57 protein-coding genes (2 of these 57 only partly in view) are annotated in these 57,671 nt (G+C 51.3%); 38 read left to right on the top strand and 19 right to left on the bottom strand.

Going from position 1 to position 57,671, the window contains the following annotated elements:
- Both glyS and glyQ read right to left on the bottom strand, forming a co-directional pair.
- Positions 1–582, bottom strand: the 5' portion of a protein-coding gene (gene glyS / locus LC073_RS04285; protein WP_226643848.1) for a glycine--tRNA ligase subunit beta. The gene continues 1,500 nt to the left of window position 1, outside the view; the window shows 582 of its 2,082 coding nt (coding positions 1–582); the start codon lies at positions 580–582; its stop codon lies beyond the left edge, outside the window.
- Positions 582–1,538 carry a glycine--tRNA ligase subunit alpha gene (gene glyQ, locus LC073_RS04280; protein ID WP_226643847.1) on the bottom strand — a complete coding sequence of 319 codons (957 nt, stop codon included), beginning with the start codon at positions 1,536–1,538 and terminating at the stop codon, positions 582–584. The genes glyS and glyQ overlap by 1 nt, the downstream gene beginning before the upstream one ends.
- 157 nt (positions 1,539–1,695) lie before the next feature.
- Between glyQ and LC073_RS04275 the strand changes: the two genes are divergently transcribed.
- Positions 1,696–2,583, top strand: coding sequence for a lysophospholipid acyltransferase family protein (locus LC073_RS04275; protein ID WP_226643845.1), 888 nt, complete (start codon positions 1,696–1,698; stop codon positions 2,581–2,583).
- Positions 2,584–2,638: 55 nt separating this feature from the next.
- Here the strand turns inward: LC073_RS04275 and LC073_RS04270 are convergent, their stop codons facing one another.
- The 9 genes from LC073_RS04270 to def form a co-directional block, all read right to left on the bottom strand.
- Positions 2,639–3,826, bottom strand: coding sequence for an ABC transporter permease (locus LC073_RS04270; protein WP_226643843.1), 1,188 nt, complete (start codon positions 3,824–3,826; stop codon positions 2,639–2,641).
- Positions 3,827–3,893: 67 nt separating this feature from the next.
- Positions 3,894–5,054 (bottom strand): ABC transporter permease, encoded by a 1,161-nt coding sequence (locus LC073_RS04265; RefSeq protein WP_226643841.1) that lies wholly within the window; start codon positions 5,052–5,054, stop codon positions 3,894–3,896.
- A complete protein-coding gene (locus LC073_RS04260; RefSeq protein ID WP_226643839.1) occupies positions 5,051–5,746 on the bottom strand; it encodes an ABC transporter ATP-binding protein in 696 nt (231 codons plus the stop codon). The genes LC073_RS04265 and LC073_RS04260 overlap by 4 nt, the downstream gene beginning before the upstream one ends.
- Before the next feature lie 48 nt (positions 5,747–5,794).
- Positions 5,795–6,829 carry an efflux RND transporter periplasmic adaptor subunit gene (locus tag LC073_RS04255; protein ID WP_226643837.1) on the bottom strand — a complete coding sequence of 345 codons (1,035 nt, stop codon included), beginning with the start codon at positions 6,827–6,829 and terminating at the stop codon, positions 5,795–5,797.
- A gap of 97 nt (positions 6,830–6,926) precedes the next feature.
- Positions 6,927–8,378 carry a TrkH family potassium uptake protein gene (locus tag LC073_RS04250; RefSeq protein ID WP_226643834.1) on the bottom strand — a complete coding sequence of 484 codons (1,452 nt, stop codon included), beginning with the start codon at positions 8,376–8,378 and terminating at the stop codon, positions 6,927–6,929.
- Positions 8,379–8,461: 83 nt separating this feature from the next.
- On the bottom strand, positions 8,462–9,847 hold the full coding sequence (gene trkA / locus LC073_RS04245; protein WP_226643831.1) for a Trk system potassium transporter TrkA: 1,386 nt from the start codon (positions 9,845–9,847) through the stop codon (positions 8,462–8,464).
- 30 nt (positions 9,848–9,877) lie between these two features.
- Complete coding sequence (gene rsmB, locus LC073_RS04240) at positions 9,878–11,185, bottom strand: 16S rRNA (cytosine(967)-C(5))-methyltransferase RsmB (RefSeq protein WP_226643829.1); 1,308 nt, start codon at positions 11,183–11,185, stop codon at positions 9,878–9,880.
- On the bottom strand, positions 11,182–12,135 hold the full coding sequence (gene fmt / locus LC073_RS04235) for a methionyl-tRNA formyltransferase (protein WP_226643827.1): 954 nt from the start codon (positions 12,133–12,135) through the stop codon (positions 11,182–11,184). The genes rsmB and fmt overlap by 4 nt, the downstream gene beginning before the upstream one ends.
- A 63-nt stretch (positions 12,136–12,198) precedes the next feature.
- On the bottom strand, positions 12,199–12,705 hold the full coding sequence (gene def, locus LC073_RS04230; protein ID WP_226643825.1) for a peptide deformylase: 507 nt from the start codon (positions 12,703–12,705) through the stop codon (positions 12,199–12,201).
- Between the two features lie 182 nt (positions 12,706–12,887).
- On the opposite strand from def, the gene LC073_RS04225 reads away from it, so the two are divergent.
- The 9 genes from LC073_RS04225 to LC073_RS04185 all read left to right on the top strand — a co-directional run bounded on the left by LC073_RS04225 (position 12,888) and on the right by LC073_RS04185 (position 20,660).
- Entirely contained in the window at positions 12,888–13,958 is a 1,071-nt protein-coding gene (locus LC073_RS04225; protein ID WP_226643823.1) for a LysM peptidoglycan-binding domain-containing protein, read from the top strand.
- Between the two features lie 105 nt (positions 13,959–14,063).
- A complete protein-coding gene (gene dprA / locus LC073_RS04220; protein WP_226643821.1) occupies positions 14,064–15,209 on the top strand; it encodes a DNA-processing protein DprA in 1,146 nt (381 codons plus the stop codon).
- A gap of 88 nt (positions 15,210–15,297) precedes the next feature.
- The gene (locus LC073_RS04215; RefSeq protein WP_226643819.1) at positions 15,298–16,731 is read left to right on the top strand and encodes a catalase; all 1,434 of its coding nucleotides are present in this window, start codon (positions 15,298–15,300) and stop codon (positions 16,729–16,731) included.
- Positions 16,732–16,884: 153 nt separating this feature from the next.
- Positions 16,885–17,400 carry a 5-(carboxyamino)imidazole ribonucleotide mutase gene (purE, locus tag LC073_RS04210; RefSeq protein WP_226643817.1) on the top strand — a complete coding sequence of 172 codons (516 nt, stop codon included), beginning with the start codon at positions 16,885–16,887 and terminating at the stop codon, positions 17,398–17,400.
- 13 nt (positions 17,401–17,413) lie between these two features.
- Positions 17,414–17,980, top strand: a complete 567-nt coding sequence (locus LC073_RS04205) for an L-threonylcarbamoyladenylate synthase (RefSeq protein ID WP_226643815.1) — start codon at positions 17,414–17,416, stop codon at positions 17,978–17,980.
- Positions 17,981–18,007: 27 nt separating this feature from the next.
- Entirely contained in the window at positions 18,008–18,913 is a 906-nt protein-coding gene (gene hemF, locus LC073_RS04200; protein WP_226643814.1) for an oxygen-dependent coproporphyrinogen oxidase, read from the top strand.
- A gap of 28 nt (positions 18,914–18,941) precedes the next feature.
- Complete coding sequence (locus tag LC073_RS04195) at positions 18,942–19,394, top strand: hypothetical protein (RefSeq protein ID WP_226643813.1); 453 nt, start codon at positions 18,942–18,944, stop codon at positions 19,392–19,394.
- Positions 19,391–20,212 carry a shikimate dehydrogenase gene (gene aroE, locus LC073_RS04190; protein ID WP_226643812.1) on the top strand — a complete coding sequence of 274 codons (822 nt, stop codon included), beginning with the start codon at positions 19,391–19,393 and terminating at the stop codon, positions 20,210–20,212. Before LC073_RS04195 ends, aroE begins: the two co-directional genes overlap by 4 nt.
- A 46-nt stretch (positions 20,213–20,258) precedes the next feature.
- The gene (locus tag LC073_RS04185) at positions 20,259–20,660 is read left to right on the top strand and encodes a hypothetical protein (protein WP_226643811.1); all 402 of its coding nucleotides are present in this window, start codon (positions 20,259–20,261) and stop codon (positions 20,658–20,660) included.
- A 240-nt stretch (positions 20,661–20,900) separates the two neighbouring features.
- Here the strand turns inward: LC073_RS04185 and LC073_RS04180 are convergent, their stop codons facing one another.
- The gene (locus tag LC073_RS04180) at positions 20,901–21,455 is read right to left on the bottom strand and encodes a gamma carbonic anhydrase family protein (protein WP_226643810.1); all 555 of its coding nucleotides are present in this window, start codon (positions 21,453–21,455) and stop codon (positions 20,901–20,903) included.
- 65 nt (positions 21,456–21,520) lie between these two features.
- Here LC073_RS04180 and LC073_RS04175 point away from each other — a divergent pair, with 65 nt between their 5' ends.
- From LC073_RS04175 to LC073_RS04165, 3 genes are read left to right on the top strand one after another with little or no spacing between them, the layout of a single operon-like run.
- Complete coding sequence (locus LC073_RS04175; protein ID WP_226643809.1) at positions 21,521–23,569, top strand: M3 family metallopeptidase; 2,049 nt, start codon at positions 21,521–21,523, stop codon at positions 23,567–23,569.
- A gap of 35 nt (positions 23,570–23,604) precedes the next feature.
- Positions 23,605–23,880: a YheV family putative zinc ribbon protein gene (locus LC073_RS04170; RefSeq protein WP_226643808.1), complete on the top strand. Its 276-nt coding sequence runs from the start codon at positions 23,605–23,607 to the stop codon at positions 23,878–23,880.
- Complete coding sequence (locus tag LC073_RS04165) at positions 23,880–24,710, top strand: hypothetical protein (RefSeq protein WP_226643807.1); 831 nt, start codon at positions 23,880–23,882, stop codon at positions 24,708–24,710. The genes LC073_RS04170 and LC073_RS04165 overlap by 1 nt, the downstream gene beginning before the upstream one ends.
- 333 nt (positions 24,711–25,043) lie before the next feature.
- Here LC073_RS04165 and LC073_RS04160 read toward each other — a convergent pair whose 3' ends face one another.
- Complete coding sequence (locus tag LC073_RS04160) at positions 25,044–26,384, bottom strand: MATE family efflux transporter (protein ID WP_226643806.1); 1,341 nt, start codon at positions 26,382–26,384, stop codon at positions 25,044–25,046.
- Positions 26,385–27,170: 786 nt separating this feature from the next.
- On the opposite strand from LC073_RS04160, the gene coxB reads away from it, so the two are divergent.
- From coxB to LC073_RS04140, 4 genes are read left to right on the top strand one after another with little or no spacing between them, the layout of a single operon-like run.
- Positions 27,171–28,316, top strand: coding sequence for a cytochrome c oxidase subunit II (coxB, locus tag LC073_RS04155; protein ID WP_226643805.1), 1,146 nt, complete (start codon positions 27,171–27,173; stop codon positions 28,314–28,316).
- Positions 28,317–28,334: 18 nt separating this feature from the next.
- On the top strand, positions 28,335–29,885 hold the full coding sequence (ctaD, locus tag LC073_RS04150; RefSeq protein ID WP_226643804.1) for a cytochrome c oxidase subunit I: 1,551 nt from the start codon (positions 28,335–28,337) through the stop codon (positions 29,883–29,885).
- A gap of 18 nt (positions 29,886–29,903) precedes the next feature.
- On the top strand, positions 29,904–30,476 hold the full coding sequence (locus LC073_RS04145; RefSeq protein WP_226643803.1) for a cytochrome c oxidase assembly protein: 573 nt from the start codon (positions 29,904–29,906) through the stop codon (positions 30,474–30,476).
- 5 nt (positions 30,477–30,481) lie between these two features.
- Complete coding sequence (locus LC073_RS04140) at positions 30,482–31,372, top strand: cytochrome c oxidase subunit 3 (RefSeq protein ID WP_226643802.1); 891 nt, start codon at positions 30,482–30,484, stop codon at positions 31,370–31,372.
- A gap of 54 nt (positions 31,373–31,426) precedes the next feature.
- On the opposite strand, the gene LC073_RS04135 is transcribed toward LC073_RS04140, so the two are convergent.
- The gene (locus tag LC073_RS04135) at positions 31,427–31,651 is read right to left on the bottom strand and encodes a DUF2909 domain-containing protein (RefSeq protein WP_226643801.1); all 225 of its coding nucleotides are present in this window, start codon (positions 31,649–31,651) and stop codon (positions 31,427–31,429) included.
- 33 nt (positions 31,652–31,684) lie between these two features.
- Between LC073_RS04135 and LC073_RS04130 the strand changes: the two genes are divergently transcribed.
- From LC073_RS04130 to LC073_RS04100, 7 genes are all read left to right on the top strand, one after another.
- A complete protein-coding gene (locus tag LC073_RS04130) occupies positions 31,685–32,431 on the top strand; it encodes an SURF1 family protein (protein WP_226643800.1) in 747 nt (248 codons plus the stop codon).
- A gap of 10 nt (positions 32,432–32,441) precedes the next feature.
- Positions 32,442–33,083 carry a hypothetical protein gene (locus LC073_RS04125; RefSeq protein ID WP_226643798.1) on the top strand — a complete coding sequence of 214 codons (642 nt, stop codon included), beginning with the start codon at positions 32,442–32,444 and terminating at the stop codon, positions 33,081–33,083.
- Positions 33,084–33,094: 11 nt separating this feature from the next.
- Positions 33,095–34,204 (top strand): COX15/CtaA family protein, encoded by a 1,110-nt coding sequence (locus tag LC073_RS04120; RefSeq protein WP_226643796.1) that lies wholly within the window; start codon positions 33,095–33,097, stop codon positions 34,202–34,204.
- 41 nt (positions 34,205–34,245) lie between these two features.
- Positions 34,246–35,139 (top strand): heme o synthase, encoded by an 894-nt coding sequence (gene cyoE, locus LC073_RS04115; RefSeq protein WP_226643794.1) that lies wholly within the window; start codon positions 34,246–34,248, stop codon positions 35,137–35,139.
- A gap of 4 nt (positions 35,140–35,143) precedes the next feature.
- The gene (locus tag LC073_RS04110) at positions 35,144–35,830 is read left to right on the top strand and encodes an SCO family protein (RefSeq protein WP_226643792.1); all 687 of its coding nucleotides are present in this window, start codon (positions 35,144–35,146) and stop codon (positions 35,828–35,830) included.
- 67 nt (positions 35,831–35,897) lie between these two features.
- Positions 35,898–36,677 (top strand): CPBP family intramembrane glutamic endopeptidase, encoded by a 780-nt coding sequence (locus LC073_RS21795; RefSeq protein WP_226643790.1) that lies wholly within the window; start codon positions 35,898–35,900, stop codon positions 36,675–36,677.
- 140 nt (positions 36,678–36,817) lie between these two features.
- Positions 36,818–38,014 (top strand): dipeptidase, encoded by a 1,197-nt coding sequence (locus LC073_RS04100; RefSeq protein ID WP_226643788.1) that lies wholly within the window; start codon positions 36,818–36,820, stop codon positions 38,012–38,014.
- 670 nt (positions 38,015–38,684) lie between these two features.
- Here the strand turns inward: LC073_RS04100 and LC073_RS04095 are convergent.
- The 3 genes from LC073_RS04095 to znuC form a co-directional block, all read right to left on the bottom strand.
- The gene (locus LC073_RS04095) at positions 38,685–41,276 is read right to left on the bottom strand and encodes a TonB-dependent receptor (RefSeq protein ID WP_226643786.1); all 2,592 of its coding nucleotides are present in this window, start codon (positions 41,274–41,276) and stop codon (positions 38,685–38,687) included.
- A gap of 233 nt (positions 41,277–41,509) precedes the next feature.
- The gene (gene znuB, locus LC073_RS04090; protein ID WP_226643783.1) at positions 41,510–42,319 is read right to left on the bottom strand and encodes a zinc ABC transporter permease subunit ZnuB; all 810 of its coding nucleotides are present in this window, start codon (positions 42,317–42,319) and stop codon (positions 41,510–41,512) included.
- Positions 42,320–43,111, bottom strand: coding sequence for a zinc ABC transporter ATP-binding protein ZnuC (gene znuC / locus LC073_RS04085; RefSeq protein ID WP_264190381.1), 792 nt, complete (start codon positions 43,109–43,111; stop codon positions 42,320–42,322). It lies immediately after the preceding gene.
- Positions 43,112–43,254: 143 nt separating this feature from the next.
- Between znuC and LC073_RS04080 the strand changes: the two genes are divergently transcribed.
- Complete coding sequence (locus tag LC073_RS04080) at positions 43,255–44,181, top strand: metal ABC transporter substrate-binding protein (protein ID WP_226643781.1); 927 nt, start codon at positions 43,255–43,257, stop codon at positions 44,179–44,181.
- Positions 44,182–44,287: 106 nt separating this feature from the next.
- On the opposite strand, the gene LC073_RS04075 is transcribed toward LC073_RS04080, so the two are convergent.
- On the bottom strand, positions 44,288–44,584 hold the full coding sequence (locus tag LC073_RS04075) for a hypothetical protein (RefSeq protein WP_226643778.1): 297 nt from the start codon (positions 44,582–44,584) through the stop codon (positions 44,288–44,290).
- A 340-nt stretch (positions 44,585–44,924) separates the two neighbouring features.
- Here LC073_RS04075 and polA point away from each other — a divergent pair, with 340 nt between their 5' ends.
- The 5 genes from polA (at position 44,925) to LC073_RS04050 (ending at position 51,091) form a co-directional block, all read left to right on the top strand.
- The gene (gene polA, locus LC073_RS04070) at positions 44,925–47,663 is read left to right on the top strand and encodes a DNA polymerase I (RefSeq protein WP_226643777.1); all 2,739 of its coding nucleotides are present in this window, start codon (positions 44,925–44,927) and stop codon (positions 47,661–47,663) included.
- 462 nt (positions 47,664–48,125) lie between these two features.
- On the top strand, positions 48,126–48,770 hold the full coding sequence (locus LC073_RS04065) for a dienelactone hydrolase family protein (RefSeq protein WP_226643775.1): 645 nt from the start codon (positions 48,126–48,128) through the stop codon (positions 48,768–48,770).
- Positions 48,767–49,735, top strand: coding sequence for a ribose-phosphate diphosphokinase (locus LC073_RS04060; RefSeq protein ID WP_226643772.1), 969 nt, complete (start codon positions 48,767–48,769; stop codon positions 49,733–49,735). Before LC073_RS04065 ends, LC073_RS04060 begins: the two co-directional genes overlap by 4 nt.
- 689 nt (positions 49,736–50,424) lie before the next feature.
- Positions 50,425–50,883, top strand: a complete 459-nt coding sequence (locus LC073_RS04055; protein ID WP_226643770.1) for a hypothetical protein — start codon at positions 50,425–50,427, stop codon at positions 50,881–50,883.
- Positions 50,855–51,091 (top strand): hypothetical protein, encoded by a 237-nt coding sequence (locus LC073_RS04050; protein ID WP_226643768.1) that lies wholly within the window; start codon positions 50,855–50,857, stop codon positions 51,089–51,091. Before LC073_RS04055 ends, LC073_RS04050 begins: the two co-directional genes overlap by 29 nt.
- A 125-nt stretch (positions 51,092–51,216) precedes the next feature.
- Here LC073_RS04050 and yihA read toward each other — a convergent pair whose 3' ends face one another.
- The gene (yihA, locus tag LC073_RS04045; protein ID WP_226643767.1) at positions 51,217–51,885 is read right to left on the bottom strand and encodes a ribosome biogenesis GTP-binding protein YihA/YsxC; all 669 of its coding nucleotides are present in this window, start codon (positions 51,883–51,885) and stop codon (positions 51,217–51,219) included.
- Positions 51,886–52,009: 124 nt separating this feature from the next.
- On the opposite strand from yihA, the gene LC073_RS04040 reads away from it, so the two are divergent.
- The 8 genes from LC073_RS04040 to LC073_RS04005 all read left to right on the top strand — a co-directional run.
- Positions 52,010–52,669 carry a c-type cytochrome gene (locus LC073_RS04040; RefSeq protein WP_226643764.1) on the top strand — a complete coding sequence of 220 codons (660 nt, stop codon included), beginning with the start codon at positions 52,010–52,012 and terminating at the stop codon, positions 52,667–52,669.
- 229 nt (positions 52,670–52,898) lie between these two features.
- Positions 52,899–53,585 (top strand): thiol:disulfide interchange protein DsbA/DsbL, encoded by a 687-nt coding sequence (locus tag LC073_RS04035; protein WP_226643762.1) that lies wholly within the window; start codon positions 52,899–52,901, stop codon positions 53,583–53,585.
- A gap of 111 nt (positions 53,586–53,696) precedes the next feature.
- Positions 53,697–54,890, top strand: a complete 1,194-nt coding sequence (locus LC073_RS04030; protein WP_226643760.1) for a c-type cytochrome — start codon at positions 53,697–53,699, stop codon at positions 54,888–54,890.
- A gap of 45 nt (positions 54,891–54,935) precedes the next feature.
- Positions 54,936–55,400, top strand: coding sequence for an ecotin family protein (locus tag LC073_RS04025; RefSeq protein WP_226643758.1), 465 nt, complete (start codon positions 54,936–54,938; stop codon positions 55,398–55,400).
- Positions 55,401–55,677: 277 nt separating this feature from the next.
- Positions 55,678–56,163, top strand: coding sequence for a hypothetical protein (locus LC073_RS04020; RefSeq protein ID WP_226643756.1), 486 nt, complete (start codon positions 55,678–55,680; stop codon positions 56,161–56,163).
- A gap of 78 nt (positions 56,164–56,241) precedes the next feature.
- A complete protein-coding gene (locus LC073_RS04015; RefSeq protein WP_226643755.1) occupies positions 56,242–56,976 on the top strand; it encodes a hypothetical protein in 735 nt (244 codons plus the stop codon).
- Positions 56,977–57,089: 113 nt separating this feature from the next.
- The gene (locus tag LC073_RS04010; protein WP_226643753.1) at positions 57,090–57,572 is read left to right on the top strand and encodes an ACT domain-containing protein; all 483 of its coding nucleotides are present in this window, start codon (positions 57,090–57,092) and stop codon (positions 57,570–57,572) included.
- Between the two features lie 10 nt (positions 57,573–57,582).
- Positions 57,583–57,671, top strand: the 5' end (the start) of a protein-coding gene (locus LC073_RS04005) for a hypothetical protein (RefSeq protein ID WP_226643751.1). It continues 655 nt past the right edge of the window; the window shows 89 of its 744 coding nt (coding positions 1–89); its start codon is at positions 57,583–57,585; its stop codon lies off the right edge, out of view.

Below are 57,671 nucleotides of genomic sequence, written 5' to 3'. Positions count from 1 at the left end.
GCGATTGCAGTGGAAGCGGTGACCACGGCTGGTGTTACCGGCTTTTAAGCCGAGTACTTCGCCATCCACCACCTTGTTACCAAACAGCATGACCAGCCAGTGAACCGGGCGCACGAATTCCTCACGGCGCGCACCCCAGCGCATGCGCTTGGGAATGGGTAACTGAGCTAGTGCTTTCTCGACGATGTCTGCCAATAAGGTTTCGGTTTCAGCACCTTTTTGTTCGCTGATAAAAGCCAGGCGCTCGCCTTTGTCGGTTTCTTTGCGCCCCAGCTCCTCAAAGGTCACACCGTTGCTGCGAGCGAAACCTTCCGCGGCTTTACTGGGCTTGCCCTCTTTGTCGAAGGCGGCCTGAACTGCTGGACCCAACTTTTCAATTTGTTTGTCCTGCTGCTTGTCTTCCAGGCCGAAAACGGCTACTGCCAGGCGGCGCGGGGCTGCGTAGGATTTAACTTCGCCAAAAGACAACTCGGCGCCTTTGAGGCCTTGGGTAATGCCATCGGAGAAGGCGTTCATTAACTTGTGTAACGCCTTGGGTGGCAGCTCTTCGGTGCCCAGCTCTACCAGAAAATCCTGAGCCATTACTGCTTCTCCTCTTGCTCGATGTTTTCCGCCAGAATATCCGTACGCAGTGCCTCATCTGCCAGGGGGAAACCTAAGGCGCGGCGCGCATCGTAATAGGCTTGTGCCACGGCGCGGGCCAAAGTGCGCACACGCAGGATGTAGCGCTGGCGCTCGGTCACCGAGATGGCGTGGCGTGCGTCTAACAGGTTGAAGGCGTGGGAGGCTTTCATGACCTGCTCGTAAGCGGGTAGCGGCAGGCCCAGTTCGATCAGGCGCGTACTCTCGCGCTCACAGTGATCGAAGGTGGCGAACAGGAATTCCACATCGGCGTGTTCAAAGTTGTAGTGGGACATCTCCACTTCGTTCTGGTGGAAAACATCGCCGTAAGTAACGGGGCTGCCGTCCGGGTTGCGGGTCCATACCAGGTCGTAGATAGACTCGACCCCCTGCAGGTACATAGCGATACGCTCGAGACCGTAGGTGATCTCACCGGTTACCGGGTAGCACTCCAGACCGCCCACTTGCTGGAAGTAGGTAAACTGGGTGACTTCCATACCGTTCAGCCACACCTCCCAGCCGAGACCCCAGGCTCCCAAGGTTGGGGACTCCCAGTTATCTTCCACAAAGCGGATATCGTGAATGGCCGGGTCCACGCCCATGGCGCGCAGGCTGTCGAGATACAATTCCTGGATATTGTCTGGGGACGGCTTCATCACTACCTGGTATTGGTAGTAGTGCTGCAGGCGGTTGGGGTTCTCGCCGTAGCGGCCATCGGTGGGGCGGCGGCAGGGCTGCACATAGGCCGCATTCCAGTTTTCCGGGCCTATGGCGCGCAGGAAGGTGGCCGGATGAAAGGTGCCAGCGCCCACTTCCATATCCAGAGGCTGTAGAATGACGCACCCTTGGCGCGCCCAATAATCCTGCAGGGCAAAAATAAGTCCCTGGAAGGTACTGAGATCGTATTGCTTGGACACCGCTATCTCCGGATCAGTATCTGCTGTGGGCAAAGGGACGCAATTATAGCGGTAGCGGCTCCTGTGCTTAAAGCGCTATAGCCGCGTCGCGAGGTTTCAATGGCCATACTTGGGCAACACAGTCACTTTCAAGTGGCTTTTGTATAGGAAGTTGTGAGTGGATATTAAGGGGCGCCTTGCTGTTGGGGCACTGAAAATGATCGGCAAACTGCCGCTGCACTGGTCGCGGCGATTGGGTTGGTTTGCCGGCAAAATGGCAGTGTGGATTCGTTCCGAGGGCCTTCGTCTGAGCCGGATCAATCTCAAGCTTTGCTATCCGGCAATGGATCCCAAGCAGCGCGAAAAGCTGGCGAGAGAGAGCGTGATCAACACGGCCATAGCTGGTTTTGAGATGGCGTCACTGTGGAATACGCCCTGGGCCAAAAATGAAAATGCCATTGTACGGGTGCGCAACCAGCAGTTGCTCAATGCCGGCGAGGCGGAAGGGCGCGGTACCATCGTGTTGATGCCGCATACCGGCAACTGGGAAATATTTGGACTGTATGTGGGCACTTTGGCCCCCTGTGCTGTGCTTTATCAGCCACCCAAAATCGAAGCCCTGGACCCGGTAATTCGCAGCGGACGTGAAGTGACCGGCGGCAAGATGGTGCCCACCAATGTGCACGGCGTGCGGTCGCTGCTCAAATCTCTGAAGGCCGGTAATTTAGCCCTGATTCTGCCCGACCAGGAACCGGATATGGGCGGTGACTTTGCCCCATTTTTTGGACGCCCGGCCCTGACTATGACCCTGGTGCACAATCTCATACAGCGCACTCACTGCCATGTAGTTTTTGGATTTGGTAAGCGTGTAGAGGGCGGCTTTGAGCTGGTTTTTGTCCCTGCTGAAAAAGCGATTTACAGTGAAGAGCAAAAAGTATCCCTGGCGGCGATGAACCGTGGTGTGGAGGCCTGCATCGCCCAGGCGCCGGAGCAGTATCAGTGGGAATACAAGCGCTTCCGACGCCAGCCGGAAGGCAAGAGTAAAATCTACCGCAAACAAAAATAGGGGCCGTAGCGGCCCCTATTTCTATCGGTAACTAGAATAGGCAACGAGACGAGCTTTATGCCGCGTGGCGAAATGCCACAATTACCGGCATACGCGCGGCGCGCCAAGCGGGGAAAAAGCCACTGACAAAGCCGATCACCAGCGCCAGTATGGCACCTTGCAGGAAAAGATCCGGGGACATCTCAAAACTAAATACCACTTGGGTAAAACTGCCACCCAGTGTTGAAGTATTCAGGCCGTCGAAGAACAGGTAGGCAGCCAGGGAACCCAAAAGGCCACCGGCCACAGCCAGCACCATGGCCTCGGCGATAGTGCCGCAGAAGGCGGAGAAATTGCTAAAGCCGAGGGCGCGCAGTGTGGCAATTTCCTTGGCGCGGTCCGCTACAGAGGTGTACATGGTATTGAGCGCACCGGCCAGGGCGCCGAGGGCCATCACGGCACTGATGACCCAGCCAAAAGTGGCGATATATTGCAGCTGTTTGCCCTGGCTGGCGAAATACTCCCGCTCGGTCTGGGCATCCAGATTCAGGCGTGGTTCCCGCGCAATGGTTTGCTTAACCGATGCCAAGCCGCCGTCATTGTCCAGTTGCAGGCGAATCGATTGGTAACTGCTACCGCGGTTGTAATGACTCTGGATGGTTTTGATATCTGCCCACAGCTCACTCTCGAAAATATTGCCCCCTGTGGAAAAAACCCCGACGACTTTCCACAGGTTTTTGCCAAAGCGCACCTCGCTACCAATATCAAATCCACTGAACTCTCGCAGAACCCCCTCACCGACAATCATTTCATTGGTTCCTGGGACAAACATACGGCCTTCGGTTAAGCGCATATTGGTACGCATGGCCATGCCGGTTTCGTTGAGGCCGCGCAGGGGGATATTGGCCTCGGTGCCGCTGGACCTTTTGATGCCATCCACAATGACATACAGTTCCGGTGAAACCAGTGGGCCATTGGCATCTCGGGCCACTCCCGCGGACTCGGTAATTAGATTGACCTGATCCTGCAGGATCACCGAGTTGAGTTCGGTGGAGGAACCTTCGCGCATCAGGATGGCGATCTGGCTGGAGCCGGCACCGCGCATGGTTTCCTCGAAGCCTTTGGCCATGGCGAGAAAAGCCAGCAGAATCGCCACCACCACCGCCGAGGCCAGAACCATCGCCAGTGACATCCACAGGCGCCGGCGCAGGCTGCCCAGGTTCATCAGGGTTACTGAAATTATTTGTGCAATTAGAGAGCCCATGGGCTTCCCTCCGGTTGGGCTTTATCAATCGGGCGCTTTCTGTAGTGAGAGGCTCGATACAATGTTTTTAAGGCTGACGATTAAATGCCGAGACAATATTCAGACGCAGCGCGTTAAAGGCCGGTAATAGGCCGGTAATAATTCCCAGCAACAGCATAAAGAGCAGAGCTTGCAGCGCGATGTCGCCATCGAGAATCAAGTTGGGCAGGAAGCGGGCGAGGAAGGTTTTTACCCCTTCAACTAAAAGCCAGGCCGCGGCGAGTCCAGAGAGGCCGCCGATAAAGGCGATCAACAGGGATTCCGATAGTACCATGCGAAAAATACGCGCGCTGGAAAACCCCAGAGTTTTTAACACCGCGATCTCGCCTGTGCGCTCGCGAATCGCCAGGGCCATGGTGTTGCCGACCACAATCAGAATGGTGAAAAACGCGGTAAAAACGACCGAGAAAATAATCAGGCCGATATTGCCGATTTGCTCGATAAAGGCTTTATTAAAGGATTTTTCCGTGCTGGTATCGGTTTCACTTTGAGAATTGGCAAAACTGTCATCGATAGTTTTTGCCACTTTTTCATTGAGAGAGGGATCGTCCGTGGTGAGCGCCATCCAGCCGATCCAGTCATTGCCGAATGTCTGAGTTTCCATAAAATATTTGTAGTGAAATAACATCTGGCGGGTATCGTACTGCTCGGAATCCCCTTTAAAAATTCCGGAAACCACAAATTCCCAGGTGTAACCACCGTCTTTATGGGTAAATATATTCGAGGAAATGGGAATCCTGTCACCCACTTTCCATCCATAAATTTGTGCGAGTTTCTCACCCACCAGAGCGCCCTGTCGGTTATTAAACCAAGCCTGTTTTTGCTCTTCCGGAATCACTATTTCCTCGTAAACGCGCAGATAGGATTCTGGATCTACCGCAAGAGAGACAATTTGCCGGCTCTGTTCCTGATAATAACCACCAAACCAGTTCAGGTGGGTGACATCTTTTACTCCTTCCACCGCAGCGACTTTTTGAAAATAAGAGATGGGCAGCGATTGAGTGAAATTAATCCGGTTAAAAACCACCAGACGATTATCAGCAGATAACTCCACACTGGAATTGAGAGCGGTTTTTAAACTGGTAACGGCGCCAAAAATCAGAAAGGCGATAAAAATAGCAAAACAAGTGAGGAATAACCGTAGAGGTTTCCTTGTCATATTTTTATAAATTAAATAGAGATCGTTCATGCCACAATTTCCCTCTGCACAAATTTTCCCTTATCGAGATGCAGGGTGAGCTTGGCGTATTTGGCCGCGGCCGGGTCGTGGGTGACCATGACGATAGTCTTGCCGTGATCGCGGTTGAGCAATTGCAGCATCTCCAGAATTTCATCGGCGGTGGCGCGGTCCAGGTCACCAGTCGGCTCATCACACAGAATGAGTTTTGGATCAGAGACAATCGCGCGGGCAATGGCAACACGCTGCTGCTGACCGCCGGACATTTCACTGGACATATGTTTGGCTCGATCGCTCAGGCCCACCAGAGCGAGGGCGGTTTCCACATTTTTACGACGTTGCGCCTTGGAGAGTTTGGTCAGTAAGAGTGGGAGTTCCACATTGCGCTGTGCATTGAGCATCGGCATCAGATTGTAGAACTGGAAAATAAAGCCGATATTCTGTGCGCGCCAGCGGGTCAGGGCGCTCTCACTGAGGGAGTCTATACGGGTGCCATCAAACCAAATTTCCCCACTGGTAGGCTGATCGACACCGCCGAGCATATTTAACAGGGTGGTTTTTCCGGAGCCTGATGGCCCCATGATGGCGACAAAATCTCCGCGTTCAATACTCATATTGAGATCGTCAAATATAGAAATTTTCTCCTTACCTTTGACAAAACTCTTACCGACACCATTTAACTGAAACAACACATCTTCAGACATCTGTAATTTCCTTTTTTAAATGAATAATTAGAGCCGTAGTCTGTGCCGTTAAAACGCTACTTCCTCCCCGGCAAGAAAGCCAACCTTTACCCCCATATCCGGCAGGATACGCGAGTCCTTTTGATCGATGCCGATACGCACGCGCACGGTCGCCTTGGCGCGATCGGCGGTTGGAATGATCGCCACCACCGTGGCGGGAATATCCCATTCCGGGTAGGCATCTAAGTTCGCATTTACCTTTTGCCCAGTGGAGATGCGGCCGATAAATGCCTCGTTGACATCCACTTCAATCTCCAGAGAGTCCATGTCCACGATGGTACAGATACCGGTGCGGGTGAAACCGCCACCGGCGGAGCTGGGGGCGACAATTTCGCCGGGCTGGGCATTTTTCTGTGTGACGATACCGGCAAAGGGAGCGCGAATAGTGTGGTCCTCCAAGCGCTCACGCTGACGCTCAGCCTCCAGCTTGGCCACCTCAATATTTGCCCTGGCGCTTTTTAAATCCGCCCTCAAGCCTTCGACTGTGGATTCACTCTGGGTCAGTTGCGCTTTGCTGGAGTAATTTTTGTCGCGCAACCCGGCGAAACGTTGGTATTGACGCTCGGCCTCTTTTAATTTAGCGAGAATGCTGGCTTCCTGGGCCTGTAGTACCTGAATCTGCGCGCGGGCAAATGCCAGGCTGACGCGTGCCTTGACGTTATCCAGGCGGGCCAGCACCTGGCCTTCCTCTACCTGCATACCCTCCTCGACATCGACGCTGCTGATCAACCCCATTACTTCCGCGGATACCGTGGCCATGCGTCGCGCGGTGATATATCCGGAAGCGTTCAGCACCGTCTCCATGTGTGAGCCAGTGGAAGGGGTGGGTTGGGTAGCGTGTGTGTTGGCTAGGGCTGGGATTGGAGAAGAATTAGCGGATGGATCGTCGGCGAATAAGGAGGCGCCAAAAAAACCTATCAGCAGGCCAGCGACAGCGCCGGTTGAAGCTGCCAACAGGGTTTTCCGGGACGATGATGGCAATTCGGGAGCCGTATCCCGGTCAATTTTCAATTGACCGAGCAGCTCACTGGTGTTTCTGCTCATACAACCATGTTCTTATTCATTACTTCCTGTAAAGAACAACTGTGGCAGAAACTAAAAAATATTGCTATTCGATCTCGCCTGCAGTGGCGGCGTTTAATTAATGGCGCCAGAAGGCGGGGGTCAGCAGCACCAACAGGGTGAAAATTTCCAGGCGACCCATCAGCATAGCCAGGATCAGGAACCACTTGGCCACTTCATTGACGGAGCCGAAGTGGGAAGATGCACTGCCCAGGGCGGGACCGATATTGCTCATACACGAGGCAACAGTGGTCACCGAGGTGACAAAGTCTTCGCCGGTTGCGATGACAATAATAGAGAGAATAAAAAACGACAGCACATAGACCGCGAAGAAACCCCATATGGCATCAGTTACCCGGCTTGGGACTATCTTGCGGTTGATCTTGATGGGAATTACGGCATTGGCGTGAACCAGTCGGTTCAGCTCGCGCAGCCCCGACTTCATTATCAATAACCCACGTATGGCTTTGATGCCCCCGGAGGTGGAGCCGGCACAGGCGCCGAGAACGCCTAAGAGTAGCAGCGCATAGGGCAGAAAGACCGGCCAGGCGGCGAAATTTTCTGAGGCAAAACCGGCGGTAGTACTGATGGAAACCACCTGGAAAAAGCCGTGCAGGAAACTGTTGCCGGGGGAAAAGATTTGCAGATACCAAAGATAAAAGCTGATCAGCATCCCCGAACCGAGAAGCAATAAAATATAAAAGCGCAGTTCAGAATCGTACCAGTAGTGCTTGAGGGTTTTGTTGCGGAAGGCATAAAAATGAAGGCCGAAGTTGATCGCGGCAAGCAACATAAACACGATGCAGATCAACATGATTGCGCGGTTGTGGGCATAGAAACCCATACTGGCATCATGAGTGGAAAAGCCGCCATTTGCCACTGTGGAGAAGGCATGGCCGATGGCGTCGAATACCGTCATGCCAGCCCACCAGTAACCGAGACTGCACAGGATCGTGAGAATAAGATAAATCACAATCAATGCTCGCGCAGTTTCCGCAATGCGTGGTGTCAGCTTGGTGTCTTTTACCGGGCCGGGAATTTCAGTCTTATACAACTGCATCCCACCGATACCCAGCATGGGTAGGATCGCCAGGGCGATAACAATTACGCCGATGCCGCCAAACCACTGCAACTGTTGTCGGTAGTAGAGAATGGCGGGAGGCAGGGAATCCAGGCCGGTAATCACCGTAGCACCAGTGGTGGTGAGCCCGGAAATCGATTCAAAAATGGAGTCGGTAATACTCAGGTCCGGTAGGGGGCTGATAAAAAAGGGCAGTGAGCCGAAACTGCCGAGGATCAACCAGAAGAGCGAGGTCACCACAAAGCCGTCGCGGGTGCGCAAATCCTGGTGCAGGTCGTGTACTGGCAGCCACATAAAAAGACCCGTGATGAGGGTAATGGCAAAGGCCGATACAAAGGCGTAGTGGGTGCCATCCCCATACCACAGGGACACGCCAATAGGCGGCAGCAGTGTCAGACTGAATACCGTAAGGAGAATTCCAAAAACTCGCGCAATTACCGCAATTCGCATTGGCGCCTATCTGCCTGCTTTCTGTTGTAACAATGTAAGAACGGCGGAGATAGTGATCGCCGGGTTCATCAATACGCCCCGGCTCAGAAGAAACCGAAGCCAACCTGGAACAATTGCTCCACATGGCGTGTCTGGCGGCGATCCACCAGAAATACAATCACGTGATCGTTGCTCTGTACAATCACATCGTCGTGGGCCATTAACACTTCGCTGCCGTTTACTGTTTCGCGCACTATGGCGCCAATGGAGGCACCCTCCGGCAGGTCGATATCCTCGATTTTCTTTCCGACCACCTTTGAGGTGCGCTCATCGCCGTGGGCGACCACCTCGATCGCTTCGGCGGCGCCGCGGCGCAGGGAATGCACATTGACCATATCACCGCGGCGCACATGGGTAAGCAGGCTGCCGATGGTATTTTGTTGGGGCGAAATGGCAATATCAATTTCACCGCCCTGCACCAGGTCAACGTAGGCGCGATTGTTGATCAGCGTCATCACCTTGCGCGCGCCCAGGCGCTTGGCCAAAAGAGACGACATGATGTTAGCTTCGTCTTCATTGGTGAGGGCGAGGAAAACATCGGTGTCCTCGATATTTTCCTCAAGCAACAATTCCTGATCGGAGGCGCTGCCGTGCAGGATAATGGTGTGGGACAACTCCTCGGATAAAAACACACAGCGCTCATGGCTCTGCTCGATAATCTTGACCGAGTAGCGGTTCTCAAGCTTAGTGGCGAGACGCAGGCCGATATTACCGCCACCGGCAATTATCACGCGTTTATAACCGTGTTCCAGGCGGCGCAGCTCGCTCATTACCGCGCGAATATCGGCTCGTGCGGCGATAAAAAATACTTCGTCGCCGGCTTCAATCACCGTATCCCCCTGGGGAATAATCGGCCGGTTGCGCCGGTAGATGGCCGCAACACGGGTATCCACCTTGGGCATATGCTCGCGCAGATAGCGCAGCTGGTGTCCCACCAAGGGGCCGCCCTGAACTGCCAGCACCGTGACCAACTGCACGCGGCCACTGGCAAAGTCCAGTACCTGTAGCGCGCCGGGGTTTTCCATTAAACGCGCGATATATTCGGAGACCAACTGCTCGGGGCTGATCAGCACGTCGATGGGAATGGCTTGGTTGTCGAACAACTGGGGATATTGCAGATAAGAGGAGGCGCGCACGCGCGCGATTTTGGTGGGCACACGGAACAACGAGTGGGCAATCTGGCAGGCCGCCATATTGGTTTCATCGTTATTGGTTACTGCCACCAGAATATCGGCATCCTCAATACCGGCTTTCAGCAGTACATCTGGGTGCGATGCGTGGCCGTTGACCACGCCGATATCAATGCGGTCGCGCAGCTCACGCAGGGTTTTATCATTGCTGTCCACCAGGACAATATCATTGCGTTCGGAGGCCAGGGCTTCCGCTAGTGAGCCGCCCACCTGGCCGGCGCCGAGAATGACAATTTTCATATCGGATAAGACCCGCGGCTAGCGCTGCTGTTATTCGGCTTTGTTGAGCAGAGCGTAGTAGAAACCGTCGCCGCCACCGTTATGGGGTAACAGTTGCATTCCCGCAACTTGCTTTTCACCCCAGGACTTACCGTGCAGCAGTTCCGGAGTATTGTCGCTCGCATCCTTGATCTCCGCAATGAAGGCGGCGACAACTTCGCTATTTTCGGCTGGCAGCACCGAGCAGGTGGCGTAAAGCAGGCTGCCGCCGGGTTTGAGCAGTGCCCAGGTGGCGCGCAGTATTTCCGCCTGCAGCTTGGCCAGCTCGGCGATATCCTCGGCGCGGCGCAATAGTTTGATATCCGGGTTACGGCGGATGACTCCTGTGGCGGAGCAGGGCGCGTCGAGCAGGATACGGTCGTACTGTTGCCCGTCCCACCAGGCATCGGCCGCGGCCGCGTCGGCGCAGATCAATTGTGCGGAGAGGCCGCAACGCTCCAGGTTTTCCTGTACCCGGTCGAGGCGCTCCTCCTCGATATCGAGGGCGCTCAATTCGATTGAGGGTTGCTGTTCCAGCAGATGACAGCTCTTGCCTCCGGGCGCGGCGCAGGCATCCAGTACCCGCTCGCCTTCACGTGGGGCCAGCAGTTGTGCCGCCAGCTGGGCGGATTCATCCTGCACACTCACCAGGCCCTCGGCAAAACCGGGCAGAATGCCCACCGGCACTGCCTCGAGCAGGGTGATACCCACGGGCGAAAGAGCACAGGCTTCGGCAGACAGCCCGGTTTCGTCGAGCTGCTGCAGGTAATCCTCGCGGGAGATGCGCGCGCTATTGACCCTCAGGGTCATGGGCGGATTGGTATTGTTGGCGCGGAAAATTTCCGACGCCTGGGTTGGCCAGGCGGCTTTGATCGCCTGTTGCAGCCAGGCCGGGTGCACAGAGCTGAATTGTGGGTTGCCGGATAATTTTCTCTGCAAGTGTTCGCTTTCGCGCAGGGCGTTGCGCAGCACACCGTTGATCAGGCCGGTGGCGCGATCCAGTTTAAGGCTGCGGGCAGCGTTAACTGTGGCAGAGATAGCTGCGTGATCGGGGATGCGGGTATATTCCAGCTGATAGAGCCCCAGCAGGATCAGAGCACTCACCAGGCTATCACTGGGAGTTTTGCGCAGCAGTTTCGCAGCGATCAGTTGCAGGCGCGGGGCAGTGCGAGCACAGCCGTAACAAAGTTCACGCAACAGGGGGCGGTCGCGCTCCTCAACCTTGTCCTCGGCTTTTGGTAACAGGCGCGCCAGTGAACCTTGCGCTTCCAGCAGCGCGGCCACTACCCGGGCCGCTTCGGCGCGTACATCTCTACTCATAATGATCCCAATTGTGTGCCTGGGGCAAATAGCGCCCGGTAGCCTTTCAAAATTTCTGTTGCGGGCAGTGCCTTTTTACCGGGCAACTGCAGTATTTGCAGGCGCAGGGCCTCTCGACCACAGGCCACCAGGATGCCTTCATCGTCACAGGCCAAAACAGTGCCGGGCGTATCGCTGTGGCAGCCGCGTTCAAGGCTGGCGCTATAGATACGCAGGCGTTGCTCGCCTTTGCTATCGCTAAAGGTGGTCCAGCACACAGGGAAAGGGTTGAAGGCGCGGATCTGGCGCTGAAGTTCCTGCGCCGGGCGCTGCCAGTCGATGCGCGCTTCCTCTTTGGTGATTTTATTGGCGTAGTTGGCCGTTGTATCATCCTGGACTTCCGGCTTGGCCGTGCCTAACGCCAGTTGCGCCAGGGCCTCGATCAGGGCCGGTCCGCCGAGTTCGGCGAGTTTGTCGTGCAGGCTGCCGCCCGTTTCTTTTTCAGTGATGTCGCAGCGGCGCTCCACCAGCACTGGACCTGTATCCAGTCCGGCCTCCATTTGCATAATTGCCACACCACTCTGGCTGTCACCTGCCTCAACGGCACGTTGGATGGGAGCGGCGCCGCGCCAGCGCGGCAGTAGGGAAGCGTGTACGTTGATACAGCCCAATCGAGGGTTGTCCAGCACCGTCTGCGGCAGGATCAGACCATAGGCCACCACCACCATAATATCGGCGCCGAGCGCCGCTAGTTCTTCTTGGGCTGCCTGGTCGCGCAGGCTCTGTGGCTGATACACGGGGATATCGTGGGAGAGGGCCAGCTGCTTGACCGGACTTGCCAGCAGTTTCTTGCCGCGCCCCGCCGGCCTGTCTGGTTGGGTGTAAACGGCAATGACGTGGTGGTCGCTATCGAGCAGCGCCTGCAGGTGCACGGCGGCAAAGTCCGGCGTGCCGGCAAAAATGATATTCACTGGCGGATTCTCAAATCGAGGGGTGGAGATGGCGCCGGGCCAGCCGGCGGCCAGTTCTTTATGTCAGGCGCGTCGGCGCTGGGACTTTTCCAGCTTGGAGCGAATGCGGTTGCGCTTGAGTGGGGAGATGTAATCCACGAATAGCTTGCCATCCAGGTGATCGACTTCATGCTGGATACACACTGCCAGCAGTCCCTCAGCTTCTATGGCAAAGGGTTCGCCGTTGCGGTCCAGAGCCTTGATTCGCACCTTGCGTGGGCGTTCCACCGTCTCGTAGAAGCCGGGTACCGAAAGGCAGCCCTCATCGTACTGATGGATTTCTTCCTCTAACACCTCGATTTCGGGGTTGATAAAGGCCAACGGTTCGCTGTTGTCCTCAGAGATATCCACCACCACGATACGCTCATGGACATTGACCTGAGTCGCGGCAAGACCAATACCAGGTGCCGCGTACATGGTTTCGAACATGTCTTCTAGCAGCTGGCGGTGCGCGTCGGTGACTTTTGCGACGGGTTTGGCGATCTCACGCAGGCGCGGATCGGGAAATTCCAGTATCTCGAGTTTAGCCATAACACCTGTGACAAACTTCTAGTATTCGTTGAACGTGCGCTGATAACATTATGATCGCGCTCAATATTTACCGAGTGGACCCCGATTTTCGCTGGCGCCGCGCGCCCGGGGCTGGCCACATTTCCTGTGAAGGGTGACCCGGCGCTGAGAATTATAGCGATAAAGAGCATAGGAATGCTTCCATGAAAAAAATAATCCTGGCCGCCGTCTCGATGTTGGCGGTCGCCCTTGGCACCCAAGCGCAGGATCAGGTGCGCCTGAATCCCAGCCACCCGGATGCCTATGTTGTGCAAAAGGGCGATACCCTATGGGATATCTCCAGTGAATTTCTGGTACAGCCCTGGTATTGGCCGGAGATCTGGCAAGTCAACCCGCAGGTTGAGAACCCCCACTTGATCTTCCCCGGCGACAGCTTGCGCCTGGTGTATGTAGATGGTCAGCCACAACTGCAACTACAGCGCGGACCGCGTGCCTATCAATTGTCACCGGGTGCAAACGGCAATCGCCTGACACCTCAGATTCGCCGTGAGGCGGTAGAGGATGCTATCCCGGCAATTCCCCTGGATGCTATCAATGCTTTCCTGTCGCGCACCCGTATCGTCGAGCCAGATGCCTTCGAGGGCACGCCTTATATTGTGTCCGGTTCCGATAACCACATTCTTATGGGCGCGGGTGATACCATCTATGCGCGCGGTGAATTCGAGGTGCCCCTGGCTTCCTATGGCCTCTACCGCCCAGGCCCTGTGTATGTAGACCCCGTCAGTAATGAGACTCTGGGACGCCAGGCGTTGGGTGTGGGTGAGGTGGATTTGCTGCAGCTGGATCCGGATAACCGGCCTGGATTCTCTGTCGCCACTCTGGGCGTGGCCAGTACCGCCCGCGAGATCCGCCTTGAGGATCATTTGATGCCGGTGGAAGAGCGTTCTATTGACGCGCTCTTCCATCCCAGTGCTCCCGCAGTGACGGTAAATGGCTTAATTGTGGGTGTGGATGAGGGTGTGACCCAGATCGGCAAGCTTGACGTGGTCATCCTCAACCTGGGGGAGCGCGATGGCATAGTGCCCGGCAATGTGATGGCCGTTTATAAGCGCGGCTCTATGGTTCGTGATCGCATTGCCGGGGACAGCGTAAAACTTCCAGATGAACGCGCTGGCGAGATGATGGTTTTCCGCACCTTTGAGAAGATGAGCCTGGCGTTGATTCTCGAAGCCGATCGCCCCCTGGCGGTGATGGACTCGGTGCGCAACCCATAACAAGTAGATGTAAGTAGAGATAGAGAGTGCGGTGACTCTTGCTGTTTGGAGTGCCGCACCGCTGAATAGCCACTTTCCATCAAAACAGACAAAACGGTAAGCTGCATGGATGCGTTGACCGCCAGTATAGCCCTGCTGCGCCTTGAGGGTTTGGGCCCTGCCCGTTACTGGCAGCTGCTAGAGCATTTCGATAGCCCCGATCGGGCTCTACTGCAATTTCCCCCAACTTTGTTAAGCAAACTGCCGCCACGGGCGCAATCCCAATGGCGAGAGTGTTGCCGTCTTGGTGCCCAGAGCGAGTTGTTGGAGTGGGTGGCTGCCGAACGAGCCCGCTGTGCGCAAATCGGTGTGCAGCTGGTGCACCACGATGATATGGACTACCCGGACTTACTTGCGGAAATCTCGCGACCGCCACCATTACTGTATTTACGCGGTGCCCGCGCCGCTCTCTCTATACCCCAGATCGCTATTGTCGGTGCGCGTCGTGCCACCACCGCCGGCTTGGATAATGCCCGCAGCTTTGCCATGGAGCTGGCCCGCTCCGGTTTTGCTATCACTTCAGGGCTGGCTCTGGGAGTGGATACGGCAGCGCACCAGGGGGCATTGAGAGGTGAGGGGGTCACGATTGCGGTGTTGGGCAGCGGCGTCGACTCCGTCTACCCCCGCCAAAACCGAGTCCTGGCCGAAGATATCCTTGCCGCTGGCGGCGCTATTGTCAGCGAATTGCCACTCGGCAGCGGTGCCGAGGCGAAAAATTTCCCGCGTCGCAACCGGATAATCAGCGGGCTCTCCATGGGAGTATTGCTGGTAGAGGCAGCGGTGCGATCGGGCTCACTGATTACCGCGCGCCTGGCGCTGGAACAAAATCGCGAGGTCTTCGCCATACCCGGCTCTATTCACAACCCTATGGCCAGGGGCTGCCATCACTTGATTCGAGAAGGGGCGACATTGGTGGAAACCAGTGCAGATATTGCCGGACAGCTGGGCGGCTTGTTGTCTGAGTCCGTAAAGAGTGAAGTCACAATTAGGGTAGCGCTTGACAATCAACAACAGGAATTACTGTTAGCCCTGCAGGGCGGTCCACGCAGTATTGAACAGCTGGCGGCGGATACCGGGGAGTCCACCGGTGAACTGATGGCGCTGTTGCTGCAAATGGAGTTGGAGGGGCTGTTGGAGCAGTTGCCCGGCGGTTATCAGCTGACAGTGCAGGGCGCAAGTTGCTGTCTTCGGGGCGAGGGCGTAACCACTTAAATCATCCTAGAGGCTGCAGCCGCCGGATGGTTCGCGAACCATTGGCACAGCGTTAATACTCAGTGGATTCTCAAACAGGAGGCAGGTTATGGCGGATAAACCCAAACTCACCACCGATGCCGGCGCGTCCATTCCGGATAATCAAAATAGTTTGACTGCGGGCCCACGAGGGCCGCTATTAATTCAGGATTATCAGCTGCTGGAGAAACTCGGCCATCAGAATCGCGAGCGGATTCCCGAACGCACCGTACATGCTAAAGGGTGGGGGGCTTACGGCACACTGCGCATCACCGGGGATATCGGCAAATACACTTGTGCCAAGGTACTGAAGAAGGGCGCAGAAACACCGATGATCGCCCGTTTTTCTACGGTGGCCGGGGAGTTGGGGGCGGCAGATGCCGAGCGCGATGTGCGTGGATTTGCCCTGAAGTTCTATACCGAGGAGGGCAACTGGGACCTGGTAGGCAATAACACCCCCGTCTTTTTCGTACGCGACCCCTACAAGTTCCCCGATTTTATCCACACGCAAAAACGCCATCCCCGCAGTCACCTGCGCTCCCCCACCGCCATGTGGGATTTCTGGTCGCTGTCCCCGGAAAGTCTGCACCAGGTTACGATCCTCTTCTCCGACCGCGGCCTTCCGATTTCACCCATGCATATGAACGGTTACGGTTCCCATACTTACTCTCTGTGGAACAGTGCTGGTGAGCGCTTCTGGGTGAAGTTTCATTTCAAGACCCGCCAGGGACACAAGTTCCATACCGATGCCGAAGCGGAGGAGGTGGTTGGTCGCACCCGTGAGAGCTACCAGGAGGCGTTGTTCGGTGCAATTGAGAAGGGCGATTACCCCAAGTGGAGCCTTCAGGTACAAATAATGCCGGAAGCTGAAGCGGCCAAGACAGCTTACAATCCATTCGATCTGACCAAAGTGTGGCCCCACGGGGATTACCCAATGATCGAGGTTGGCGAGATGGAGTTAAATCGCAATCCCGATGACTATTTTGCCGAGTTGGAGCAGGCCGCCTTCTCTCCTTCAAACATTGTGCCGGGTATTAGTTTTTCCCCAGATAAAATGTTGCAGGCGCGAGTGTTTTCCTACGCCGATGCCCACCGCCACCGCCTGGGTACTCACTATGAAAATTTGCCGGTCAATGCACCGCACTGCCCGGTGCATAACTACTACCGCGATGGCGAGATGAATACCACGGGAATTCGCACGGGTAATCCCGACGCCTATTACGAGCCCAACAGTTTCAATGGCCCTCAGGAAGACCCCAGTGCCAAGGAGCCTCCACTGGCGCTTTCTGGCACCGCCGATCGTTACGATCATCGCGAGGGCAACGATGATTACAGCCAGGTCCGGGCGCTCTTCAATCTTTTCGATGACGGCGAAAAGCAGCGGCTTTTTGGCAATATTGCAAGGGCCATGGCTGGGGTTCCAGATGAGATAGTGCAGAGGCAATTGGCTGAGTTTCACAAGGTGGACCCGGATTACGCCGCAGGTGTTAAAGCCGCATTGTGAGCCTGGCTAAAGTTTCAGCGCTGGTGGCCTAATAAAGGGAGACTGTGGATAAACGATTGCTCCGGGGGAGACGTTCGGCAACACCTTGTGCGCGGCTGCGCAATCCGCTAGATTGCGGCGCTTCCCCCCGCTTTGACAGTTAAGAGAGTTGAAATGAGCAAGCCTTTTGTAGCGATCCTGATGGGGTCCGACTCCGATCTGCCAGTAATGGAAGCCGCTTTCGGTGTACTGGAGACATTCGACATTCCCTTTGAAGTAAAAGTCACCTCCGCCCACCGCACCCCCGAAGCGACTCACAGTTATGTGACTGATGCTGACAAGCGTGGGTGTGCTGCATTTATCTGTGCCGCTGGCATGGCTGCGCATCTGGCCGGTGCTGTTTCCGCCACTACTTTGAAGCCGGTAATCGGCGTGCCGATCAACGCTTCCCTGGATGGCCTGGATGCGCTTTTGTCCACTGTACAAATGCCCGGCGGTATTCCAGTTGCTACCGTGGCAATCGGCAAAGCAGGCGCCAAGAACGCTGCCTACCTGGCCGCCCAGATTATTGGTTCTTCCGATGCGGAAATGCACCAGAAGCTAGTAGATGAGCGTCGTGCAAACGCCGAGGCGATCATCGCCAAGGACGCGCAGCTGCAAAAAGACCTGCAGCAGCGTAAAGCCAAGTAACAGCGACACTGCCATGAGGTATTCACCGCTCGCTGTTAAGCAGGCCGCCCGCGCCTTGGCGGCGGGCGGTGTTATCGCTCACCCCACCGAATCCGTGTGGGGTCTCGCCTGCGATCCAAATAACTTGCAGGCCGTTAGGCGCCTGTTGCGCCTGAAAAACCGCCCATTGGAGAAAGGTCTGATCCTGGTTTCCGGTGAGGAGGAAAGTTTTAGCCAGTTGCTCGACCCCCTCAGCGCCGAGCAGCGCCAGCAGCTGCGGGAAACCTGGCCCGGCCCCGTGACTTGGCTGGTACCCCATAAAGGCCACGTACCCTATTGGGTCTGTGGCGCTCACCCCGCGGTGGCTCTGCGCCACACCGACCACTCTTTCACCGCTGCGTTAACACGGGCTTTTGGTGGTGCTATCGTATCTACCTCAGCCAATCCGGCGGGGTGCCAACCCGCACGGCATAAGTACCAGGTACTCCGCTATTTTGGTGATGCCCTCGACTATGTCGGTGGCGGTGCTACTGGTGGTCGAAAATCCCCTAGCGAGATTCGCGATCTACTCAGCGGCGAGCAGTTGCGCGCGGGTGGTTGATTTCTATAGAAGAGTTAGTGATTCCCCATGAGTGATATTGATACCAAGGAAGTAAAGGGTTACCTGCTGGATCTACAAGATCGTATCTGCAGCGCGCTGGGTAGCGAGGACGGCCGGGAGTTTCACGAGGACGCCTGGGAGAGGTCCGGTGGCGGCGGCGGCCGAACCCGCGTGCTGGAAGAGGGGAACCTGATTGAGAAAGGTGGGGTTAATTTCTCTCACGTCTATGGTGACGGCCTGCCGTCCTCTGCTACGGCCAGTCGCCCTGAGCTGGCTGGCTGCTCTTTTGAGGCGATGGGGGTTTCCCTGGTGATCCACCCACGCAACCCCTATGTGCCCACCAGCCATGCCAACGTACGGTTGTTTGTCGCCAAAAAACCTGGCGCGGAGCCGATTTGGTGGTTTGGAGGGGGCTACGACCTCACCCCTTACTACGGTTATGAAGAGGATGTGGTGCATTGGCACAGTACTGCCAAAAATGCCTGCTTCCCCTTTGGTGAAGAGGTATACCCACGCTTTAAGCAGTGGTGTGACAAGTATTTTTACCTCAAGCACCGCGATGAGGCCCGTGGAGTGGGGGGGCTTTTCTTTGATGATTTTAATGAGGGCGGTTTTGAGAACGCTTTCGCCTTGACTCGCGCCGTGGGTGACAGTTATCTGGAGGCTTACCTGCCCATTATTCAAAAGCGCAAGGATACGCCTTACGGTGAACGCGAGCGGGATTTCCAGCTGTACCGCCGTGGCCGTTATGTGGAGTTTAACCTGGTGTTCGATCGCGGCACTTTATTTGGCCTGCAGAGCGGTGGGCGTACCGAATCTATCCTTATGTCATTGCCCTCGCTTGTGAGTTGGAAGTACAACTGGCAGCCGGAACCAGGTTCCGCTGAGGAAAAGCTCTACACGGATTTTCTGCCGCATAGGGACTGGGTATAACCCGGATCAGGCACTAAGGAGGTTTGCCGTGCAACAAACGCGATTGGAAGCTATCAACTCATTATTCCTGGATTACAGGCGCCACTTTGAAACGGGTGATGCGGAGCAGATAGCCGATTATTACCGCTTCCCTCTGCATTATTACCGTGAAGATGGCAACAAATTGACGGTGGGTCGCAGCGCCTTTGTGCAGCAGGTCGAAAAGTTGCTCAACGCCTACAGGCGCCTTGAGGTGTGCCAAATTCTCGGTACGGTGACCGAGATTATCGAGTTGAACGATTACAGTAGCCTTGCCAGCGTGCGTTGGACCCTGTTACATCGCTGCGAGCAAAGCGACAAGACACTCGAACTCTACAGCTCCCACACCCGTTACCTGCTGACGGATACCGATCAGGGCCTTAAAGTCGACGCTTTGGTGATCGTCGATGAAAGCGCCAAGATCCGCGAAGCGGTCAGGGCGCGCAAGAGGACCCAGTCGTGAGCGACCGCTACGGAGTGGTAGGCAATCCCATCGACCACTCCCTCTCCCCACAAATTCACACCGCCTTTGCCGCTCAGACCGGGGAAGATCTGGTGTACGAGAAACTGCTCGCCCCACTCGATGGTTTTGCCGGCACCGTGCAGGCCTTTTTTACCGAGGGTGGTCGCGGTCTCAATGTAACAGTGCCGTTTAAGCTTGAAGCTTGCGAGCTGGCGGATGAGCTTACCGAGCGCGCCGCCGCCGCCGGCGCGGTAAATACCCTGGTGTCCGACGAGCATGGTAACCTGCTGGGTGACAATACCGATGGCGCCGGCTTGGTGGCGGATATCCGCGAAAACCTGGGTTGGGTGATTGAGGATAAGCGGGTATTACTCCTGGGCGCCGGTGGCGCCGCTCGTGGTGCACTATTGCCGCTACTGGCCGAGCGCCCCGCACAATTGCATATTGCCAATCGCACTGCCGCCAAGGCCTGCCAGCTGGCAGATGAATTTTCCCACTATGGCGCCATGACCGCAGGTGGGCTGGATGAGCTATGCGGTGGTTTCGATCTGGTAATCAATGCCAGTTCAGCAAGTCTGGATAATCAATTGCCCCCCCTGCCTGAAGACCTTCTCACAAGTTCTGGCCGGGCTTATGACATGGTCTACGGTGCAAAGCCGACGCCTTTTGTACACTGGGCCCGAGCACAGGGAGCTGAGGCGGCCGATGGTCTCGGCATGCTGGTGGGACAGGCGGCGGAAGCCTTCTTCCTATGGCGCGGAGTGAAGCCCCGTGTAGAACCGGTGTTGGCGCAGTTGCGGCGAACACTAAAAGCCTGATTAATTCGGCTGAAATCATAACAACAAAATTAAGGGGAAACTGGCTGTGCGCGAGTGGTTGCGTAATCTCTCTATGTGTTTTGCGGTGGGCTGTTTCGGCGGCCTCTGTTATGCCCTGGGTCTGTGGGCTATGGGCAGTTATGGTTTTACCCGGTGGTTGGGGGTAGACCTGGCGCCGCACCTCAGTAACACCTATCTCTACCAGCGAATTGTCTGGGGCGGGCTCTGTGGTCTATTGTTCCTGTTACCCTGGCGCAACGCTTGGCTTTTGCGCGGTGCCTTACTGTCACTGCTGCCAGCTGCTTTCCTGCTGTTCTACCTTCTGCCCCAGCGTGGCTACGACTATGGCGCTTTTGTGCTGGGAAGCATGACTCCTCTAGTGATTGTGCTCGCTTGTGCTATTGGCGGTATTGCCGCATCGGCGCTACTACGACTACAGGGCAAGTAAAGGACATCCAGGTAAGTAAATACCGCCGCAAGTGATTGCGGCGGCTTCTCCAATTAAGCCTCAAACCCTATTTCGAAAAGGCTACAGCTCAGGGTGTGGCCTATGGCTCTCTTGATGATGGGATAAACAGGGGCTGTGGCGACTCCCATGCCTGAAAATACCGTCTCTCTGGTGTGCACAAGGCTTTCGCAGTTAATCAGTATTAGATTGAGCATGGATGTTGAATCGCTCGGCGATGAGTTATTCACTATCTTGACGCAGATATTGATCCTTCAAATTCACATAGTTTTGCGCGGAATAGCTGAAAAACGCCTTCTCCTTTTCGGATAATGGGCGAGCTTTGCGACAGGGGGAACCCACATAGAGGTAGCCACTCTCCAGGGTTTTGCCTGGTGGTACCAGCGCGCCTGCCGCCAATACCACTTCGTCTTCAATCACAGCACCGTCCAGTACGATGGCGCCGATACCGATCAAAATCCGGTTGCCGATAGTACAGCCATGCAGGCAGGCTTTGTGACCGATCGTGACGTCTTCGCCGATTATCAGCGGCCAACCCTCAGGGTTAAAGGGACCGGCATGGGTGATGTGCAATACCGCACCGTCTTGGACACTGGTACGTGCACCAACCTGAATACGATGCATATCCCCGCGAACCACCGCCATGGGCCATATGGAGCAATCATCACCCAGAGTGACGTCACCGATCACAGCCGACTGTGGGTCAATAAAAACGCGTTGGCCAAGTTGCGGGGTTTTCTTGCTCACAGAATCGTTGTGGCTGCGCAGTGGGGACATAAAGAAGCTCCTGTACAATGAATCCTCTATCATAGCTGTATCCTTTTTTGAGCACAGGGTCCCGTATGTCCAATCCACTGTTGAATATCCCTCTTCTCCCTCCGTTCAACCAGCTGCAGCCCGAACAGGTGAAGCCCGCCATTACAAAGCTCATCGAAGACTGCCAAAAGCAGTTGCAGCATGGTTTAGAGAACCCCGGCTGGGAGAGTACCCTGGAGCCGCTAGAGCAGGTTCAGGACCAACTCAATCGCGCTTTCTCACCTATCAGTCACCTCAACAGTGTGTTGAGTGGTGAATGGCGAGCACCCTATGAGGCAGCGCTCGCTCAGGTAACCGCCTATTGGACTGAGCAGGGGCAAAACCGCGAGCTGTATGAGGTATATCAACAACTGGCGGCATCCCCGGAATTTGCGAATTGGCCGCAGCCGCGAAAAAAATCGGTTGAGCTCGGCTTGCGGGATTTTGAATTGAGTGGGGTCGGCCTGGAGGGTGAGGCGCGGGAGCGATTTGCAGCGAACAGCAAGCGACTGTCGGAGCTCACCAGCCAGTTCGCCAATAATGTATTGGATGCGACCAATGCCTGGAGCTGGCATACCGAAAATGAGGCAGACTTAAGTGGTTTGCCGGAAACGGCTTTAGCGGCCGCGATGAGTGCGGCAAAGGCCAAAGGCAAAAATGGCTGGCTGATCACCCTGGAGGGGCCAAGCTATCTGGCGGTAATGACTCACGCGGAGAACCGCGAGTTGCGTCAGCTTGTACATACCGCATTCGCCAGCCGTGCCTCTGAGGTTGGGCCCAACGCTGGAGAGTTCGACAACTCAGAAGTGATGGAGTCTATTCTGGCTCTGCGCGCAGAGCAGGCCCGGCTGTTGGGCATGGCTAATTACGCAGAGTTATCTCTGGCCAGTAAAATGGCACCAAGTTGCGAACGCGTATTGGAATTTCTCAATGACCTGGCAAAGAGAGCCAAGCCTGCCGCCGAGCAGGAAATGGCAGAGTTGCGCAAATTTGCCAGTGAGGAATATCAACTCGAAGAACTTCAGCCCTGGGATATCGCCTGGGTTGCGGAAAAGCTCAAACAGCAGCGTTACGCGATTAGCCAGGAAGAGCTGCGGCCATACTTCCCTTATGCCAAGGTCGTCGAAGGCTTATTCGCGGTGGTGGAGAAACTGTTTGGCGTTACCGTGCAGGAAGATACGACTGTGGCAACCTGGCATAAGGATGTTCAGTTCTTCTGGTTGTACAGGGATGGTGAGCGTATTGCGGGCTTCTACCTGGATGCCTTTGCGCGGGAGAAGAAGCGTGGCGGGGCCTGGATGGATACCGTCACCACTCGTCGTCGAAGCGAAGATAGCTTACAGCTGCCGGTTGCCTATTTAGTGTGTAATTTTAGTCCCGCAGCGGGTGATATGCCCTCACTGCTGACACATTATGAAGTCACCACATTGTTCCATGAGTTCGGCCATGGTCTGCATCATATGCTGACGCAAATCGATGTAGCGGCGGTTTCCGGTATCAATGGTGTGGCCTGGGATGCGGTGGAAATGCCCAGCCAGTTCCTGGAAAATTGGTGCTGGCAGCCGCAGGCGATCGCCATGATTTCCGCACACTACCAAACTGGAGAAGCGCTGCCTGCAGAATTATTGGAAAAAATGCTCGCGGCAAAGAATTTCCAGTCAGCCATGTTCACTGTACGACAGTTGGAATTTGCATTATTTGATTTCCGTCTACATGCCAGTGAAGAGGCGATGGATGCGGAGAAAATCCAGCAACTGATAATGGCGGTGCGCTCTGAGGTGGCGGTAGTTCCTGTAGCGGAGGAAAATCGTTTCCAACATGGTTTCAGCCATATTTTTGCCGGTGGCTATGCTGCGGGATATTACAGCTATAAATGGGCAGAAGTACTGTCGGCGGACGCTTTCTCACTCTTTGAAGAACAGGGAATTTTCGATAGTGTTACCGGGGAAAGCTTTATGCACTCCATTCTTGAACAGGGCGGCAGCCGAGATGCGCTTGAGCTGTTTGTCGAGTTTCGCGGTAGGGAGCCTGATATTGATGCGCTGTTGCGTCATTCAGGTATTGAGCAGCTTGAATTAAATATCAGCCCGGCCTGAAAAGGCCACTAAATCATGTATGTTGAGCAGTAATCATGGTCGATCAGGAAAATTCTGGCGGGCACTCCAAAAAGCCCAAAAAACGTTTTATTGCTGGCGCAGTTTGTCCGCGTTGTAGTGAAATGGATCGAATAGTCAATTACCAGGAAGATGGGAAAAATTATCGAGAGTGTGTTTCTTGTGGATTTAAAGATGAGATTCGCCTGCAGTCCAATCCCTCTGAACTTTTAACTCGAGTGAGTACCGGGCAGAGAAAAGAAGCCGGTGAAGAGCCGGTGAAATTTATTCAACCTATAAAAAAAAATAAATAGTGAAAAAGGTACTTGCAGTTATAGCCGTACTCGTCGCCGCAGTTATTATTGGCTTGTACGGCTTGAATCATTATCGAAAAATACAAAAGCAGCAGCTGGAACTGACTTCACATCTACTGGCTAGTTGTGTTAACCAGGGGATTCTCAGTCTATTTCGTTTACAGGCAAATGATTGGAACAAAAATCCAGAACTCTATTTACAACAACAGCGTTCACTCACTGAGACTGTTGAGGCACTGCCACAGAAAATATTAGATGGGAAACCCTTCAAAGAGTGGGAATATGCTGTCGATATTTGTAATAAGTTAACAGGAAATAGCAATTTACAACATATCACAATATTCAGGCCTCTTGCTGATCTCGCTTCATTTGAAATGTCAGATGCCGCAACCTTTAAAAGCCGTAAATCACTTCGAAAACGTAAGAAAACTATTGGTGCCTTAAGAGAATCAGCGCAAGCGGCAGATAGGTACTTAAAAGATTTACGTAGCGATATTAACACACAGGTGCAAATTTATGGTTTCTCTGCTGAGGAAAAGGAGTTCATTAAAAAGCAAATAAATGCTGAAGTTCTGGACTATTATCAGCAAGGTAATTTTTCTCTAAATACCTTGAATGTTTACCTTGAAAGGCTCTCCTCTTTTTATAAATTAATGGCTGAAAATCCCAAAGCCTACACAGTTCGAAGTGGAAGCCTATATTTTTATGACCGTGAATTGAGGGGTAAGGTTGAAGGGTTGAATCGAGTGATTTTGCAGGGAGAAAATGCTTTTTTTGCCAACTATACTCAGATTTTAATTAGAAAACAGATATCAAGTCCGGAGCTATAAAAAATTGTGAGCGGGAATTAATACATTATTATACCCGCTCAGTATCAACCATCCTGAGATTATAGTTTTTATCTTTCTAAATTTATTACTTCGCGTAATTGATATTGCTATAAAACACTCTTATTAATAATTAGATCTAAAATTCGATAATTGTATGATGATGTAGTATTTATTATTTTTCGATAAAATGTTTTTCCCCACTGATCAAGCAATTTTAATATCAAGTTATAGATATAAATATATCAATAAAATCTCTGGATACCATCTTTATAGGCTTACTAATAAAGATGCAGGTTTAGGTTCTTTCTAGGTTACTTACACTATGAGCAAAAATTATTTCGTTATCCAAGAATCGTTTATAGTGTAGTACCGATAATAAAAAATAAGTCCAGAAGATCGTGCGGAAATCCACAAAAAAAGGCTGAACCAGATGCCATGATTGCCCCAGCCCTGGGTTAGCCACCAACTGGGAAAAAATATGAGTATTGTGGCAATAAACATCGTATCGCGCATTTGTCGGCTTTTTCCTGCGCCAATAAATACACCATCGAGTTGGTAGCTCCATACAGCCAATAGCGGTAGGGCACATAACCACCAGTAGATTTTATTTATCTCTAGGATAACATTAGGGAGATCAGTAAATAACTTGATAATGATAGGCTTGCCTGTTATCAACAATAAGGTAAGAAGAGCTGCGCTCCCCAATGCCCATATCCCAGCTGCATAAACGGTTTCTTGAAATAGTTTATTAGATTGTTTCCCTATAGATTCACCAACTAATGCTTCGGTAGCATGGGCAAAGCCATCCAATGCATAAGAAGTCATCATCAATAGTTGCAATAATATGGCATTTGCTGCCAGCACAGAGTCCCCTTGTGCAGCACCCTGGGCAGTAAAAAACGTTAGGGTTAATAACAGTAAGCAAGTGCGAATAAATAAATCGGTATTGATATGGAGTAACCCAAGCCATGGCTCCCTTTCCACCCATGGTCGAAATTGAGGGGCGCGTAAGTGAGTGACAATATCTTCCCAAATTCTGATATTCACACGAGTTAGTAAGGATAAACCCATCACCAAAGCAAAGAAATCTGCACAGACAGTGGCTATCGCAGCGCCTTTCGCCCCAAGCCCAAAACCTAGAATGAAGAGAAAATCCAAACTAATATTTAACAGGTTAGCTACAAGCAAAATATATAAGGGTGCTCGACTATCCTGCCGGCCAATAAAGAAACCAAGTAAGGCGAAGTTCACCAAGGCTACGGGAGCACTGATTAGGCGAATTTGTAAATAAGCCGTTGCATGTGGACTGGCATCGCTACTGGCATTCATCCAGCTGACAATGTTACTTATTAAGGTGTAGGCTGTGACTTGTAGCAGAACTCCTAAGACTAATGCCAATAGCACTGCTCGTAATAACCATTCAACACCGCCATCCTTGCTGCGGGCCACGATTCCCGTAGTACCCATTCGTAGAAAGCCGAAAGCCCAGAGGAGCATCGACATTACACTTGCGCCAATGGCAACTCCTGAGAGGTAAACGGCTGAAGAGAGATGACCAAGGATAGCGGTATCAACAGCCCCCAATAATGGAACTGAAATATTGCTGAGGACCATAGGCCAAGCAAGATTCCAGACCCGTCCCAGGTTTTTTTGCACGGCATGTCGGTAATTCATGGGGTTACTTAATAGGGTTAATCATTAAGAGGTTTCAGGTGAGATTGAGATTTCTATCGCCAAGAAAAAACAAGAAGATCGAGTGACGAATACGCTTGTTAAATCTGAATCACAAAAAGGTTTAAGGCTTTTTTGGCGTAATTTTCATTTGTCACTAAGCTGTCGATTATACCTTATTGTTCAATTTTTAGATTGATGGAGAGGGTGATGCGGAAGATGAATTCAATGAGGAGATCTGAATATTTTCAAAGAAGAAATACAATGGTACGAGGGTAAAAATTCTAATGAAGTACCGCGCTATTAATCTTTTTTTCATAATTTAATCGTATCGCGACAAAAGAACCTGTCATAGAGCCAGGCTAGGATAGATATCACTTAATTTTGATAAAATATATTTGAAATTTTCTATAAGCTAAGCAGGGCTGAGCATAATTTATCGCTATATAGCCTGATTGACTTTTCATCGGCAATATGTTCCTGTTGTACCTGCAGTAGTTGCGACAAATAAAGAAACACAGGTTGTTGGTTGTACCTTCCGGGCAGCGACATCTGAAGTAAAAATTTTTTTACTAAAAATAACGAGTTGCACTGAAAGCAGTATTGCGGGGATGTCTCCTCGCCCAGTGTATGTAGTCTTGTGATACTACAGTATGTCCACAAATTACGAGTGGAATTAACCCTGTAACATCAGGCTGACAGGGCAATTTCAGTTATCCGTGAAGGCCGGCGGCCAAAATAAAATTCGGGATTCCTATGGAAACCCGCAACCACGGAGATCTGTAGGCGATGTTGAGAGGCTTTGATCGGCTGTTCGCCTTGCTAGCCGCTTCGCTATCCGCTCAGTTCGTACTGGCGGAAGAGCAGGCTGTTGAGCGCTGGGGGGTCAATATGCCCAAAGGGGTGACGGAAGTTGCCCAAACTACCTATGAACTACACATGCTGATTTTTTGGATCTGTGTAGCTATTGGTGTCCTTGTATTTGGGGTCATGTTTTACAGTATGTGGCGTCATCGAAAAAGCAAGGGCTACAAAGCGGCACAGTTCCATGAAAGTACAGCGGTGGAGTTGGTGTGGACAATCATTCCCACCGCTATCTTGATCCTAATGGCTATTCCTGCAAGCAAAACCCTTTATGATATTTATGATACCGATAAAGCGGATCTGGATATCATGATTACCGGTTATCAGTGGAAGTGGAAATACGACTATATCGGATCTGATGTTACTTTTTTCTCAAACCTCTCTACTCCGCGTACGCAAATAAATAATGAACAACCCAAGAATCCTAACTATCTCCTGGAAGTTGATGAACCTTTGGTTGTACCCATAAAGAAAAAAATCCGTTTTCTAATTACGGCAAATGATGTGATTCATGCTTGGTGGGTACCCGATCTTGCAGTAAAAAAAGATGCGATACCGGGTTTTATTAATGAATCTTGGACTCGCATTGAGGAGCCGGGCATTTATCGGGGTCAATGTGCAGAACTCTGCGGTAAAGATCATGGTTTTATGCCGATTGTTGTAAAGGCTGTCCCTCAGGATGAGTACAATGCATGGCTCGATGGACGTGTTGCCTCAGCGGTTAAAATGCGTGAACTCACAGGGAAAACATTTACATTTGATGAACTTTTCGCCCAGGGGGAAAAGGTTTACAACAATGTATGTGCAGCCTGTCACCAACCAAATGGCAAGGGTGTCCCCGGTGTATTTCCAGCAATTGCTGGATCAAAAATTGCAACGGGCCCTTTGAATAATCATCTCAACATTGTCATAGCTGGATCTCAGGTAAATCCTGCAATGCAGGCATTTGGTGAGCAGTTGTCTGAAGTGGATATTGCCGCGGTGATAACCTATCAACGCAATGCCTTCGGTAATGAGATGGGCGATACGGTTCAGCCCGTTGACATCCTTAATTTTAAGAATAAGCAGTAAGCGCTGGGGGACTTTAGCATGGCACACGGGCCACAATCCGGCTTAAAACGCTGGCTTTACACAACAAACCACAAGGATATCGGCACCCTGTATTTGTGGTTTAGTTTTGCAATGTTTTTTATGGGCGGTTGTATGGCGCTTATTATTCGCGCCGAACTTTTTGAACCAGGGCTACAGATAGTAAAGCCGGAATTTTTTAATCAAATGACGACCATGCATGGACTGATCATGGTCTTTGGCGCAGTAATGCCGGCATTTGTCGGGCTAGCCAACTGGATGATACCGATGATGATCGGTGCACCGGATATGGCACTGCCGCGAATGAATAATTGGAGTTTTTGGATTTTACCTTTTGGGTTCACAATGTTGGCATCGACCCTCTTTATGGAGGGGGGGGCGCCAAACTTTGGCTGGACCTTCTATGCTCCATTGTCGACTGAATATGCTCCCCCTAGTGTTACCTTTTTTATATTTTCCATTCATATCCTTGGAGCATCCTCGATTATGGGGGCGATTAATATCATCGCTACCATTCTGAACATGCGTGCCCCGGGCATGACTTTAATGAAAATGCCACTCTTCGTCTGGACCTGGTTGATAACAGCCTACCTTCTGATCGCGGTAATGCCGGTACTAGCGGGTGTGGTAACCATGATGCTGATGGATATTCATTTTGGTACCAGTTTCTTTAGTGCTGCAGGTGGTGGTGATCCAGTTCTGTTCCAGCATGTTTTTTGGTTCTTTGGGCATCCAGAGGTATACATCATGATTCTGCCGGCATTTGGTATTATTTCGGCAATCATTCCCACTTTTGCACGTAAGCCATTATTTGGTTATAGCTCTATGGTCTATGCAACGGCCGCAATTGCGTTCCTAAGCTTGATCGTGTGGGCCCACCATATGTTTACAGTGGGGATGCCAATCGCCGGTGAGCTGTTCTTTATGTATGCCACCATGCTGATTTCTGTACCAACCGGAGTAAAAATCTTCAATTGGGTTTCCACAATGTTTCGTGGCTCAATGACATTTGAAACTCCCATGCTGTTCGCAATAGCCTTTATCATTCTTTTTGCCATTGGCGGTTTCTCAGGGTTGATGTTGGCCATTGCTCCAGCGGATTTCCAATATCATGACACTTACTTTGTGGTTGCGCATTTCCATTATGTGCTGGTCCCTGGTGCTATTTTCTCCATTACCGCGGGGGTTTATTACTGGCTTCCCAAGTGGACGGGAAATATGTACAACGAAACCATGGGGAAAGTACACTTCTGGCTGGCTTTTATCGGTCTGAATTTAACCTTCTTCCCCATGCATTTTGTCGGTCTGGCCGGCATGCCGAGAAGAATTCCTGATTATGCTTTGCAGTTTGCCGATTTCAACCAAATGGCAAGTATGGGGGCGTTTCTGTTCGGTGCCGCTCAAGTGGTATTTCTCTTCAATGTTGTGCGTACAGTAATGGGGGGAAGGAAGGCAACAGAGCAGGTATGGGATAATCCACAGGGATTGGAATGGACAGTGCCATCACCGGCTCCATACCATACTTTCAGCACACCACCGGTTGTTCGTTAATTTCTGGTAGAGATACTGATGAAATTAAGCGAAAACACAAAAGTTTCTGCGAAATTGCTGGTGCTCGCCGCCAGCATGTTGGTATTCGCCATTTTTGTAATGCCGCCACTGTACGATGCTTTCTGTGAAGTAACCGGACTCAATGGTAAAACCGGTGGACGATATGAAGCAATTCCAGCTGCTATTGATACCAGTAGATCTATCACCGTTCAGTTTGTTGCGAGTAATAATGGCAACATGCCTTGGGAGTTCGCACCTAGTGTAATGTCCGTGGAAGTTCATCCTGGTGAGGTCATGGATACCGTATTTCTCGCTTTTAACCCTACCGAAAGAGATATGGTTGGGCAGGCAATTCCAAGCTTGGTTCCCTTTAAAGCCGCTGAATACTTTCATAAAACCGAGTGCTTTTGTTTTAATCAACAAATCTTAAAAGCGGGAGAAGAGGCAGAGTTACCACTGCGATTTATCGTAGATCCCGAGATACCAAGCAGTGTAAATACCATAACCCTTTCCTACACGCTGTTCGATGTTACGGAAAGAATTTCTAAAAATATCGATAAGAATAATGCTGAATCCGCGCGAGAGGGATAAAAAATATGGCTAGTGAAAGCAGTTACTATGTTCCTGAGCAATCTAGGCTGCCAATTTTTGCCACTATCGGTTTGTTTTTGATTGCCTTTGGTGCCGCAAACTGGATCAATGGTGGAAGCTCTTATATTTTCTTTACCGGTGCCCTGACCTTAGCTTCTGTCTTATGGTTTTGGTTTACCGCGGTGATTAGGGAAAATATGGCAGGCTTAAATAGTGAACAATTGAAGCGCTCTTATGTTTGGGGTATGGGTTGGTTTATTTTCTCTGAGGTTATGTTCTTTGCCGCATTTTTTGGCGCCCTTTATTACATAAGGAATTTTTCTGTACCTTGGCTCGCAGGGGAAGGAGAAAGGGGAATATCTAATATGCTATGGGAGGGGTTCGAGAATAGCTGGCCCCTCTATGTAACACCGGATGCTGCAGCACATGGTGATACTGCCAAATTTGTTGGGCCCAAAGATGTTATTGATCCATGGCATCTACCCCTTTGGAATACAATTATTCTGTTATCTTCTAGTGTCACAGTCCACTTTGCCCATGTATTCCTCAAAAGAGGAGAACGTGCAAAATTTAATTTATGGCTAGCAGGGACAGTTATTCTTGGGGCTCTATTTCTATACCTACAGGCAAAAGAATATTACGAAGCATATCAACATCTTGGACTTACTCTGGAATCAGGCGTTTATGGCACAACCTTTTTTATGTTGACGGGGTTCCATGGGGCTCATGTGACCTTGGGAACTATTATGTTGCTGATAATGTTACTTCGCTCCGTTATCGCTCAGCATTTTAAGCCTAACGATCACTTTGGTTTCGAGGCTGCGAGTTGGTACTGGCATTTTGTGGATGTTGTCTGGGTTGGGTTGTTTATATTTGTATATGTCCTTGGGGCTTAACTATTAATTAAACAACACAATCCCCAAAGTGGAGTCTCTTTGGGGATTGTGTAATTAATATTTATCCGTCCAGGGAGCGCTGTTAGCCAAAATACCACTTTCAAACCCATACCATATTGCCAGCAAAAGAAGTGCTGCGAGCGAAATCCTGATACCTAGTGCGTAGAGAGTACGCTTAGACTGTGGGGCACCCATATCTCGCAAGAGAAAAAACAAAGCACTTGAAAGGCTTACCAGTACCGAGAGAAAAAGAACCACTATAACAATTTTGAGCCACATGTAATTATTTTCCATTATTTTATGTAGTAGCGCATGACAGTAGATATACCATCAGTTTCTGCAGAAAATACCAGTGTATCACTGATCCGTAACTGGCCTATAACCTTGTTTTCAATAGGACTAGTACCAATTTTCGTGTTACTGGGGTTTTGGCAGATAAATCGAGCTGAGACTAAGCAGGCTATAAGCTTAGAAGTTGATGAGAGAATGTCAGCTCAGCCAGTAAACCCAAAGGTTGAAATAGAATTAAAGCGTTTTCTTCCCGTAATTTTGACCGGGAAATATTCTAGTAAGTATTTTTTATTAGATAATCGCACTCGTCAAGGTCATGTAGGCTACGAAGTTCTACAAATATTTATCTCTGGGAGCCAACGCTGGTTGGTAAATCGAGGTTGGATTCCGCTTCCAAGAAGCAGGGATATTAACCCAGAGATTAATTATCCCAGTGGTGAAATAACGATCCTGGGATATATATATCCTGTTGAGTACACAGACAATCTGACCGACAAAGAAAAATCAGCTCATCAAAGAATACAAGCTATAAATAGAGAATTCACTAATAGTTTGGGTTTAAGTAATAAAGCGTGGGTTATTCGACTCAGCGCTGATTCAGAGTCATCTTTAGTGACAGATTGGATATTGTTTAATAGTAACGCCGACCGTCACATGGCCTATGCGATTCAATGGTTTGCTATGGCAATAGCATTACTTATTCTTTGGTTTTTTACGGCTACCAACTTTGTAAGCTTTTATAGAAACAAAATAAATAGAAATACTTAGGGGTATAATGATGGAAAATAGAGAAACTTCCTCTGATCTGCTAGTTCCTAGAGAAGAAAATAAATTTTTTACTTTAAGAAAATTACAAGGCATCTCTATTGTAGCCTCCGTACTATTACCAATGGTTGCGGCCTACATAGTTTTTTATACAGGATTGGGAATACCGTCAGGAACAATTAATCAAGGTGAATTACTGCAACCACCAATTAATTTTAATAAAATAAAAGTTATTTCACTTGGAGAGGAAGTTTCTTTGGTCGGTAATGCCTCCCCAAAATGGCGATACTTAATTTTAAGTGGTTCAGATTGTAACGAGGAATGTGAAAATCTCTTATATACAAGCCGTCAGGTTCATATTCGCTTAGGAGAAAAAGCCAATAGAGTCGAGCGTCTCTTGGTAACTGATGAATCTATAACCCATGAGAAACAAGAAAAATTAAAAATAGATCATCCCCGTCTTAAAATTTTACGGTTGAATAAAAATAGTATTAACACTCTACATGAGTTAACCGCGCACCAAAATATCTCTGATACCAAGGCAGTACTTATAGATCAAGAGGGTTTCGCTATGATGGTCTATGACAATCAACACAGCGGAAATCAGCTTCTGAAAGATATTAAACGCTTATTGAAGTACTCCTATGAGAAATAATGGAGAATGACATGGATTCATCAAAAAATAGAGATAATAATCAAGTAATAGGTACACGTTATGGTTGGCGTTTAAAGTTAGCCTTAGGTGGATGTGCCCTAGCTATAGTTGTGGTTGTTTTGGGTGCATTTACCAGACTAGCAGATGCCGGGTTGGGTTGTCCTGACTGGCCAGGCTGTTATGGCCACCTTACTTGGCCAGATGAATCTCATGAGATCCAGGCTGCTAATCATGCATATCCGGATGCGCCAGTGGACAATAATAAAACCTGGCCAGAAATGGTGCATAGATATTTTGCGGGAACTCTATTGTTATTAGTGATTTTTCTGGTTTATTTATCGTGGAACAGATCAAAACAGCGAACTTATAAACATACACTTAGCTTGATGGCCCTAATTATTATGCAAGCGGCCTTTGGTATGTGGACTGTAACCTTGAAACTTTGGCCCCAGGTAGTTACCGCACACTTACTGGGCGGTATGGCGACTCTTTCGATATTGTGGTTACTTACGGAAAGGATGAGACATGGAGAGGACCCTGCTCAAAATAGAAAATATCAAACTCTTCATAAATTATTACCTCTTGCTATATTGACTGCACTCACAATAGCACTACAGATTGCACTGGGTGGCTGGACTAGTTCTAACTATGCTGCGCTAGCATGCCCTGATTTCCCCACCTGTCATGGGCAATGGTTACCCCAGGCTGATTTTGAAGCAGGATTTAATATCTTCCAGAAAATTGGCCCTAATTATTTGGGTGGAGCATTGGAGAGCGATGCACGCACTGCTATTCACTTGAGTCATCGTTTTGGTGCATTACTAGTAACTGTCATGGTTCTTACTCTGTCATTCCTTACTTGGAGAGCGGGCTCACGCCGTTGGGCAATAGTATTGAGTACACTAATCGCGCTGCAGGTAGGTTTGGGTATTGCAAATATTGTAATGTTTCTTCCACTTCCAATTGCAGTTGCGCACAATGCCGGTGCGGCTCTTCTATTATTAGGCACTATAACGTTTTGCTATCGTATTTACTCAGCAAAGCCTATTGAGATAAGTGAAAATATATATAAAACAAATAATAAACCAAACAAACCAATATTGACTGGCAATATGTGGTAGTCAATATCCTTAACAAGGAAGAATTAGGAAACAATAATATTATGGCCATACAAACTGCTGAACTAAATTCAAATAACTGGCGTGATTATTACGAGCTCACAAAACCAAGAGTCGTGATGCTGATGATTCTCACATCATTGATTGGCATGTTATTGGCTGTTCCTGGAATGGTACCTTTTAGTATTCTAATATGGGGGAACTTGGGAATCGCCCTTTGTGCTGGTAGTGCAGCAGCAGTTAATCACCTGGTGGATCGTTACATTGATACAAAAATGGCACGTACGAGCAATCGGCCAGTTGCAAGAGGAAGAGTTGAACCGCGCAAAGCAATTATATTTTCTCTGCTGTTGGGCATTCTTGGCATGGCAGTATTAATGATATTTGTGAATATATTAACCGCCTGGTTAACACTGATATCGCTGATTGGTTATGCTGTTATTTATACCATGTTCTTAAAACATGCTACCCCACAGAATATTGTTATCGGAGGTCTTGCAGGTGCAGCACCTCCCCTGCTGGGCTGGACAGCCGTTACCAATGAAATCCATCCACACGCTTTGTTATTAGTGTTGATTATATTTGCCTGGACACCACCACATTTTTGGGCCTTAGCTGTACATAGAAGGGAAGATTATGCCAGGGCAAAAGTTCCCATGCTTCCAGTTACCCATGGCGTGCCATACACCAACCTTCACATATTACTTTATACATTTATTTTATTTGCGGTTAGTTTGTTGCCTTTTGCGACAGCTATGTTGGGTTGGCTCTATCTTCTTGGTGCGATTGTCCTCGGCCTAGGTTTTGTCTATTGGAGCTTGGTAATGCTTCGGGGACGAGATTCAAATGCCGGTATAGAAACCTTTAAATATTCCATCATTTATTTAATGGCACTTTTTTGCATTATGTTGCTGGATCACTATTTTATAGCGGTATGAAACGATGAGAAATAGTAATTATCGAGAAGTAGAATTAACGCTGGAACAGCGTCAAAAACGTGGTATTCGTATTACAATTGCCATTTTATTGATGTTTATTGCGGCAGTATTGGTTGGTTTTGTCCATAAATTAAGCCAGCCAAGGATAATTAGTGATTCGGAACTAAGATTAAATGGCGCTGTTAAATTGCAGCGAGCTAGAGTTTTGGATAATTTCAAACTGATAGAAGATAGTGGCGATGTATTTGAAACAAGCAGTTTGAAAGGTCAATGGACACTAGTCTTCTTTGGTTTTAGTCACTGTCCTGATGTCTGCCCCACAACCCTTTCTAGTCTTAATAGTTTTTATCAAATGCTGGATGAAGATGTTCGTGTTGATACTAATGTCATTTTAGTAACAGTTGATCCAGCTAGAGATGAGCCGCAGATCCTACATGATTATGTTCGCTATTTTAATAAAGATTTTCGCGGCATTACTGGCAATTTTATAGAAATAAAGCGATTTGCAAGCCAGCTAAATATTCCTTTTAACAAGGTAAATTTAGATAATGGTGAATATACCGTGGATCACGGATCTCAAGTGGTGTTGATAAACCCGCTTGGGCACTATCATGCTTTTTTCAAAGCTCCTCATGACCCTGCAAAGATGAAGCTCACGTATCGTTCCATTCGAGCTACTTTTGATGGTTAACTGTTAGATTGATGTGTCTCCCTGTTAAATCAACAGACTTATGTTTATTTTGAAGTAAGGAAGTAAAGTGCAGCCAAAAATCGTTGATAAGGTAAGTTTGCCAGATCGTTCCAACGCAATTTGGGGCGCCCCCTTTCTTTTATCTTTATGTATTATTCCTTTTGGCTGGGCTGGATTTCTTGCTCCTCTTATCTGGATTTCTTTAACCGCACTTGAAACGAGCTGTGGCTGGAAGCGAGTTGCTTTATTTATTACTTGTATAATTTTTATGTTGGTCTCGGGTTTTAATGTCATTCCTGGTAGTGAGCGCATTCAAATCCTAGACCCATATTCGGATAGTTCAGGAAATTTGATATATGCAAGTTTCAGTAGCGGTAAAGCAATAATAGCTATTTCTTTACTTGCTTTCATGTTACGCCAGAAACAAACATTAATGCGTATAGACTTAGCTTATCTATCTTTAGCTATTATTATACCTGTCACTGTTGGTTTGGCATTATATGGATTATCGATAAAGTTTTCATTTGCGATAGTTGTCGCTGCTTTTATAAATCTCTTAATTGTATGCATCAGTGAAGAAGGTTTTTTTCGTTGGTTATTACAAAGGGGGTTAGAGGAGACGTTTGCCAGCTGGCGATGGGTTTCTGTGCCAATCGTCACGGTGATATTCGTTTTGCTCCACATAGGTTGGTCTGCAGAACCGGCAGCGCTGATATTGCTTAGCTTGGCTTCTTTCTGCTACTCGATTCTATGGTATTTACGTAGAAATTTTTGGCTTTGTCTATTGACCCATTGGGGAGTTAATGTACTTCATATGCTGATTTTACCTTACCCTCTTCCTGGTTAAAGCTGACAATTATCTGAAAATGATATTAGTAATATAAAATCTTAAGTTTCCTCAAAAAAACTTATCCTATTTTATATATAATTACTATATTTCTCCCTAAATTATCTTGGGATTAAGATTTAATAATTAAGGTAAGCGCAATGAGAAAAACCATAATTATTCTTATTATATTTATAGTGGCTTGTGACAATTCTAACGAGGAAGATCGTAGAAATCTTGCGATAAAATTGACTCAGGAGAGCATTTTAGTTGATGGCCATATCGATGTACCCTATAGAATTTTGCAAGAAAGCGTAGACGTTGGCATAAGCACTGAAAGTGGGGATTTTGATTTTCCCAGGGCTAAAATTGGGGGCTTAAATGCGCCTTTCATGTCGATATATATCCCTGCCGAGAAAGAGACAGATGGCACGGCAAAGGATTATGCAGATCAGCTGATTGATTGCATCGAGGATTTGGTGGCCATTCATCCCAATAAATTTGCTATTCCTAAATCCTTAGATGAACTAAGAGAACAAGTTGAGCAAGGTAAAATCTCTCTTCCTCTAGGAATGGAAAATGGCGCGGCTATTGAGGGGAGCTTAGAAAATTTGAAGTATTTCTATAATCGGGGAGTTCGCTATATAACCCTTACCCATTCTAAGAGCAATCATATTTCTGACTCCTCTTATGATGATTCACGTCCCTGGAAAGGATTGAGTGAATTTGGCAAGAAATTGGTCGGTGAAATGAATACTCTAGGTATTATGATTGACGTGTCTCATGTTTCCGATGAGGCCTTTTGGCAGGTTATGGAAGTTTCTTCAGCCCCAGTAATAGCCTCGCATTCTTCGGCCAGACATTTCACCCCGGGTTTTGAGCGTAATATGAGTGATGAAATGATTATTGCTCTTGCAGAACAGGGTGGACTGATTATGATGAATTTTGGATCTACCTTTATCAGTGCTAAATCACGGTCTTCTCAGGCGTCAATAGCTGCTTTGGTTGAACGTTACATGAGTGAAGGTAATCTGAGCAAAGAAAGCTCCAGAGTTGAAGAATACACAAAGTATTTACATAAAGATAAGTTTGTCTATGCTGATTTAGACGATGTTCTTGATCACTTTGATCATATTCGCAACTTGGTGGGTGTTGACCATATAGGAATAGGCTCAGACTTTTATGGTGTTGGTGATAGCCTCCCTGTTGGTCTGAAGGATGTTTCAGAATATCCAAATCTTGTTTTCGGTCTTCTGGAACGAGGTTATAGTGAAGAAGACATTAAAAAGATCCTTGGCGGAAACTTACTTAGGGTCTGGCAAGAAAACGAAACTTATGCTGCTCTTCATGGGCGCTAATTCCCACTTGTATTTTATTCTCATAAGCTATCCTGTCTGCAGTCCTTTATCGAATCGTGCTCATCGTGTTGAAACTATAGATTGGCATCCTAGATAGGGTTTCTTGGTTTTTAACCCAAGAGTAGATGATATTCCATTGGTAGGGTTGCCGAATATAACAGCGCTAACATTCAATATTATTGGATGTTAGCTATACCTATTTCTGTAAAAACATAAGTATGTTTAGCGACAGATGAGTTGAATTTTTTAATTTCGACAAAAAAATGACGGATAAATCAATGTTAAAGGCTTCCGACTTTTTTATTTTATTGGCTGCTTTGATCTCTTTTTGCTTATCCGGATACCTATGGTTTAACGGATACAAGGAGCAAGGTGTTTTTACCGCTATGTGGGTTCCTAGTATTCTATCAATTGGTATCTATTTTAAAGTTTCTGCTTTGCTAGCAAGAAGATAATTACTATGTCTGATTATTTAATTCTGATGATTGGTGCTGGTGTATCTGTCTGCTTAATAGTGGGGGTAATATTGACGGTTTATGAATTCCATAAAGCAGGATATGAGCCAGTTAGAAACCGGATCAAAAGAAATAAATCGATAAGATAATTTTTTAGATCGTTCAATCTAAAAAGGGAAGCCTCTGGCTTCCCTTTTTGGTTGAAGGCTGCTTGCCTAGAAGTTATAGGTCATTTTTCCGTAGATAAAACGACCGCGAGGGTCATGCTGAGATTGTACATAGCCATATAGATCATCTTCTCCATCACCAATTGCGAAGGGTGGTTCTTCATCAAAGAGGTTCTCTGCCCCTAGGCTGACCACCATATTATTAAATCCGGTATATCTGGCTTGGAAATTTATGGTCATGAAGGAATCCACAGTGCGATCTGTACGGGAGGCGCCAACATCAGGGATATCCTCAAACTCACCGATGTAATTAATTCCTGCAGTTAGGCCAAAGTTATCGAGAGTCCAGTCAGCAGTTGCCATCCATCGGTGTTGTGGGTATTCATACTCTCCAGCTAAGTCCTCTGTAATTGGGTCCTCTGTAGAACCCAGGCCAACACGTTCAAATTCAGCAAGATAGGAATAATCCAGGCGCAGACCTAGTTCACCACCAGCCAGGGCTAACCCGCTATAGACAGCGGTAAAGTCGATGCCAGAGACATCTTGCTCACCGATATTACGATAAGTGCCATAGATATCCTGAATCGCACCCAAAGTATCGTCTGGTTTCAAGGGATCTGCGCGATCACAAATTAAGCTGTCCTGACTATCACAATACTTGTCATAAAGGTATCGGGCTGGTTCAGCTTCGATCTTGTTTTCCTGAATGATATTCCAGTAGTCCAAAGATAATTGCAGACCTTCCATTGGTTCAAATACGGCGCCAATATTAAATGATTCTGATTCTTCTGCTTCTAGATCCGTGTTGCCGGTGAAAACAACGGTATAGTCTGTCCTTGCACAGAAGGCATCATTCACTGCACAACCGTAACTATCTTCGATAAATAATGATTTCTGCGATGGACCCAGGCCTACTTGGGCCAGTGAAGGGGCACGGAAACCTGTACCCCAGGAGGCGCGTAGAGAGAGCTTTTCATTTGCAGTCCATAGCAAACTGGCCATGGGGTTCGTGGTATCACCGAAATCACTGTAATCGTCGTAGCGTCCAGCCAGACTCAGTTCGAAGTTGGCGGGTAAAGGAATCGCAAATTCAATATAGGCAGAGGTGATATCACGGCTGGCTTTGGCAAAAACGGATTCAGTACCAAAAATGAGTCCACGCTGGAATTGATCGTCGGGGATATCGGATATCTTTTCTTCGCGGTATTCAAGCCCAGTGGCCATAGCAATGCTGCCGTTTTGGGTTTGAAATAGATCTCCGCTGATAGAGAAGTCATAGCCGGTAAATTCAGACTTGCCCTGGCGTACTAAGTTTGTGGAGATAGCATCAATGACTGAATCGGGGTTCTGTACGGTACCAAAGGGATTGTATCGCCCAGCATTGATTTCCTGCTGGAGTAAGTCAGTGCGAACCCAGCCCTGGGAGCTGTCACCTGTTTGGGTTGATTCGCTGCGGGAGCGCTGAACTGAGGCCTCCCAATTCCACTCGGCAATAGTGCCTCGCAGTCCGAAGACACCGCGCAGGTTATCGGTTTCGATATCCCATTGCCGCGCGCCGGCATCCACAGTGCGGTAGCGGTAGATTTTTACATCTTCACCGAAGGGATTGTTGGGGTGGTCTGCGAGTACATAGAGATTAGCCTTGTCGTCCAAAGGTGTTGGCGCACCCTGGGCTACGGAAGTGTTGTGCTGCACAGCAATTTCGCTAAAGAATTCGACGCTTTCAGTCAACTGGGAATGGCCAAGCATCAATAAACCAGTTCGCTCTGATTCCGGAGTAAGGAGGTTCCAAGGACCATAATTGTAAAGGCAAACCCCTTTGTCAATGCGCTCCTCGGGACAGCTTGGATCGGGAACCGTTGTTCCATCACCCAAGGTAAAGCTTCCTGGGAAGCCTCGAGATGAACGGTTGTCATCACCTCCGCGGCTGTCTAAATTGGGGTTATCGAGACCACGCTCAGAGCTGGTAAGACGGGTGTTTGCACTGTGATCCAAAATTACAGTGAAGTTGGAGTTTTCCCCATTGATGCCCCAAACAGCTGAAAAGGACCGTTGGGAGTAATCTTCCGCACTGCCGTAATCCATTGATACTTCTGTGCCTTCAAAGTCTTTACGCAATACCAAGTTAACAACCCCTGCTACCGCATCGGAGCCATAGATAGCCGAAGCACCGTCTTTCAGGATTTCCACTCTTTCAACTGCTGCCAGGGGAATGCTGTTGATATCGACGAAGTTCGTGCTGATACTTTCAGCGAAAGAGCTGATAGCAACACGCTTACCATTAACCAGTACGAGCGTGGCATCGGCACCCATACCGCGCAAACTCACTGCAGCAGCACCATTGGCGGTGGAATCCTGGTTGTTGCCTCGGGTCGAGAAGGTGCCATTACCGGCGGCGGGATTTTTCTCAAACAGCTGCTGCAGGTTGGTATAACCAGATTTCTCGATGCTCTCTCGATCCATCACCTGGACCGGAGTGGCGTTTTCAAATTCTGAGTTGCGGCTGATCCGTGAGCCGACCACGGTGACCTCTTCAATAGCACCTTTCTCGGCGGCGAAGAGAGTCTGGGGGGTTGTTGTAGCAGCCGCAGCCAAAATGGCAGAGGCCAACACATTGCGACGGAGAGTGAATTTTTCCATGTTTCTTGCTCAACTTTTTTATTGTCATAGTCCGTGACTGGCCCAAATTGGCTGGTCGTTGAGCAACACTAGCAATGGCGGAAAACTGAAACAATTAGCTCAGAGCTGGCCACTGGTCCCATGGATAAATGGGTGAAGTGGGTCGCTTTTTTTTAATGAAACATACGCCAAAACTACTAATGACCGTGCCCGGGAAGCTGAGGGCATGACTTAAAAAACTTCTTGAAGGTGCGCTAGTAGTTTTGAAGCGGCCGTAGCTGGCTACAAAGAAAAAATACTGAGGCTGCCAGGACTATAGAGGGTCCGGCAGGGGTATCCCATATGATAGAGGCGAGCAAGCCGAGCACTACGGCGAGGCAGCCGATCAGGGATGCCAATAGCGCCATTTGTTCCGGGGTTTGCGAAAGCCTGCGCGCGGCGGCGGCGGGAATAATTAGCAGGGCGGTGATTAGCAACACACCAACCACTTTCATGGCGATGGCAATTAGCAGGGCCAACATCAGCATGAGTGCCATACGAATTCTCTCTACTGGCACACCCTCTACCGAGGCCAGCTCCTCGTGCAGTGTGAACGCCAATAGTTTTTCCCAGAGCCAATAAAGCAGGGCGAGGATGCCCACTGCAGTAATAGACATCAGCACCAGATCACGGCTGCCGACGGCGAGCAGGTCGCCGAGTAACAAGGAGAGTAAGTCCACCTTAATTTCGAACAGGCTGACCGTCACGATACCGAGAGCTAGCATCGAGTGAGAGAGAATCCCCAATAGGGTATCCACGGCTAATTTCTGCCTGCGTTGCAGGTACACCAATAGAATCGCCAGCAAGCAGCAAGTTGCCCCAACGGCGAGGGTGGGCATGATATGCAGTACAAAGCCTAGGGTGACGCCGAGCAGGGCTGAGTGTGCCAGTGTGTCACCGAAGTAGGCCATGCGCCGCCAGACGGCAAAACAGCCCAGTGGACCGCTAACCAGAGCGACCAGCAGACCTGCGCCCAAGGCATACCAGAGAAATTGGCTGTGCAGTAATTCGCCGAACTCGACCACTTATTGTTGCTCTCTATTTTTGTCGCCCGACTCTGTATCAGAGTGCTTGTGGTTGCACTCGCCGGCGATGTCGCCACTCAGTTTGTGCTGGTGGTTATGCTGATGGGTATAGGGTGCCACTTTGTCGCCAAAGAGCGCCAGGTAGGCGGGATCTCTGCTCACCTGTTCCGGGTGGCCGTGACAGCAGATATGTTGGTTGAGACACAGAACCCTATCGGTGGCAGCCATCACTAGGTGTAAATCGTGGGAAACCAGCAATACCCCGCAGCCCAGTTCATCGCGCAGGGTGGCAATCAACTGGTAAAGCTCGCTTTGCCCGCCCACATCGACGCCTTGAGTGGGCTCATCCAGCACCAGTAGTTGCGGTTTGCGGGAGGCGGCTCGGGCGAGTAGGACTCTCTGCATTTCCCCGCCGGAGAGGTTTGCCAAGCTGGCTTTTAACAGCTGCCCGGCGCCCACTCTATCCAGTGCGGCCTGGGCCTGGACAGCTTTCATATCTGATTGCCCAAGTTGCAGAAAGCGCTGCACAGACATCGGCATGGAATTGTCGATATGCAAACGTTGCGGCATATAGCCTATTCGTAAACCGGGCTGGCGCCAGACAGTGCCGCTTGTAGGTTTGCTCAAACCCAATAACAGTCGCAATAGCGTGGTCTTACCGGCGCCATTGGGGCCGATCAGGGTGACGATCTCCCCCTGGGTCAACTCCACGGAGATATCCCGAAGTAGTTGCCGACCGGCGAGTTGTAGCGCGACGCAGTCGGCGGTAATTAGCGGCGGGGAAGGGCTCAGGGCAAAATCTCCAGGGCGGGCGTTAAAAACCGTATCTTTGTGGCTTCCTTGCGGGGCTCGACGAGTGCGCTTACAGCCGGTCGGGCTGGCGGCCTGAAGCCGGTTGTGATTATATCGCAGTTTTACGTCGCCAAATGTCTCCCATGTCCCCCTCTTCGCGTGTTTTCTCCTTTACTGCCCTGCTGTTGCTCTGCCTTAGCCTGTTGGCCTGTGGTAAGTCGCAGCCTGACGAGCGTACGGAGCTGGTGGTGAGCGTGCGCCCGCTGGCGCTGATTGCTCGGGAAATTGCCGGTGATAATCTGCCGGTGCACGTGCTTATCCAGGGGGCGGACCCTCATCATTACGCTCCTAGTGTTTCTGATCGGGCACGTCTGGAACGCGCCCTGCTGATGGTCTGGTTGGGGCCGCAGATGGAGGGGCTGTTGGCCGGGCAGGTGAATTCTTTATCCGAAGAGAGGCAGCTGCAGTTATTGGGCGCAACCGAGTATGAGTACCAGGGGGCCAACGCAGCTGATCCCCATTTGTGGTTGCGCCCGCGCAACGCGGCATTGGCGGGCGCTCTGATCGCCGAACGTCTGGCACAGTTGCAGCCGCAACAGGCCGAGCTGTACCGCAGCCGTGCGCGAAATTTTTCTCAATCTATGGCCAGTTTGCAGAAAGTATTGGACCGGGCCCTGTGGGCATACCGCGATGTCCCCATAGTGGTGACCCATGATGCCTACGGGCATTTCTTTGGCTCCGCAGGGGTGGAAACCCGCGCTTTAGGGAACAGTAGCGGTGGCGGTCACGGCGCTCGCGCCATGTTGGACCTCAGCGGGATGGGGCGGGGTTGCCTGTTTGGAGAAGTCCCTGAAAATACCCGCGACCGGCAGCTGGCGGAGCATCTGGGACTGGAATACACCGCGTTGGACCCTCTGGGTGAGCAACTGGAGCCGGATGCCCGTTATCGCGATTTGATTGAGTCCTTATTGGCACAAGCGCGCAGTTGTCTCAGTGAGATATCTGATCAAGGCGCTGATCAAGCTGATCAAGCTGATCAAGCTGATCAAGCTGATCAAAGTGAGCAGTGAATTTAAAATTCCCCGGGAGTGTGATTCGACCTGAACCCGAACTTGAAAAGGAATTGAAAGAAGGCCCGATGGCAAGGAGATCGGGCCAGAGTCTTAGGTAAGGCGGTTAACCGGCAGTACCGGATTTATCCTTTAACTGCTGAAGTTTTTCCGCTCGCACCGAATCACGCTCGGCCTTGCGCCGCATTTTTTCCAGGTGGCGCATCTGGCGTTGAAACAAGACTTCGCTCTGCTCCCTGGTAGCCTCCTCCAACATCAGCTCGTGACTTGGTACCTGCGCATGCCCTGCCGTAGTGGGGACAGTTTCCTGAGTCTTTTCCGTCTGACAGGCGGAGACCGCGGCTACCGGCGTTGCCAAAACGGGGGCGGCAAATAGCAGGGCGGCGTACATCACTCCTCTCATAATAAGAATCCTTCCTTAACACACTCGTGGGTAACTTTTTGCGGAAACAAAAGACCCTGTGCCACCTGTGGGCGGCGAATGGCATTTGTTTCCGGGGAGTTGGCGATTAGTGAAAGTCGCTACCGGCAAGACTAGACAAGTCTGAGCATTTAGTGAGGTTACTGCGTCGATTGTTGTCGACTCAGCGTTGAGGTGAGTTGGCTTCGCCGCAGGGATCTGTGGCGGTGGCAAATGTTTGTCTTGCGGCAGCGAGCGGAAAAACTGTGTAAAGGGGGGTATCCTATCGGCCATTCCAGCGCCGCGAGCGCCCGACAGGACCAACAACAGAATCCCGAGATTTATGACTAAACAAAGCCCCCCTGCCGCCCCGCTGATTTTGGTGGATGGCTCCTCCTACCTGTACCGCGCTTTTCATGCTCTGCCACCGCTGACCACCAGCCAGGGCAAACCCACTGGCGCGGTGCGCGGTGTCATCAGCATGCTGCGCCGCCATTTGAAGGAGCATCCGCACAGCCCGGTGGTGGTGGTGTTTGATGCCAAGGGCAAAACCTTCCGCGATGAAATGTTTGCCGAATACAAGTCCCATCGCCCGCCGATGCCCGATGACCTGCGCGAGCAAATTCAGCCGATCCACGACATTATTGATGCCATGGGGCTGCCGCGTCTGGTGGTGGATGGGGTCGAGGCGGACGATGTGATCGGCACCCTGGCCCTGGAAGCCCAGCGTCAGGGCCAGGAAGTGATTATCTCCACCGGCGATAAAGATATGGCGCAGCTGGTGCGTCCCGGCGTCACCCTGGTCAATACCATGTCCAATACCGAGATGGACAGTGAGGGAGTGGAGAAAAAGTTCGGCGTGGGGCCGGAGTTGATTATCGACTTCCTCGCTTTGATGGGGGACAAGTCCGACAATATTCCCGGTGTCCCCGGAGTGGGTGAAAAGACGGCCCTGGCGTTGCTGCAAAATCTCGGCAGTCTCGAGAATATCTACGCAGACCTGGATGCCATTGCGCCGCTGGGATTCCGCGGTGCCAAGACCCTCGGTAAGAAGATGGCCGAACACCGCGAGGCGGCGGAACTCTCCTATAAACTGGCCACTATCAAGACCGATGTGGAAATGCCCTATCACCCGCAGGACCTGCATAACGCGGAGCCGAATGCCGAGGCGTTGATAGAACTGTTCACCCAGAATGAATTCCGCGGCTGGTTAGAAGAACTGACCAGTGAAGAGTCTGAAGAGGCGATGGCCGAGGCCGTTGAGCGGGACTACGTCATCGTCACTGAGATGGCAGAATTCGACACTTGGCTTGAGCAGCTTAAGGCATCGGAAATTTTCGCCTTTGATACTGAAACCACCAGCCTGAACTATATGCAGGCAAAACTGGTGGGGGTGTCATTCGCGGTAGAGCCCCATCGCGCCGCCTATGTGCCTCTGGCTCACGATTATATGGGCGCACCCGAGCAGCTGCCCTTCGATGAGGTTCTCGCCAAGCTGAAACCTCTGCTGGAAGACGACAAGCAGAAGAAGGTTGGGCAAAACCTCAAATATGACAGCCATATCCTGGCCAACTACGGCATTGCGCTGCGCGGTATCGCGCGGGACACCATGCTGGAATCCTATGTACTGGACAGCACCGGCAGTCGCCACGATATGGACAGCCTGGCACTTAAATATCTGGGTGAACACACGGTACATTTCGAGGATATCGCCGGTAAAGGCGCCAAGCAGCTCACCTTCAACCAGATTGAGCTGGATAAAGCCGGCCCCTATGCCGCTGAAGATGCGGATATCACCCTGCGGCTGCACAATGAGTTGAGTGCGCGCCTGCAAGGGGAGCCAACCTTGCAGGAGGTGCTGGATAAAATCGAGATGCCGCTGTTGCCGGTGCTCGCACGCATGGAGCGCAACGGCGCCTATATCGATGCAAAAATGCTCTCTGAGCAGAGTGCCGAACTCGAGCAGAAGATGCGCGAGCTGGAGCAAAAGGCCTACGAGGTAGCCGGCGAGGAATTCAACCTGGGTTCCACCAAGCAGCTGGGAGTCATCCTGTTTGAGAAACTCCAGATTCCGGTGATCAAGAAAACTCCCAAGGGAGCGCCATCCACCGCTGAAGCGGTACTGCAGGAACTGGCCCACAACCACGAGCTACCGGCACTGATCATGCAGTACCGCGGCCTGGCCAAATTGAAGAATACCTATACCGACAAGCTGCCGAAAATGATCGACCCCAGCAGCGGGCGGGTACATACCTCTTATCACCAGGCGGTGGCCGCCACCGGTCGCCTGTCCTCCAGTGATCCCAACCTGCAAAACATTCCCATCCGCACCGAGGAGGGCCGCCGCATCCGCCGCGCCTTTACCGCAGACCCGCGTGTTGATGGGGGCAGTGAGATTATCGCGGCGGATTACTCACAAATTGAACTGCGCATTATGGCGCACTTGTCTGGAGATAAGGGCTTGGTGGATGCTTTCGCCCACGGCGCCGACATCCACCGCGCCACTGCTGCCGAAGTCTTTGAGGTCGCGCTGGATGCCGTCAGCGATGAGCAGCGCCGCCGCGCTAAGGCCATCAACTTCGGTCTGATTTACGGTATGTCTGCATTTGGCCTGGCCAAGCAGTTGGATATCCCGCGTGCTGACGCCCAGACCTATATCGACCGCTACTTTGAGCGCTATCCTGGTGTGTTGCGCTATATGGAAGATACCCGCAAGCAGGCGGCGGAGAAGGGCTATGTAGAAACCCTATTTGGCCGCCGACTGTATCTGCCTGAGATCAACTCGCGCAACGGCATGCAGCGCCAAGCCGCGGAGCGCACCGCCATCAATGCGCCTATGCAGGGTACCGCCGCGGATATTATCAAGCGCGCCATGATTGCCGTGGATGCCTGGCTTAAAGAACAGAAGCTGTCGACGAAACTGATTATGCAGGTACACGATGAGCTGGTGCTCGAGGTGCCCAAGGATGAAGTCGAGACGGTGACCGGCGGCGTACAGGAGATTATGCAGGGCGCTGCCAAGCTGCATGTTCCTTTGATTGTCGACCTGGGGCGTGGCAAGAACTGGGATGAGGCGCATTGAGTTTTCTCGTGAAGCGCCTTTGGCGCACTCATTAATGTTCAGGGGGATCTGAGATAGAGACGTCGGTACAAGAAGGCTTAATGGGCGCCTATTTAATGAAATAAGCGCCAATAAGCGTGTTTTAGTCGGCGTTTTTACATTCTTTGCGGAAAACCGTGGAACTGTTCCGGCGACAGCCCCTCTAAAAAGGCAAGATCGTTGGAATGCGTCATCATCCCCCAAGGAAGTCAGATGTTTGCCCCGGAACTCCCCCAAGTCCGGGGCATTTTTTTTGCCTTCAGCTCACTCCCCTTTCGCAGCACATGTTTTTTCATGGTTTAAGCGACACAAGCAATTCCCGCAGACCCTTTGGCGCTCATCTGGTCTAGTCTGAGCACTACAGAGATTTCATTCGTTGTCAGATCGTCTGGGCGTCCAGGATTAACAGTCGCCCCTGTCCCTCGGCTCTCTTGAGGATCATTGATGCAGAGCAAAGCTATAGCGTTGGCAGCGGAGCATAAAACCCTGCAAGCATCTCTCACGCTGCCTCAAGAGTCGCGTGCACTGGTGATCTTTGCCCATGGCAGCGGCAGTAACCGCGCTAGTCCGCGCAATATTGCCGTGGCCAAACGCCTGAACGATGCCGGATTTGCCACACTCCTATTCGATCTGCTCAGCGAGGAAGAGAGCCGCGCGGACGAAGCCACCAGTGAATATCGCTTCGATATCGACCTCAGTGCCCGGCGCCTGGTAGAAGTGATCGATTGGGCGGCGCAGGGGGAAGCTACTCGGGCTCTACATATCGGCCTGTTCGGTGCCAGCACTGGGGCTGCGGCAGCGCTAATCGCTGCCGCCGAGCGACCATCCTTGGTAGGCGCGGTGGTTTCACGGGGTGGCAGACCGGACCTGGCCGGGTCAGACCTGCCTTTGGTCAAGGCGCCCACACTGCTGTTGGTGGGTGGCGATGACAAGCAGGTACTGGAGTTGAATAAAGAGGCCCTCCACCATATGGTCAACGAGCCCCGTTTGCATCTGATACCCCACGCCGGCCATTTATTTGAGGAACCTGGTGCAATGGATGAGGTGGTGCGTATGAGCGTGCGCTGGTTTCGCGCGAACTTGCTATGAGTAGATTGAAATTATTCAGTCTGGATGCCGGCGCCGACTTTGCCGGTCGCGTGGCCGCGGCCCTGGGTGAACCTCTGGCCCGGCATGAAGAGCGCTGCTTTGCCGATGGTGAGCACAAGGTGCGCCCGCTGGATGATGTCGAGGGAGCAGATGTTTTCCTGGTGCAATCCCTGTATAGGGAGCAAAACAGCAGTGTCGATGAAAAACTGATGCGCTGTTTGTTCTTTATTGGTGCTTTACGCGATGCCGGCGCTGCGCGTATTACCGCGGTAATGCCCTACCTCTGTTATGGGCGCAAAGACCGACGCACCAAGTTACACGATCCGCTTCCGACCCGCTATTTGGCCAATCTTCTGGAGGCCATGGGTGCCCAAGTGGTAGTGACCCTCGATGCCCACAACCTGTCTGCCTATGAGAATGCCTTTCGTTGCCGCACCCTGCATTTACTGTCGGAACCTTTGTTATTGGAGTTTGCGCTGGGCCGACTGAAGACGGAACCGCGGCCCCTGGTGGTTTTATCCCCAGATGAGGGGGGGATAAAACGTGCGGAGAAATTGCGCGAGACACTGAGTGAGCGTCTGGGGCGTCCGGTAAGTAGTGCCTTCGTAGAGAAGTACCGTCAGGGTGAGAAGATCAGTGGTGGCACCCTGGTGGGAGAGGTGCGCGGGGCGGTCGTATTGATCGTGGATGACCTTATCGCCAGTGGCGCAACGCTTTGTCGAGCGGTTGAGGCCGCGCAGCGGGCCGGAGCCCAGCGTATCCTGGCGCTGGCCAGCCACGGCCAATTTAGTGGAGATGCTTTTTCGGACTTGTCGCAACTGCCCCTTGAAGCCGTGGCAGTAACCAATTCTTTGCCCCAGTTACATTTGCCGCAGAATTTTCACCTGCTCGATTGTGCGCCATTGATGGCGGAAGCGATTCGGCGCCTGCACGATTGCGGTCCGGTGAGTGAGCTCACGCTATAACTTTTTATCGGCCAAGACATCTTATCGGCAAAATAATCTTCGAATTTTTAAGGTTTTGCCGGTTTTGGCGCATTAATCCTTTCTTGAGATCTGATTCATTAATATCACGCATTATTTTTTCTGCACTTAAGCCGCGTTTACATTTATTTACTTAAGAAACGGGAACAAACAGGGCAAACGCCCTATCGAAGGATACAGATCATTGTTGCTCCCTAACCCCAAAGCGTTCAGCTTTTTAACCCCGGAATTCCCCAAAACCGGGGTTTTTTTTGTCTGGACGAAAGGGGTTTTTAATTTTTGTTGGCGGATTGTTTCCACTGCCACTGATTAATTGGTGTCTTTGGAATCTATTTCCGGAAATAGGTAGAGAAAGGGCATAGTATTCGCTGACCTCTGATCGTGGTGTTTACTGGCTGGGAAACAAAACTGAGCCAGCCTAACCTTTCAATATGCAAAGACTTTGCATACTAGAGGAACCCTCAGACGTACCCGTCCCCCTGGGTGCGTCTGGCAAGTGCCCCACCCCAAGGGCACTGACCCCTAGCCGGCAGCCCCCATCTGCCGGCTTTTTTTATGCCTGGACTTTGGCACACCCCGACTATCTCAAAGTATCCTTCATAGATATAAATGCACTTGCAAATGATAATGTTTCTCATTATCTTTGATGTAAATATAACAGGGGGGTTACCGTGAATTTACGTTACCTATGTGCAAACCACCGCCAATGGCTGAGCGAGAATACTGATCGTGCGGAACAGGCGTGGTTGGATTGGATGGAGCACGGCAGGATGCTTTGCGAGGAGGGGAATCATGGTGAAGCGATTCCCTATTTGGGTTGTGCATTTGATGTGGCTGGAATGTTACTCACACGTGAGTGGCCCAGCTATGCCGTATCTGCGACGCGTTTTAGTGACAGTGCCGCCCAATTGATGGCGGCCTATCGGAATCAGGGAGATGAAAAACACCATCACTACCTCCTTGTGGGAGCCAGTTCTGTCCTCGCCCGCCAGCTGGGAGATCGCGATAAACAGCAGCTTGCCGCTGACTTTATCAGCGCGCTCTATTCGGATGGAGATGGCAAGCCGGAACTCCTTTTTGCCGGGGGAAAACCAGTATCCCATGGCGGGGCAAGCCGGCAGTTGCACTGAGGCGGAGCCGACAGCGGAGCCAGGAGAGTCCCCGCGCCTGCTGACCGTTTCTATTCGCGAGGATGCCCTGGTGGATCTGCTGGCACAGCGAGTCCTCTGCGCGGAGGCGCTGCACTGCCCTACGCCCCAGGCGCGCCGACGCCTGCGCCAGCTGTTACTGCGCTCGCTGTCGCCGATAGGGGACAGCATGTCACAGGGGCCGAATTGATACGGTGGTCTTGGAGTCCCCGACCCCCTCGACTGCCGCCAGATTGAGAGGGTTTGGTCCTATTGCCCAACCAACAGAGCAGGCTGTGGGGGCGGCCCGGAATTAGTCCCTTCCGGCCGCTCGCCTCAGGGCTCTGCCTCAGTCGGTTCGTTTGGCTCAGGTTGAGGCGCCAACCAAGTGTTCAGTTTGCGCTCCAGCTTGTCGAGGCCGGTTTTTTTCAGTGAAGAGAAGGTTTGCAGGGTAACGCCGCGACTGAGCTCCTGTTCCTTAAGGGCTTTCTCGACGGCGAAGAGGGCGTTATTGGCCGGGCCATTTTTCATTTTATCCGCCTTGGTGAGCAGGATATGCACAGGCAGGCCCGCCTCTACTGCCCAGGTGAGCATATGCAGGTCAAACTCCTTGAGGGGTTGGCGTATATCCATTAACAGCACCAGGCCGCGCAGACAGGTGCGTTGTTCCAGATATTCGGCCAGGTGGCGCTGCCACTCGTCTTTCATAGTTCGGGCGACCTTGGCGTAGCCATAACCCGGCAAGTCCACCAGGCGCTGGTCCTCTGACAGGCTGAAAAAGTTGATCAGCTGCGTTCGTCCGGGGGTCTTGGAGGTGCGCGCCAGCTTGTTATTGCCGGTGAGGGCATTGATGGCGCTGGACTTGCCGGCATTGGAGCGGCCGGCAAAGGCGACCTCTGCGCCAGTGTCCTCTGGACACTCGGCCAGAGTGGGCGCGCTGGTGAGAAATCGTATGGCACGATAGTTCAGTTTTTGTGGCTGGGATTCAAATTTGTTAATTGGCATCGTTTAAGTCTGTTGATTCAGTACACTCGCTTGGCGCGCAAGTATATAATGCCGCGGTTTTCGCGTCGCAGGACTATCGGGGGCGACACGAAACGCCATATCTCAGCGCGCAACGGGACGACGTATGAACAGCATTATCAAAAACACTGCTCTGGCACTCGGTTTGGTTTTCGGCTTGGGGGCCGTACCTTTTGCAATGGCCTCGGGCGATGCTGCTGCGGGCAAGGCCAAAGCCGCCCAGTGTGCCGCCTGCCACGGTGCTGATGGCAACAGTTTGTCGCCGGCTTTCCCTAAATTGGCTGGCCTTGGTGAAAAATATATATATAAGCAGCTGCAGGATATTCAGAGCAAAACCCGCAATGTACCGCAAATGATCGGACAGCTGGACAACTTCAAAGATCAGGACCTGCAGGATATCGCCGCCTACTTCGCCTCCCAGCCGATGCAGCTGACTGGCTCTGAAGCCATCTCTGTAATGCTGAACAACGGCGACAATGTCGATGGCTTGGCCTTCGGTCGCAAACTGTACCGCGCGGGCAACAAGGAAACTGGCGTGCCGGCTTGCATGGGCTGTCACTCTCCTACCGGCCAGGGCAATGCCCCCGCAGGTTATCCGCGTCTGTCTGGTCAGTATCCGGAGTACATTGAAGCGCAGTTGAAAGCTTTCCGTGCGGGCACCCGCGCCAATGATGGCGAGGTTCGCACCATGCGCACTGTGGCTAAGCAGCTCTCCGATGCGGAAATTAAGGCAGTTGCCAACTATATCGCTGGCCTGACCGACTAAATCGGTGAGCCAAAGCAACGAGAGGCCGGTCACACACCGGCCTTTTTTGTGCCCAATGCCCACTCAATGGGGTGGGAATTGGGTAAAGTATTGTCACTTATGCGACCTTTCCTTGCGCCAGGCGCTGGGAACTTAAATAATCTGCGCTGTCTATTGTGTCCTCAGTGGCCCGACAGTACGCCGCCAAATCAGGCGCTCGAACCACGAATATACAAGCTGGAGAAGACTTATGAGAGCAGTTCTCGCCCCTATAACGATGGTTTTGGCTGTGTTATTCAGCCTTGTTGCCTGCGCCCAGGAAAGTGGCGAGTTTAAGGCCGGCCAACACTACCAGGTACTGCCACAGGCGGTAGCCCAGAAAGACGCCAACAAGATCGAAGTGACAGAGATGTTCTGGTATGGCTGTGCTCACTGCTACCATTTCGAGTCGGCCCTGAACAGCTGGCAAGAAAAGATGCCCAGCGATGTGGCCCTGCTAAAACTGCCGGCGATTTGGCAACCGGTGATGGATATACACGCCCGCCTGTTCTACGTGGCCGATGCCATGGGTGTTCTGGAAGAAATGCACACCCCGCTGTTCAACACCATTTATAACCAACGCCAAATGCTGGCGATTCGTGAAGGTCGTGACTTTAAGCCCGATCTGGCCGCTATTGAAGCGCTGTTCAACAAGCACGGTGCCGATGGTGCCAAGGCCGCCAAGCTGATGAATTCCTTCGCCATCAATAGCAAGGTCAAGCAGGGTGTGGCCAACCAGCGTGCCTATAAAATGACTGGCACCCCGGAAGTAGTTGTGGCTGGTAAATACCGCATCAGCTCCTCTCTGCCGGGCTACAAGGGCAAGAGTAACGGACAGGAATTGATGCTCCAGGTAGCGGATTACCTGATCGCCAAAGAGCGCGCCGAACGAGGCTAGTGTTTCTGCCGAACAAAACCCCGCCAAGTGCGGGGTTTTTTGTATCTGTACTTTTGCCACACTTGAGTAATCCCGCTTTCTCCCGCAGTAGCCAGTAACAGGAAGTCACCCTTGCGATACTCATGGATCTGTTTGTGCTTGCTGGCCCTCTCTATTCAGTCCTTATGGGCACAGCAGTCGATGGAGAATGACAGGCTGGCCGCACGCGCAAGCAACCTGCTTTCTTATATCGCTGTGGACTACGGGGATGCTGTCGATGATGACCAAATCCTCGATACAGACCTCTATCGACTGCAGCAGCACCATGCCACTCAGGCGTTGGAACTGGTACGGCAACTACCAGATAAACCTGGCCGTTCCGCTTTGGAGAGGAGTATTGGAGCCTTGCAGGAGGCGATAGGCCATCGCGATGACGCTGATAGTGTGCGTAGGAGGGCCAATGAGATTGCCGACCGATTGGCGGCCCTCTATCAGATGCAGCGCTCCCCGGCGCAGTCTCTGCCCGCAGCCAATCTGGCGGCCCCCCTTTTCCAACAGCGTTGTGCCAGATGCCACGGCAGCTGGGGGCAGGGCGGTGGCGCGGTGCCAGACCTGCGCAATGCTACACGGATGGCGAGTTTCAGTCTCTACGACTTGTACAATACGCTCGACCCCATTGTGGATACGGTACATAGCAATCGGGTCGACGGCGACCTGGACAGCCGGCAGCGCTGGGCTTTGGCGGTGACCGTGGCCGCCTTTGCCGTGAAGAACCAGCTGCCCCCCTCAGCCGATCTTGCCGAGCGCTACCCGGCCCTGGTCGGATTACCGGGCATGGCGGTAACCCGACCGGTCGAGTTATCCAACGATGCCAGAAATGCCCTGATGTGGTGGCGAGGACATCCCCATCTGGTGCGTTCCCTCGAGCATCCCCTGACCCGCGCCGAGGGGCTATTGCTTTTGGTGGAAACGGATTACCGGGGTGGAGATAATGCCGGCGCTTACCACAAGCTGATGCTCGCCTATCGCGAGGGCTACCAGCCCCTGCAGCAAACCATTGAATCACGAGACAGGGTTTTATACAGCCAGCTTCAAGCGCAGTGGGAAAAATTGCGGCGGGAAGTGATTACTGCCGCACCCAACACCGAAGTGATCGCTTCTATTCAAAATTTACGCGCCCTGCTGGCTACGGCAAGAGCACGGCTCGAACCGACGTTGGGCGGAGGTATCAGTTATCTGTGGGCGGCGCTGCTCTTTGCGTTGGCACTAGCCCTTGGGTTCTCCCTCTGGTGGGGACTGCGCTGGAGAAAGCGGTCTAGACTTTAAGAGGTTTGTGCGCCAGGTCAGTTGTTCAGCCGTGAGGAAGTCACGATGGCAAGATCCCTATTGCCCACCCTTATCCTCTGTTATGTAGTGCCGCTTCAGGCGGTCGAGCCTCTAGATGCATTTCCGACAGAAGTAGAAGGCAAACATCGCTACGTGATAGAGCTACCCAAGGTGGTCGATGAGAGTCGCTTTATGGTTGAGCTGGTGCCGGGTAAGAATGCACTGGCCGACTGCAACCTGCGCAGTTTCAGTGCACCCCTACAGCGCCAGGTGTTGTCGGGTTGGGGCTACCCCTATTATGTGTTGGCGGACCTGAAGCCCAGGCAGGATACCAGCAAAGTGTGCGGGCAGGACTCCGAATCCCGTCGTTTTATCCGTGTGCGCGGTAAGGATCTGTTACTGCCTTATTCAAGTAGCCAGCCTCTGGTAGTGTATCTGCCGGAGGGTGTGCAGCTGAAATACCGTGTGTGGCGGGCGGATAAAAATCTGTCGGATGCACAGTCTAAATAATATATCCCTCATCCCCTATCCAAACTGTCTGCCTAATTCCACTCTCTCACAGTGGCGCCTCAATAAATATTTTTAATGCTTCTAATGCCACTGTGGGATTTTGCGTCTAGCCTTACTAAGCAAGGGATGTGAAAAATAACGCCTGTGCGATTTTTCACGCCGGTTTTTCTGGCCTGTGGCCGCAACCGGCCAGGAACATTGGCGGTGACGCCTGCCGCCGTTCACAGTAACCCTACTCCGCGGTCCTCGCCGTGGAGAACATACGGTAGAGCAGCGCATGAAGTATTTGCGTAATCCCCCTTCAAATCCTATTTGTGTCTCCCCGCTACAGAGTTGTGCCATTGCCCTGATACTTTTTCTCCTTTTGCCTTTGGCGGCAACAGCGGAATCAGCGCAACAAAAATGGGCGGGTAACTGGTTAGTGGTGAGTGAAGGAGACGACCAACTTGTGTGGCAGCTTAATGCCGATGGTTCCGGTTATGCCTATGGCTTTAATTCCGGGGGTAGGTTGACCCATGGCTTTGCCATTAATTGGCAACTGGATGGCGATCGTGTTCAGGTGCGCACAGGTGCTTCCGTTAGCTGTAAAGGCGGTGTGGTGTCGGTGGCGTTTCGCGGTTGGAGTCGCTCCACCTTGTTATTTGCAGTGATCGATGGGCGGCACTGGCTGCAGGCAGGCGGTGGCTTGCTAAGTTTCCAGCGCCGACTGAGTGGCTGGAACACCCCTAAGGCGGGTAGCAACTGTCCGAATATTGCCAGCTGATTTTTAAAGGCACTGATTTAAAAACACAAAAGGAATTTTTCACTCAGGGAGGAGAGCGCCGAATACTGGAGAAAAGCTGTGATGCAAAGAACCCTAGTTTTGGCTCTGGTATTCTTGCTCACAGCTTTTTCAGCTTTTGCTAAGGAAGAGCAGAAAAAAAAGGAGAAACAGAGCGAGCAAGAGATAAAGACACAGCAGAGAAATGCTGGTTGGCAAGCGCAATCCCGTTTGAATGCCAGTCAATGGGTTGGTGCCTGGTTAATCTCCAGGGATGGGGAGGCGCGCCATGTCTGGAGTCTGAAATCCGATGGTACTGGCCGTTCCTACGCCTTCCTCCCCCAAGACGGAAAACTGCAATTTATATTTGGCTACGATATCCACTGGTATTTTGACCCTTTCACACAAATGGCCAATATAAAGACCGGCCGTAGGATCATTTGTCGCAGAGGGAAAATATACCCCTATTTCCTCACCTTAAAATCCTATGAGAGCGATTATTCCGTGCGAGGCAAATTTGCCTGGCAGACTACTTGGACCGAGGTAAGTATCGGCCGAGATCGCCTGCATAAATCTCTGGTGGTTTTTGTTGCACCGCTGTCCGCCTGGCACGATCCGGGAAAGGGCTCACCCTGTCCGGAATTCCCCCGTGTTCGCCTGGAAAAAGCGATTGATAGGGTATTGCAGAGTTGGGAGAAAAAAGACTCCCCCGACCTAGAAGTGAATACTGCCCCAGCACCGGGTGAGCCTGAGCTGGAAGGCGAAGAATTAAAAAAACCGACAAAAAAAAACGTGAATAGGCGTAAGCGAAATTAAAATAAAAAATCACTGAGACAGTGGTGGTGTGAATTACTGACAGAATGTACTGATCATCTAGACCTTATAGCCATATGGTGTTTCCGTGGGACGTTTTTCCTATGGATAAAGGCATGACATGGTTTCTGCCGCGCACCCACTTACTGTGTGTTTCTACAGCAGGAATTTTCAATGGCAAATCGGGTATGACTGTAGAAGTTTCACTCGCAAATATTCTGAGAAATATGTGCCCCAAATTACAAGAGGAAACTTACGTTTTTTGCCAGGTATCGGATGCCCGGCTCGAAGAAGTTTTGACGCAAAGTCTGTGCATTTTTCGCGAAGGTGAGGGCATGAGTGCAATATTACCCAAATGTTTAGCACAGCAGTATGGAATAGCCTCCAGTAAACCTTTCCGACAAATCACGCTACAGGTCTTTTCCGGTCTCAGCGCGGTGGGCCTTACCGCAACTGTCACCAGAGAACTGGCCGATGCGGGCATAGTGGCCAATATGGTAAACGCCCTGCGCCACGACCATGTCTTTGTTCCGGAAGAGAGCGCGCAGCGGGCCCTACAGCTTCTGCGCGGTCTCAGTAATCGGGTGTACTACACCTGAGCTTTCACAAGTGCGTATCAACTATCCCCAGCCCCAGCCTCACGGCGAAATACGCCAACTACTACCAGACCTTTTCTATGTGCCGGGAACCGTAAAACT

This window comes from Microbulbifer variabilis, assembly GCF_020524905.1.
Taxonomy (GTDB): domain Bacteria; phylum Pseudomonadota; class Gammaproteobacteria; order Pseudomonadales; family Cellvibrionaceae; genus Microbulbifer; species Microbulbifer variabilis_A.
This window is presented reverse-complemented; position numbering and strand designations above follow the sequence as displayed.

Excerpts from the sequence above, each read along its gene's own strand:
- LC073_RS04225 (WP_226643823.1), top strand. The coding sequence starts at position 12,888 with ATGAAAAAAATAATCCTGGCCGCCGTCTCGATGTTGGCGGTCGCCCTT.
- hemF (WP_226643814.1), top strand. The coding sequence starts at position 18,008 with ATGAGTGATATTGATACCAAGGAAGTAAAGGGTTACCTGCTGGATCTA.
- LC073_RS04205 (WP_226643815.1), top strand. The coding sequence starts at position 17,414 with ATGAGGTATTCACCGCTCGCTGTTAAGCAGGCCGCCCGCGCCTTGGCG.
- LC073_RS04060 (WP_226643772.1), top strand. The coding sequence starts at position 48,767 with ATGAGTAGATTGAAATTATTCAGTCTGGATGCCGGCGCCGACTTTGCC.
- LC073_RS04135 (WP_226643801.1), bottom strand. The coding sequence starts at position 31,651 with ATGTGGCTCAAAATTGTTATAGTGGTTCTTTTTCTCTCGGTACTGGTA.
- rsmB (WP_226643829.1), bottom strand. The coding sequence starts at position 11,185 with ATGAGTAGAGATGTACGCGCCGAAGCGGCCCGGGTAGTGGCCGCGCTG.
- LC073_RS04040 (WP_226643764.1), top strand. The coding sequence starts at position 52,010 with ATGAACAGCATTATCAAAAACACTGCTCTGGCACTCGGTTTGGTTTTC.
- LC073_RS04265 (WP_226643841.1), bottom strand. The coding sequence starts at position 5,054 with ATGAACGATCTCTATTTAATTTATAAAAATATGACAAGGAAACCTCTA.
- LC073_RS04175 (WP_226643809.1), top strand. The coding sequence starts at position 21,521 with ATGTCCAATCCACTGTTGAATATCCCTCTTCTCCCTCCGTTCAACCAG.
- LC073_RS04075 (WP_226643778.1), bottom strand. The coding sequence starts at position 44,584 with ATGAGAGGAGTGATGTACGCCGCCCTGCTATTTGCCGCCCCCGTTTTG.
- LC073_RS04065 (WP_226643775.1), top strand. The coding sequence starts at position 48,126 with ATGCAGAGCAAAGCTATAGCGTTGGCAGCGGAGCATAAAACCCTGCAA.
- LC073_RS04020 (WP_226643756.1), top strand. The coding sequence starts at position 55,678 with ATGAAGTATTTGCGTAATCCCCCTTCAAATCCTATTTGTGTCTCCCCG.
- LC073_RS04110 (WP_226643792.1), top strand. The coding sequence starts at position 35,144 with ATGAGAAATAGTAATTATCGAGAAGTAGAATTAACGCTGGAACAGCGT.
- LC073_RS04130 (WP_226643800.1), top strand. The coding sequence starts at position 31,685 with ATGACAGTAGATATACCATCAGTTTCTGCAGAAAATACCAGTGTATCA.
- LC073_RS04010 (WP_226643753.1), top strand. The coding sequence starts at position 57,090 with ATGACATGGTTTCTGCCGCGCACCCACTTACTGTGTGTTTCTACAGCA.
- LC073_RS04180 (WP_226643810.1), bottom strand. The coding sequence starts at position 21,455 with ATGTCCCCACTGCGCAGCCACAACGATTCTGTGAGCAAGAAAACCCCG.
- polA (WP_226643777.1), top strand. The coding sequence starts at position 44,925 with ATGACTAAACAAAGCCCCCCTGCCGCCCCGCTGATTTTGGTGGATGGC.
- def (WP_226643825.1), bottom strand. The coding sequence starts at position 12,705 with ATGGCTAAACTCGAGATACTGGAATTTCCCGATCCGCGCCTGCGTGAG.
- LC073_RS04140 (WP_226643802.1), top strand. The coding sequence starts at position 30,482 with ATGGCTAGTGAAAGCAGTTACTATGTTCCTGAGCAATCTAGGCTGCCA.
- ctaD (WP_226643804.1), top strand. The coding sequence starts at position 28,335 with ATGGCACACGGGCCACAATCCGGCTTAAAACGCTGGCTTTACACAACA.
- trkA (WP_226643831.1), bottom strand. The coding sequence starts at position 9,847 with ATGAAAATTGTCATTCTCGGCGCCGGCCAGGTGGGCGGCTCACTAGCG.
- LC073_RS04270 (WP_226643843.1), bottom strand. The coding sequence starts at position 3,826 with ATGGGCTCTCTAATTGCACAAATAATTTCAGTAACCCTGATGAACCTG.
- LC073_RS04145 (WP_226643803.1), top strand. The coding sequence starts at position 29,904 with ATGAAATTAAGCGAAAACACAAAAGTTTCTGCGAAATTGCTGGTGCTC.
- LC073_RS04120 (WP_226643796.1), top strand. The coding sequence starts at position 33,095 with ATGGATTCATCAAAAAATAGAGATAATAATCAAGTAATAGGTACACGT.
- LC073_RS04080 (WP_226643781.1), top strand. The coding sequence starts at position 43,255 with ATGTCCCCCTCTTCGCGTGTTTTCTCCTTTACTGCCCTGCTGTTGCTC.
- LC073_RS04255 (WP_226643837.1), bottom strand. The coding sequence starts at position 6,829 with ATGAGCAGAAACACCAGTGAGCTGCTCGGTCAATTGAAAATTGACCGG.
- coxB (WP_226643805.1), top strand. The coding sequence starts at position 27,171 with ATGTTGAGAGGCTTTGATCGGCTGTTCGCCTTGCTAGCCGCTTCGCTA.
- dprA (WP_226643821.1), top strand. The coding sequence starts at position 14,064 with ATGGATGCGTTGACCGCCAGTATAGCCCTGCTGCGCCTTGAGGGTTTG.
- LC073_RS04050 (WP_226643768.1), top strand. The coding sequence starts at position 50,855 with ATGGCGGGGCAAGCCGGCAGTTGCACTGAGGCGGAGCCGACAGCGGAG.
- LC073_RS04035 (WP_226643762.1), top strand. The coding sequence starts at position 52,899 with ATGAGAGCAGTTCTCGCCCCTATAACGATGGTTTTGGCTGTGTTATTC.
- LC073_RS04160 (WP_226643806.1), bottom strand. The coding sequence starts at position 26,384 with ATGAATTACCGACATGCCGTGCAAAAAAACCTGGGACGGGTCTGGAAT.
- LC073_RS04260 (WP_226643839.1), bottom strand. The coding sequence starts at position 5,746 with ATGTCTGAAGATGTGTTGTTTCAGTTAAATGGTGTCGGTAAGAGTTTT.
- LC073_RS04095 (WP_226643786.1), bottom strand. The coding sequence starts at position 41,276 with ATGGAAAAATTCACTCTCCGTCGCAATGTGTTGGCCTCTGCCATTTTG.
- cyoE (WP_226643794.1), top strand. The coding sequence starts at position 34,246 with ATGGCCATACAAACTGCTGAACTAAATTCAAATAACTGGCGTGATTAT.
- LC073_RS04215 (WP_226643819.1), top strand. The coding sequence starts at position 15,298 with ATGGCGGATAAACCCAAACTCACCACCGATGCCGGCGCGTCCATTCCG.
- LC073_RS04250 (WP_226643834.1), bottom strand. The coding sequence starts at position 8,378 with ATGCGAATTGCGGTAATTGCGCGAGTTTTTGGAATTCTCCTTACGGTA.
- LC073_RS04125 (WP_226643798.1), top strand. The coding sequence starts at position 32,442 with ATGGAAAATAGAGAAACTTCCTCTGATCTGCTAGTTCCTAGAGAAGAA.
- LC073_RS04170 (WP_226643808.1), top strand. The coding sequence starts at position 23,605 with ATGGTCGATCAGGAAAATTCTGGCGGGCACTCCAAAAAGCCCAAAAAA.
- LC073_RS04025 (WP_226643758.1), top strand. The coding sequence starts at position 54,936 with ATGGCAAGATCCCTATTGCCCACCCTTATCCTCTGTTATGTAGTGCCG.
- yihA (WP_226643767.1), bottom strand. The coding sequence starts at position 51,885 with ATGCCAATTAACAAATTTGAATCCCAGCCACAAAAACTGAACTATCGT.
- LC073_RS04100 (WP_226643788.1), top strand. The coding sequence starts at position 36,818 with ATGAGAAAAACCATAATTATTCTTATTATATTTATAGTGGCTTGTGAC.
- purE (WP_226643817.1), top strand. The coding sequence starts at position 16,885 with ATGAGCAAGCCTTTTGTAGCGATCCTGATGGGGTCCGACTCCGATCTG.